The sequence below is a fragment of the Streptomyces sp. NPDC037290 genome (genome assembly GCF_055603245.1).
This window is the reverse complement of record NZ_JBVJVZ010000003.1, coordinates 430659-488329: the sequence shown is the minus strand read 5'-3', so window position 1 is coordinate 488329 and position 57671 is coordinate 430659. Positions and strand designations below refer to the sequence as shown.

Genomic DNA, 57671 nt, shown 5'->3' with positions numbered 1-57671 from the left:
CCCGACCGCTTTGCCAGGGGAACGCCCCGTGAGCGCGTCACGGACGCCATGGCGCGGGTCGCGTTGTAGTTCCCGGTCGCGTTCTCGGCCTGGTCGTACAGGGAGTTGATCCGCTGTCGGACCTCGTCCCGCTGCGGACCCTCGTCGCGGCTCTCCGGCGCCATGGAAGACATGCTCCTTCCTTGCCCCACCGGGCAGTTGGGCCGTTGCGTCCGACTCCGTCGAGCGCCGGGCGGCCTCGCGCCAACCTAACCAACATGTGTACCTGGTGTGAAGGTTGAGGCCTGGAATGTCCGATACGTATTTGTGATGTTCGTGGGGGCGTTCGACGGGGAAGGGGCGCGGTCCGCGTTTTTCCTGTGAGGTACCGGTGAATTCGCGATGCCGTTGAACACCTCGGCACCGCGCTGCGTATGAACCCGGGGAGCTCCATGCCCGACCGGCGCACACACCACACAGGGGACCACCTTGGCACGCAACAACCGCAGACGCCCGACCGGCGCACGACGCGCGACCCTCGCAGCGATCGCCCTGATGCTGGGCGGAGGTGGTCTCGTCGCGGCGAACGTCTACGCCTCGGCGAGCGAGGGCTGGGGTGACGGGTCCGGTCCGAACGGAACCGGCCACGTCCTGTCCGCGGGCATGCCAACGGTCTACTGCCCAGATGTCGGCAGCCGGCTGACCGCCGTGCCGGACGCGGCCCGCTCGGACGTGGACCGTGAACTCGCCCTGCTGGACCGGCAGACGGCGGCGGCGTACCAGCAGCTCAAGCAGTCGGGGCAGGCGACCGGCCAGGACTCCGGCTCCCTGGACGACACGATCATGAACCCGCTGAAGGAGCAACGGGCCGCGGCGATCGGGCGGATCGCCGACGCCATCGACCGGGTGGGGGAGCGACCACAGGGCCTGGACGACCTGGCCGCCTGCACCCTCCGCCCCGCCGGTGACGGTGCGGGCGACGGCGCTCAGGCGGGCGCCACCCCGACCGGCGGTGCCCCGACCGGCGGTGCCCAGCAGACCGGAGCCGGTCAGGGCGGCAACGGGCCGGTCGTCTCCGACTACGCGGACATCACCTCCGTACCCCGCGACGCGCCGAACCCGCCCCAGCAAGGCGACGCCTCGCGCGGCAGCTTCACCTCCGACTGCGGGGTCAACGCGAACGGCCTGCGCAACTCCGACAACGTCATCGTCGCGCCCGGAGTCTCCAACGGCGCCCACCACTTCCACGACTACGTCGGCAACCAGGGCAACAACGCCTTCGCGAGCGACGACGACCTGGCGAAGGCCGGCACGAGTTGCGTGGACCAGGGCGACAGGTCCACGTACTACTGGCCGGTGCTGCGCCTGCAGAACGGCACGCAGGAGCGGGACGCCGGGTCCCCGGGCGGCGGCACGGAGGGCAACGCCGGCCAGATCGTCACGCCCAAGCAGGTCACGCTGACCTTCGTGGGCAACCCGCGCGACAAGGTCACCGCGATGCCGCGGTTCCTGCGCATCATCACCGGGGACGCCAAGGCGTTCGTCAACGGTCCCGGCAACGCCAACGCGTCCTGGAGCTGCACCGGTTACGAGAACCGGCAGCTCAAGGACAAGTACCCGCTGTGCCCGCCGGGCAGCGACGTGGTGCGCAGCTTCAAGTTCCAGAGCTGCTGGGACGGCCGCAACATCGACAGTGCCAACCACCGCACGCATGTGGCCTTCACCGCCCCCGACGGCTCCTGTCCGGCCGGCTTCCGCGCCATTCCGCAACTGGTGCAGCGCATCGTCTACGACGTCAAGGCGCCGAGCCTCCAGGACGGCGGCCGTACCGTGCCGCTCTTCGCCGTCGACTCCTTCCCCGAGCAACTGCACAAGCCCGTCACCGACCACGGCGACTTCATCAACGTCTTCGACGAGGACCTGATGCGCCGGATGGTCGACTGCATCAACTCAGGCCGCACCTGCGGCTCCGGCGGTGACGGCTCCGGTACGACTCCGGCGCCCACGGCGAGTTCCGGCTCCGGCACGACGGCCGCGCCGGGCGACGCTACGACGGAGCCGTCCGGCGGCACCACCACCTCCGCCCCGGCACCGGCATCCTCGGCACCGGCATCCTCGGCGGCCCAGCCCGGCGAGAAGCCGAGGACCGACGCGACAATCACACCGGCGCGCCCCACCCAGCAGGAACCGCCCGCCCAGCAGGACCAGCCCACCAAGCCCGCCCAGCAGGACCAGCCCACCAAGCAGCACCGCCCCGACCAGCGGCACCAGCCCGCCCGGCAGAAGAGCCCCACCACGCAGACCACGTCCGGCGAACCGGCACCGACCACGTCCCCGTCCGCGTCGGCGCCCGTACGGTCCACGCCCGCCCAGTCCGCTCCCGCGCAGGCCACGGCCGCCGGAACCGTCCCGTCCGCCACCGCGCAGCCCCAGCCGCAGGGCAAGCAGGGCGCGCTCGCGGAGACCGGCGCCCACCTGTGGCCCGCCGCTCTCGGCACCCTGCTCGCCCTGTCCGGCCTGATCATGCTGCTGCGGGCCAGGCGCCTGCGCTACTGACGTCCGCGACCCGGACGACGACCGTCGCGCCCGCGGCGGCCCACTCCCGGAGTGCGCCGCCGCGCACCGCGAACCGTGCGCCACAAGGCCGGCGCGTCCGGGTCCACCCCACCCCGACCTGCACTTCCGTCTCCCCTCCCGTTCAGGAGGCGCCACTGTGGACGGGGAGGAGTGCCTTGCAGTAGACCGTGGAGCTGTGCCGGACCGTCATGCCGAGGCCCTCGTACAGCGGGAGCGCGCCGGTGCCGGAGTGCGTCCACAGGGTGCAGACGGGCCTGCCCCGGTGGTGGAAGGCGCGGAAGGCCTCCCGCAGCAGCGCACGGGCGATGCCCCGGTCACGCTGGTCGCGCCGCACCGCGACCCGGTCGACGTACCCCTCGTCATGGTCCGGCACGTCCAGCGACAAGACCGCCCCGACCATCTGGCCGTCGAAGAAGGCCACCGGTGAGGCCGCCGGCAGGAAGGTGGCGCGTTCGACGGTGCGCCGGGCCCACTCCTCGTACGTCTTCCGCCGCGGCTGCCACTCGTCGAACGCGTCCTCGGTGAGCTGGTACGCGGCCTCGGCGTCGCCGTCCCGGAAGGGCCGTACGGTGATGCCCGCCGGCGGATCGGACACTTCCGGTTCGTCCGCCGGCGCGATCTCCAGCAGCCACTCGGTGACCAGCCGGGAGTACCCGCCGGCCCGCAGGAGCACGCTCGCGGCGCTGTCGCTGTCGGACACCGTCTGGGCGAGCCGGTCGCTGCCGAGCTCCCGGGCCCGGGTCTCGGTCCAGCCGAGCAGCGCACCGCCGAGACCCCGCCCCCGGTGCGCGGGGTGCACATGGACCCTGGCCCGCCGCCCCCGCACCCAGCCGAAGCAGGCCGTCTGGCCCGTGCCGTCGTGCACCAGCAGCGTGTCGGACTCCGGTCGTACACCCGGCAGGGTGAGCTCGGCGGCGATCCGGTCGGCGCCGGTCGTGGCGCGGCCGTCCAGCTCCCGCTCGCACGCGGCGACGAGGCCCCAGACCGCGCCCACATCGGTGGTGTCCGCTGGCCGGCACCGGTAGCCGGCCGGCAGCCACTGGGGGCGAGGACCGGACATGAGTGCATCCGCGCTGGTCACGGCAGCCCCTCCCGTCCTTTCCGTGCACACCCCCTACCCCGTGGCGCTCCCCGCCACGCCCGCCGTTTGCGACGGGCCGCGGGCGCACGGCAGGGTGCGGGGTGTGCCTACCTTGCTGATCGTCCATCACACCCCCTCACCCAACTGCCAGGCGTTGTTCGAGGCCGTCGTCTCCGGCGCCACGGCCCCGGAGATCGAGGGCGTCCGGGTCGTACGGCGGGCGGCCCTGTCCGCGACCGCCGCGGACGTCCTGGAAGCCGACGGCTATCTGCTCGGCACCCCGGCGAACCTGGGCTACATGTCCGGCGCGCTGAAGCATTTCTTCGACCAGGTCTACTACCCCTGCCTGGACGAGAGCCGGGGGCGCCCGTTCGGTTACTACGTCCACGGCGGCAACGACGTCACCGGTGCCGTCCGCGCCATCGAGGCCGTCACCACCGGCCTCGGCTGGCGTCGCGCGGCCGACGCGGTGACCCTCACCGGCGAGCCCCGCAAGGCCGACACGGAGGCGTGCTGGGAGCTGGGGGCCACCGTCGCGGCGGGGCTGATGCCGCAGGCGTGAGGGCCGGGCGTGAGGCCGCGCGGCAGGGGCGGGCCCGCAGGCGGCCACCCGGGTGACCCTCACGCCTCCGGCCGGACGGATCAAGGTGCGGGCCCCGGGTCCCTGGCCGACGATGGGACCGGGGCCGCGTCCCACCGATGCGGCCGAAACACGTCACACGTCGTCGTACGGCGTCGAGCCAGGGAGCGTCGGATGCGAGCGGACGGCCACGCACCCGGACGGTCCGCGCCGGACGGCCGGGACGTCGGCGCGCTGCTGCGCCGGTGCGCGCGGGACGTGGCCGACGTCGCCGAAGCCGTCCGCGAGGTGTCGGCCCGTACCGGTACCGCGCTGTGGGCGCCGCCCCTGACCGCCGCCGCGCGCCGTCGTCCCCGGACCGGCCTCGCCGCCCAGTGGGCGCTGCTGCGGGCCCTGACGCACAAGCAGGGCCTCGGCGCGTCGGCGGTCACCGCACCGGAGTGCCGGAGCCGGCTGCTCGGCCGCGAGGGCCTCGCCGCCGTGGTCGCCGTCGCCGCGCTGCGTCTCAGGATCGCCGCCGTGCTGGTCGACCACCCCGAGTTCGCCCGCGACCCGGGCATGCGCCGGCTGACGGCGGCCGTCACCGCCGACCGCGACCCGGAGGCCGTACGGGCCCTGCGCGCCCTGTTCCGGGACCGCGGTGCCCAGCGCGCCCTGTCCGGCCTCGCCCCGCTGAGGGCCGAACTGCTCACCGTACGCGCCCTGCTGAGGGAGGAGCCGGAGGACGACGGCACCAGTGCCCCTCACCTCGCGGCGATGGACGGGAGCGAGGGCGCCGCCGAGCCCGCCGACCTCACCGACCAGGAGAAGCAGTTCATCGCCACCGAGGGCTCCTTCCTCGGTTTCCTGCGCAACATCGAGGTGCTGTCCACCGACGGGCGCCTCCTCGTCCAGAACGTCCGCGGTCCCGACGGTGTCGTCCGCTACGTCGTCCAGGCGCCGGGCACCGCACCGGGCCGCCCGCGCAACGACTCCCCGCAGGACCACGTCGGCGCCTGGCGCCACCTGTTCACGACCCGCTCGTCCGGCACCCGTTCGGTCCTGGCAGCCCTGAAGGACTACGGCATCCCGCGCGGCGCCGACCTCGCGCTCATCGGGCACGGCGAGGGCGGGACCGCGCTGCTGAACCTCGCCCAGGACGACGGGTTCTGCCGCACCTACCGGGTGACGCACGTGGTCACCGTCGGCTCGCCGGCCGGCCCCGGAAGGCCCGCCGACCCGCGCACCTGGATCGCGAGCATCACCAACCAGCACGACCCCGTGCCCGCCCCGGACGGCCGGGGCACACACCCCGCCCCCGCCGCGGACCCGAACCGGTACGAGGTCGCCTACCCCGGGCCCACCCGCGCCTTTCCGCTGTGCCACATGCTCCGCGAGTACATCGAGCACCTGCGCACGGTCGTCCCGGAGGCCCGCGAGAGAGTCGACAAAGCGCTCGCACCGTACGCGGGCCCCATCGTGCGCACCCAGGCCTACCAGCCCAGGGACCGCGCCCACCCGCCCGAGGGCCACCCCTTCCTCACCCTGCCCACCAGCTCGGTGCCCACGACCGTCGGCCCGGTCGACGTACCGGTGCGCTCCTACGACTCCGCCGCCGCCCACCTCTGCTTCCCCGTCCCCGCCGACGCGGCGCTCGGCCTGCTGCCCGACGTCGCGTGGCTGACCCCGAGCCGGCTGGGCCGGCGGGCCCTGGCCGTGCTGTCGCTCTACGAGCACCGCTGCACCACGATCGGCCCGTACACCGAGATCGCCCTGTCCGTCCTGGTCGACGACCTGTGGCGGCCTCGCCCCCACGACGCCGCCACGGACCTGCTGCGCCGCGCCGACCTGCGGCGCACCGGACGTTACGTCCTCTCCCTCGCCGTCACCAGCGAGGAGGCCCGCGTGGTCGCCCGGGAGATCTGGGCCCAGCCCGCCATGCGGACCACCGCCGAGGCCGACCTGACGGGACGTGAGATCGACGTGCGGTCCCGGGACCTCGGGCTCGCCGTCAGGGGCCGGCTCGGGCCCGGCGTCCGCTGCCCGGAGGCCGACTGGGTCCTCTACGGCCGCCGGGGCGAGAGCACCGTACGCACCCTGGTCCGGACCCGGGGCAGGCCGCGGCTGCACCGCGGCACCGGTGTGCGGCTGCGCCTGGGCACCGCGGCGGCCGAACCCCTTGCCGGCCAGCTGCGCCGGCTCGGCATCGGCGCGGCCGGGCCCCTGTTCGTCCTCAGCTGCCCCCAGTTCACAGCCCATCGCAGCGCCGGTGCCGTCCTGCCGCGCTGACGTCCCGTACCCTGCCCCGTCGAGTGGGAGCCGCCATGGTGACCGAGTCCCCCCGAGCGACCACGGCCTCGGCCGACCAACTCCTCGGCCACGCCGCCACCTTGCGAGCCGACGCCGATCTCATGGACGGCTGTGCCCGTCAGCTGCTGGTCACCGCGGCCACGCTGTGGGGCTGCCCCGCGGCACCCGAGTGGAGCCGCCCCGCCCTGGAGCGGCAGGCCGCCGCGTGCAGCAGGGCGGCGGAGCAACTGCGCACGGCGGCCCGGGCGTTGGACACCCATGTGCGCGCCGGGCAGTGAGCCCTCGTACACGTCGGGGGCGCGCCGTTCGCCTCAGTGGATCCGTTCGGCCGCCGCGGGGTGAGGTGGCACGGCCGACAGCGACCAGCCGGTGTGGGGCAAGGCATCGGTGTCGCACACCCGGTGACCGAGCAGCACATGTCCGCTCCGGGGGTCCGGCACGGCCGACTGCGCCCGGGCCTGCCGGTCAGGGCTTGCGGGCCACCCCGACGTACACCGGCTGCTCCGCGAGGACCCGCATCCCCGGCTCGGGCTGCCAGCGCGTGGCCGGCACCACACCCGGCTCGCACAGGTCCAGGCCGTCGAAGAACCGGGTCACCTCGGCGAGCGAGCGTGCCTGGACCGGGGTGCCGCCGGCGCGGTAGACCGCCTGGACCCGTTCCCGGACCTCCGGGTCGAACTCGCCGCTGCCGTGGGACAGCAGCAGGTGGCTGCCGGAGGGCAGGGGGTCCAGCAGCGCGCGGACGATACGGTGCGGGTCCTGCTCGTCGGTGACGAACGGCAGCAGGGCGATCAGCGACAGGCCGACGGGCCGGGTGAGGTCCAGGTGCTCGCGGGCGTACGCCACGATCCGTTCCGGGTCCCGGACGTCGGCGTGCACATAGGCGGTACGGCCCTCGGGCGTGCCGTGGAGCAGGGCCTCGGCGTGCCGCAGAACGATCGGGTCGTTGTCCGCGTAGACCACGCGGGCGCTCGGGGTGACGGCCTGGACGATCTGGTGCAGATTCGGCTCGGTGGGGATCCCGGTGCCCACGTCCAGGAACTGGTCGACACCCTGGCGGGCGACGAACCGGGCGGCCCGGTGCATGAACTCGCGGTTGGCCCAGGCCGTGTCCTTGACACCCGGGAAGAGCTCCATCACCTTGCCCGCGGCCTCGGCGTCGACGGCGTAGTGGTCCTTGCCGTCCAGGTACCAGTCGTACATCCGGGCGGAGTGCGGCTTGCCGGTGTCGATGCGCTCCGGGCTGAATCCGGTGTCTGTCACGTCGGATCTCCGTGAGGTGGGGGGTGGGCGGCCCGCGGCGCCGGACGGGCGCGCGAGCGGATGGTCAGCGGCAGCGGGAGGCCGCCGTGGTGTCGTGGCGGTGCCAGACGGCGTCGACCACTCTGCCGTCGGGCAGGGTGTGCCGGGGCGGCCCCTCGTCGGCGACGAAGCCGGCGCGGGCCAGGGCCCGCCGGCTCGCGGTGTTCCCGGGCTCCGCGCCCGCCCGGACCGTTGCCAGCCCGGCATGGGTGTGGGCGAGCGCCGCGCCCGCGCGGAACAGCTCCGCGCCCAGACCCTGGCCGCGGCAGGCCGGCGCCAGCCAGCCGCCCATCTCGCCCGTGCGGTGCTCCAGTTCGAGGGCGCCGGCATAGGCGAGGTCGGACCTGCGCACGCACACCAGGAGCAGCGGATCGTCCGGGCCCGGTACGTACGGCTGCGCAAGCCTCCGGGGCACCCGGCGGCCGTCGTCGCCCGCGGGACGCCAGGAGAGCAGGGCCCTGCGGGTGCCGGGATCGGGCAGGATCTGGTCCGCCTGGGTGCCGAGCCAGCGCTGCGCCTCGGCGTCGGCGCAGGCGGCGAGTGCCGCCGCCACGTCGAGCCGGGTCCGGGGCGTGAACAGCAACAGCCGTTCGGTGGCCAGAGCGTGCCGGCCGGACACGGGTTCGCACCGCCCGGGCGCGGGCAACCCCGCCGGGGCCCGCCGCCGGCGGACCACAGACCAGACCATGCACACCCCCGACGGAACGTCCGCGTGGCGAACACGGAACCCGTACGACCCCGAGCCCCGACGGGTACGGACGCCCCGCACCCGCGGTGAATCTACCGGGCTTCGGGGGTGGGGGGGGTGTGGCGGGGGATGGTTTCGGGACGGGTTGGGTGCCGGGGCGGTGGGGAGGTGTTTCGGGAGGTGCCGGGTGAGGTGCGCGCCCGGTGAGGCCCGCGCGGGGGAGCCGAACGTGGATCGGCCGGGGGAACGTGGATCGGCCGGAGTGAGGGCGCGGGGCCGGTTCGGGAAGCTGCCCCGACCCCATGCCGCCTCATCGAGCGGTCGGGCTCAGACGGCCTGTTCCTGGGAGCCGGGCCTGGGGCGGGTACGGGTCCAGGAGGGGTCGGCGGACGGGGCGGGGACGGGTGCGGTGTGGTGCATGGGAATCCTTCGGACGAGGGGGACGGTCCGGGGCGGGCGGTGGGACGGGACGGGCCTGCCTGGGCTTCAGTCGTCGCCGGCCGGCAGCTCCGCCCAGACGACTCGGGCGGGCCGTTCGGCCAGCGGCGTCACGCCCCAGTCGAGGCTCAGCACGTCGACCAGGAACAGCCCGCGCCCGTGCTGGTCGTCGGGTCCGGGGCGGCGTGCCATCGGCCGTGCCGGGCCGCCCTCCTGGTCCTCGACCTCGATCCGTATCCGGTCCGCCGTGCCGCGCAGCCGGCAGGCGATCCGCTGCCCGGCCGTGTGGAGGAGGGCGTTCGTGACCAGCTCCGAGATCACCAGGACCGCGTCGTCCAGGGTGTCCGCCGGAACGTCCCAGGCGGCCAGCAGGTCCTGCACGACACAGCGGGCCGCGCCGACGGCCGCCGGCCGGGCCGGCAGGTCGAAGGCGGCGGCGGAGCGGCAGGGCGGGACCCCGGAGGCGAGCCGGTCGGGGCCGAGGGGCCCAGGGAGTCGACCGAGGTGCTCGCCTCCGGGTGGTCTGAGGACACCGGCCGGGACCGGCGGCCGATGCGGGTGGTCCCCGGTGCCCGCGCCCCAGCCCGGGTTGGCATCCGCCGGGTGCGTTCCGTCGGCGCAACCCGGTGCCGGGGGTGGCGGGTTGGGGCTGTCCGGGGTCCGGTGTGCGGAGTCGGCGCCGTCGAGGGCGTGCCGTGCCCGGTCGCCGATGTCCGGAACGGGGTGTGTTCCGTCGGTGGAACCTGGCGCCGAGTGTGCCCGGTCGGCGGTGTCCCGGGCCCGGTGCGCTCTGTCCCGGTCGGCGGGATCCCGGTGCGGGTGGTCGCCGGAGTCCGCGGGCTCCCGGTGCGGGGGTTTCCCGGCGGCCGGGAGTGGGGCCCGGGCCGGGCCGTTCGCGGATCGGTGCGGGTGGGGTACCGCCGGGAGGCGCAATGTGCCCGACGCCAGGGGCGGGCGGTGGAGCGGTTGGGGGAGGAAGGGCGGAGCCATCGCCGTACGCCTTTCGTCCGGCCTCGTGTGGGGGGCGGGTCGGGTCTCTGGCCGGCCGCTCGCGCAGCAGACGACAACCGCCTCCCACGAGGCCGTACTGCGGCCTCGTCTCCCCGAACCCGGCCGCGCCGCCCGCTCCTTGGTCGGCCGGAGCAGTGAGTCCACTGTGGCACCCGCCGACAACGCTCCGCAACCAGCAAGTTGAAATTTGCAAGTAGCCAAGTGCATGCTGCTTCGGCCGGAACGTGATCGAATGATTCAGGGAAGCGACCGTGTGCGACGGTGTCGCTGTGGCCTGGTGAGGGGGTGTGGGGCGTGACCGCGGAGACCGACTGGGGCGGTGCCCCCTCCGTCCTGCGCATGATCCTGGGCCGGCAACTGGAGGAACTGCGCACCCGGGCCGGCCTGAGCTACACCGAGGCGGGCGCCGCCATCGGGGTCAGCCACTCCACGATCCGCCGTATGGAGGCCGCCAAGGTGGCCCGGCTGCGGCTCGCGGACGTCGAGAAGCTGCTCCAGGTCTACGGCGGCACCGACCAGGAGGAGATCGACACCTTCCTGCAGTCCGTGCGCGAGGCCAACAAGCGCGGCTGGTGGCACACCTACCGCGATGTGATGCCCGACTGGTTCGCGGCCTATCTCAGCCTGGAACAGGCCGCGTTGCAGATCCGCGCGTACGAGAACCAGTTCGTGCACGGCCTGCTGCAGACCGAGGACTACGCCCGCGCCCTGCTCGCCGCGGACAATCCGCACGCCTCCGCCGACGCCACCGAACGCCGGGTCGCCCTGCGCATGCGCCGCCAGGAACTGCTGGGCCGCGAGGCGCCGCCGCGGGTGTGGGTGCTGATGGACGAGACGGTGCTGCGCTGGCCCGTCGGCGGACCGGAGGTGATGCGTGCGCAGATCGACCACCTCGTCGAGGTCAACCGGCTGCCCCATGTCACCCTGCAGCTCATGCCGTTCGCCAACGGCCCGCACCCGGCGCTGCGGGCGGGCGCCTATCACCTGTTCCGGTTCCGGGCCCGCGAACTGCCCGACATCGTCTACCTCAACGGCCTGGTCGGGGCCGTCTATCTCGACAAGGCCGACGACGTCGTGGTGTACCGGGAGGCACTGGACCGGCTCGGCGCCCAGGCCGCGCCCGCCAGGAAGACCGAGGCCCTGCTCGGCGCGATCCGCAAGGAGCTGTGACACACCCACCTGTTCGTACGCAAGCCCCCACCCCTCGACCAGAACGGGAGACACGGCGTTGCCCGACAACGGATGGCCGGCCGACCGGATCGACACCGAGAACGCCCACTCCGCCCGCATCTACGACTACATCCTGGGCGGCAAGGACTACTACCCCGCCGACAAGGAGGCGGGTGACGCCATGGCCCGGGAGTGGCCCGCGCTCCCGGTCCACATGCGCGCCAACCGCGACTGGATGAACCGCGCCGTGCGCTGGCTCGCCGAGGAGGCGGGCATGCGCCAGTTCCTGGACATCGGCACCGGCATCCCGACCTCGCCCAACCTGCACGAGATCGCCCAGGCCGTGGCACCCGAGTCCCGGGTCGTCTACGTCGACAACGACCCCATCGTGCTCACCCTCTCCCAGGGTCTGCTCGCCAGCGCGCCCGAGGGCCGGACGTCGTACATCGAGGCCGACTTCCGTGACCCGGCGGCCATCCTGGACGCCCCCGAGCTGCGCGAGACGCTGGACCTGGGCCGGCCGGTCGCCCTGACGGTCATCGCCATCGTCCACTTCATGCTCGACGCGGACGACGCGGTCGGAGTCGTACGCCGGCTGCTTGAGCCGCTGCCGTCCGGCAGCCACCTCGCGATGTCCATCGGCACCGCCGAGTTCGCGCCGGACGAGGTGGGCCGGGTCGCCCGCGAGTACGCGGCCCGCAACATGCCGATGCGGCTGCGCACCATCGACGAGGCCCACGAGTTCTTCGAGGGCCTGGACCTGGTGGAGCCGGGCATCGTCCAGGTGCACAAGTGGCGTCCCGACGGCACCGGTGAGAAGGACATCCGCGACGAGGACATCGCGATGTACGGCGCGGTCGCCCGCAAGCCCTGACAGGTCATCGCCGGGCCCCGACAGACCAGGGGCCGGGGTCCGCACCCACCTCCCGGACCCCGGCCCCGCCTTCGTACCTGATGCGAGGCGGAATGACCGAAAGCGCGCGGAAATCCGACCGGAATTCGGCACAACTTTCCGGCTGCCTCATGTTCCGTGAAAGGAGTGGGAAAAAGGCGAGAGAAGCGGAACCGGCGCGAGGGAATTGAGGTCTTAAGGTCCGTCGACGGCCGGGATCAGCCCGGACGTACCGAAACCGGGGGAATAAGTCACATGTCCGTTCGTAGCCGCAAGACACTCCTCACCGCCGTGGCCCTCACCGGCGGCCTCACCCTGGCCGCCGTGGCGCCTGCCCTCGCGGGCACCGGCGCGAGCCACACCACCCGCGCTGCCGCCGTGTCCTCCGCCCAGGGCGACCCGCGCAACGTCACCCAGCACGTGGCCGACTTCTACGGCGCCTACATCGACGCCGTCTGGTCCACCGACGACAGGTCCGCGGGCGACGCCGCCAAGGCGCTTCGGGCCTTCTACCTCTCCGCCGCCGCACAGAAGAAGGTGGCGGCCTTCGAGAAGAGGGAGCACGCCGACGGCATCCTCTTCGCGCAGAACGTGCCGGTGAAGTGGAAGGTGACCTACACCGGCTCCGGCGCCGGCCACGCCACCAGCCGGGTCACGCTCACCTGGAGCGACGGCGCGAACGCCGAGGTCAGCAGGATCGACGTCCAGTCCGACCTGAAGACCCTGAAGATCACCGACCTCAAGTCGGTCCGCTGACCGGGGGCGTGCGGCCCCGCCCCGCCCCACTCGGGGCGGGGCTCACGCCTGCCGTGGTCAGCCGTGCCGCAGGGCGTCCGTGCCGGGGACCCGGCCGTGGTGGCGGCGCCGGTCCACGGCCGTGCGGTGCAGCGCGATCAGCGCGGCGTCGTCACCCAGCCGGCCGCCCGCATGGGCGAGCAGATCGCGCCGCACATGGTGCATCAGCGCCTCGGGACTGTCGTCGGTCCAGTGCATCGCCCGCTCGGTGAGCGGATAGAACCGGCCGCGGGCGTCCCTGGCCTCCACCACGCCGTCGGTGTAGAGGAGCAGGGTGTCACCGGGCTCGAAGGAGAACACGTCCAGCGTGTGTTCGCTGTCGCTGTGCACCCCGAGCGGCGGTGACGGGTGCAGGCTCGGCACGGTGACGGCGTGGCCGGGGCTCAGCAGCAGCGGCGGCGGATGGCCGCAGCTGGTCATCACGGTGACCGGATCCCGGTCCGGGATCTCCACCAGCAGCGCGGTGGCGAACCGCTCGCCCTCCTCCTCCGGCGGTTCCATGTCCGCGGCGTACCGGGCGACGCTCTGCTCCAGGACGGCCGCCAGCTCCGCGAGCGGGATGTGCCGGTGCGCACTCTCCCGGAACGCCCCGAGCAGCAGGGCGGCCTCGCCGATCGCGGCCAGGCCCTTGCCGCGGACGTCGCCGATCAGGACGCGGACCGCGCCGTCGCACCGGGTGGCCGCGTACAGGTCGCCACCGATCTGCGCCTCCTCCTCGGCGGCCAGATACAGCGAGGCGATCCGCAGCGGGCCGATCTGCTCGGGCAGTGGCCACATCAGCACGTGCTGGGCGGCCTCCGCGACCGTGCGCACCTGGGCCAGCTGGGCCTGCCGCCGCTCCCGCAGGGCGCTGTAGACGACCAACAGCGCCGAGAGCACCGCGAGCGTGATGATCTGCACGACGTGGTTCGTGGTGCCGAGCCCGCCGTGGGTCACCCCGATGAGGATCTGAGCGGCCAGAGCGAGTCCCCCGATGGCCGCCGTGGTGCGCGGGCCGGCGATGGAGGGCGTCAGCGCGGGCGCGATCACCAGGGCCGGGCCGAGGTGGACGCTGTAGGGCGTCTGCATGTCCACCACCGTGATGACCAGGATGAGCGCGACCGGGAGCAACAGCAGCGGGTGTGCCGACTGCCACGGCTGCCGCGCGAGCGCCATGAGCCGGGGGTTCATGCCTACAGCGTGCTCCCGGGCCCGACGCGACGCACGTCACAGGGCAGGGAGCCGTACCAGGACCTCCTCCGCGCCCTCCCTCGCCCACGTCTCGACGCCGCCTCCACACACCGGTTCCCGCTGCCGGGCGACCGCCTGCCGAGCAGGGCCCGGCGGCTCGGGCGCTGCGATCCGCCGGGCGGCACGGCCGCTGCCCGCGTGCTGTTCCCGTGCGGCGGTGGTCCTCTGCCGAGCGCGGTCTTGGTGGCTTGGGTTGCCGGGAGCCGTCGGGTGGTGCGGGCGCTGTGGCGCCGGGAGCCGTCGGGCGCGTGTGCCGTTCCCGTTCCGTGGCGGTCCTCGTCGAGCGCGGTCCCGGCTGCCGGGGCGCCGCCAACCGCCGGGCGGTGCGCCGTGTCGGGGTGGTCGCGCCGGGTACCCGTAGCACCTCCGGGGCCGAACCGGCCGCCCTGGGGGCGCCGGGTGCCGTGAAGGAGAGGTCATGACACACAACGGGGAGGACACCGCACCCCTCCGGCGACCGGAGGTCACCGAACTCCGCCTCGCCCAGGACGGGCCGGAGCGGCCTGCCGCCTCCGCACCAGGACAGCCGGACCTGCCGCACGACCGCAGCCAGGCGATCCTCGAGGCCGCCAAGGAGATCGGCGCCCTCCTCAAACGCGCCGGCCACCCCTTCGCGCTCGCCGGGAGCGTCGCCGTCTACGCCCACGGAGGCAGCCGCTACCTCCAGCACGACGCCGACTTCTGCGTCCTGCCCGACGACGCCGAGACGGTCGCCGCCACACTGCGCGAGGCCGGCCTCGCCGTCCGCACGCCGCCCGAGGACTGGCTGCTGAAGACCACCTGCCGCGGGCAGAACGTCGACATCATCTTCGCCCTCGCGCACCAGCCCGTCACCAAGGACCTGCTGGAGCGCGCCCACGTGCTGCCGGTCGACTCGGTGCTGATGCCCGTCCTGTGTCCGACCGACCTGATCCGCAGCCTGCTCAGCGCCTTCTCCGAGCACTACTGCGACTTCGGTGCCGTACTGCCGGTCGCCCGGGCCGTCCGCGAGAAGGTCGACTGGGACGAGGTACGGGCGACCTGCGGCGACCAGCCCATGCCGGCCGCCTTCCTCTTCCTCCTCGAACGGCTGAACGTGATCGACCCCCAGGAGGGGCAGCCATGACCGACACGAGCCCGCCGCTCCCGCCGACGGCAGGCAACCTGGACTACCGCGTCGCCCACCTCGCCGAGCACCTGGCCGCCGGACCCCTCGGAGAACTGGGCGTACGACTGGAGATGCGCGGCGACGCCGTCCTGCTCACCGGCACCGTGCCGTCCGCCCAGTGCCGGGACGACATCTGCCACATGGCCCGCGAGGAACTGGCGGGGCACCCCGTCCACTGCGACCTGCTCGTCGCCGGGACCTCCTCGCCCGACCACGGAGAGGACCTGACATGATCCGCGTCGCGGCCGTCGGGGACATCCACATGGGCCCCGAGAGCCAGGGCACGCTGCGCCCCTCCTTCGAGACGCTGCCCGAGTCGGCCGACGTCCTCCTGCTCGCCGGCGACCTCACCCGGCACGGCACCCCCGAGGAGGCCGCGGTCGTCGCCCGGGAGATCAAGGACCTCGGTGTGCCCGTCGTCGCCGTCCTGGGCAACCACGACCACCACGACGAGCGGCCCGAGGAGGTCACCGCGATCCTCCGCGACGCCGGTGCCCACGTCCTGGAGGGGCAGGCCGTCGTCGTCGGCAGGGGTGGGACCCGGATCGGGGTCGCCGGGACCAAGGGCTTCGGCGGCGGATTCGTCGGACGCTGTGCCGGGGAGTTCGGTGAACCGCTCATGAAGGAGTTCGTCCGCTACAGCCGCCGGTGCGCCGACGGTCTGCACACCGCCCTGAAGGACCTGGCCGACCGGAACTGCGACGTGCGGATCGCCCTGACCCACTTCTCGCCCGTACCGGACACCCTGGCCGGGGAGCCGCCGGAGATCTACCCGTTCCTCGGCAGCTACCTGCTCGCGGAGGCGATCGACACCGGCGGCGCGGACCTCGCCGTGCACGGCCATGCGCACGCCGGCAGCGAGCACGGCATGACCAGCGGCGGCGTCCGCGTGCGGAACGTGGCCCAGCCGGTCATCGGCCAGGCCTTCCACGTGTACCACCTGCCGGGGGCCGAGCAGCACGCCCAGCCGTGACACCGCCGCCGACCGGGTACGGGTACCGGGTCCCCCGCATCCGTCAGGCGGCCGTGCCCAGCGCCTCGCGGCCGGTCACGTCGCCTTCCTTCGCGGCCACGGCCACCGGCACCAGGGCCCCGCGGCGCCGGACCAGCAGCCCCGCGCCGATCGAACCGGCGATCAGCAGACCACCGGCGACCAGGGCGCCGCGCGCACCGGCCCACTCCATGAGCAGGCCCAGCAGCGGCGGCCCACCGAGGCTCCACACCGTGCCGACGCTGCTCCACACCCCGAGCACCCGGCCGCGCATATGGGCGGGAGGGTCGGTCTGCAGGACCGCCGTGCCGGCGGTGTCGGAGACGGACTCCACCACGGCCATCGGCAGCACCAGCACCATCAGCACGGCGAGCGACGGCGACAGCCCGGCGACGGCCTGGAGGAGGGCCCCGGCCGCCGCGAGCAGACCCACGGTCCGCACGGAGGGCTTGCGCAGCCGGGCGCCGAGCACCGCACCGATGATGCCGCCGACCGCCAGCACCGTCGAGACGGTGCCGAAGGACCCGGCGCCGCCCGCGAGCGGTCCGGTGACGAGGACGGCGAGGGTGAGGCCGTAGTTGCGGCCGAAGACGGAGCTGATGCCGGTGATCCCGGCGAGGGCCATCAGACGGGGCCGGCGCACGAAGAACTTCAGCCCCTCCCGCACGCTCATCTCCGCGTGCTCCGGAGCGTGCGCCGGAGCGGCCGGTGCCGCCGCGGCCGCCGGCTCGCTCACGGACCCGTGTACGGGGCGCAGGAAAGGCACCACCGACGCCACGAACAGGAACGACAGCCCGTTGGCGGCGTACGCGGCGCCCGTACCGAGGAACCCGACGGTCACACCGGCGAGCGCGGTGCCGGCCAGCCGTCCCGCGCTGTGCACGAGGGCGCCCACACCGATCGCCGAGGGCACGTCCTCCCTCGGCACGAGATCGTTGCCGAGCAGCGCGCAGGCCGGGCCGTCGACGGTGGCAATGACGCCGGTCACGGCGGCCAGCACCAGCAGCGTCGGCATGTCGATCCGGTCCAGCGCCACCAGCAGCGCCGTGGTGAACGCGACCGCGCCGAGCAGCGCCTGGCTCACGGCGACCGTCAGCTTCCGGGGCCAGCGGTCCACGGCCGCGCCGCCCAGCAGGCTTACGAACAGCGCCGGCGCCGCCTGTACGGAGATCGACAGGCCGGTGGCCGCGGCGGAACCGGTGATGTGCAGCACGAGCAGGTTCTGCACGGTGAGCTGCATCCAGGTGCCGGCGTTGGAGACGAAGTTGGCGGCCGACCACCAGCGCATCCCGCGGTGCCGCAGGGAACGCCAGGGCGACCGCGAGGCGGGAGCGGAGTCGGACACGGACGAGGACAGGGCAGGAGCAGAGGACAAGGCGGGGTACTCGACAACCAGGGGGTGGGAGACGGACCGGCGGAACCCGTCGGGCCGGCTGCACTGCGCGGCCGGGCCATCCCCGGTCAGGGTCGCCGACCATGCTGGCAGACGGGAGGGGACAGGGGTCGCCCCACCGGCCGCCGAGCCGACGACGACAGCGTCAAAGGCCAGCGCTTCCAAGCCAGTTGGGCCGATCGTGGGCTTCCTCACAGGTGCCGGTCCGGCCGGGCTCGGGGCCTTGGTCACGCAGGCGTCAGCAGCCCGTGAAGTCCCGCGGAATAAGGCGCCTCATGTGTGACGAGCACCACGAACACCGCGCGACGCCGGACGACCCCGCTGCACCCGCGTCAGCAGCTCCCGTCCCTCCGCCTCGCCCGGCGGCCGTGGCGCGTTCTTCGTCACCGCGTCGGGGGCGGCCGTCGGCACCTTCCTGCTGCCGACGGGCCCGGACCGCTACGGCGCCCGGTTCGTGCTCCTCGTCGGCGCCGGCGTCCAGGCCGTCGGCGGACCGGTCTCCCAGTTCCTGGCCCCGGAGACCACGGACCGGGACCTGGCCGACGCGGCCCGTGAGCCGGGAGCTCGGCCCAGTGGGGCGGCAGTGTCGCCGTTGCCCCGGTCGGGCGGGCGCCCCTGAGGGGCGCGCGGCTGGGTCTGGGTGCGGCCGCGACGAGCGGCCGCACCCGGACCCGCGGACGCCGCACCGCGGATCCCGGCCCCCACGGCGGTCAGCGGTTGACGGCCCGCATCCCGGACTCGTCGTACCGCTCACCCGCCGCCTCCGGCAGCTCCGCGTCGATGCGGGAGAGGTCCTCCTTGGACAGCTCGACGTCGACCGCGACGGCGTTCTGCTCCAGGTAGGTGCGCCGCTTGGTGCCCGGGATCGGCACCAGGTTCTCGCCCTGGGCCAGCACCCAGGCGATGGCCAGCTGGGCCGGCGTCACGTCCTTCTCGGCGGCGATCTCCTTCACCTTCGCCGCCAGCCGCAGGTTCGCCTCCAGGTTGGCGTCCGTGAAACGCGGGTTGGCGCGGCGGAAGTCGTTCTCGTCGAGCTCGTCCGGCGAGGTGAAGCGGCCCGCGAGGAAGCCGCGGCCGAGCGGGGAGTACGGCACGAAACCGATGCCCAGCTCCCGGCACGCGGGCAGCACCTCGGCCTCCACGTCCCGCGTCCACAGCGAGTACTCGCTCTGCACCGCGGTGACCGGGTGCACGGCGTGCGCCCGCCGGATGGTCTCCGCGCTCGCCTCGCTCAGCCCGATGTACCGCACCTTGCCCTCGGCGACCAGCTCGCCCAGCGCGCCGACCGTCTCCTCGATGGGCACGTTCGGGTCGACCCGGTGCTGGTAGTACAGGTCGATGTGGTCGGTGCCCAGCCGCTCCAGCGAGCCGTGCACCGAGCTGCGCACATGCTCGGCCGAGCCGTCCTGCCGGCCGATCGTGCTCATGTCGCCGGGTACCGCGTCGTCCATGCGGTAGTTGAACTTGGTTGCGATCACGTACTCGTCGCGATGTCCCCGTATCGCCTCGCCCACCAGCGACTCGTTGGTCAGCGGGCCGTACACCTGGGCCGTGTCGAGGAAGTTGATGCCCAGTTCCAGGGCCCGCCGGATGGTCGCGACGCCCTCCTCCTGGTCGGCGGAGCCGTAGAAGGCGGACATGCCCATGCACCCGAGGCCGATGGCCGATACCTGGAGGTCCCGCAGACTGCGCTTCTGCATGTGTGTCCCAGCCTTTCCTGCACACGCGATCGTCGTCCGTACGGCACGAGGCCCTTCATCCATCTAGCGACGGATCGCGGCACCCGGCATCCCGTGGGGGAGGCCGGGCGCGGTACCCGCGTGCCGGACGTGTGTGACGCTACGAGTTGGAGCGCTCTCGAAGTCAAGGCACGCCTGGTCGGATCGTCACCGGGATCGCCGTGTCCGGTGCTGGAGCAGCCTTGTCCCGGAGGACGGATCCGAGGGGGTGGAGGTTCCCTCCCGGCCCTCGATTCCCTCCCCGCCCGCCTGTGGGTCTTCCCACACCCGCGCGTACCCGTAAGGGATCTTGACGCCCGTCTTCCGGCTCGCTGAACTGTCACCGATCGGGACGCCTGAAACGGGCGAACGCCGGAAAACGCCCCGCACGGTCTGACCACCGGAAGCGGGGTGAAAGGGGCGATGGACATGACGGGGGAGCCGAAGGCGTGCCGTGCCTCATGACGACTGACGGGCACGTCGACCGGTGGCGCTCGCGCCGCTGGTTACTCGCACGGCTCGTCCGGTTCACCGGGCGAACCCTGCGGGACGAGTGGCACGCCATCGTCGTCGACCCGGTCCGCTGCCTCACCCGGCGCGGACTGTCGGCGCTCCTGCTGGGTTTCGTCGCGGCGGTCGGCGTGGTCGTGTTCCACGACATCGCCCAGCACCCGTTCGGCGCGCTGTGGGTCCGGCGGCTCGGCGGCGTCACCGGGGACCTCCCGCTGTGGCTGTCGCTGCTGCGCACGCCCGTGTCGCTGTACGTCCCCGCGCTCGACCTGCCCGTGTGGGCGGGCCTCACCTCGCTGTTCCTCTCCTTCGCCCTCGCCGAACTGCTTCTGGGCCGGGCCCGGACCCTGGCGATCGCCTACGCCACCACCGTGGCCGGCACGCTCGCCGCCCGCGTGATGATCGCGCTGGGCCCCGGCTGGTGGGGCCTGGGACTGCCGCCCGCGTACGGCCATGTGCTCGACACCGGCCCCTCGGCGGCCGTCGTCGGCCTGTTCACGTACGTCGCGGTGGTCAGACGCGCACCCGTGGTGTTCACCATGACCGGCGGCTCGATGGTCTGGGAGTCCGTCGCCGTGCCGAACCTGGCCGGACGCGAGCACCTGATCGCGGTGGGCACGGCGCTCGTCCTCGGCCTCCTCCACGGCCGCCGCGCACGCCTACGGGCGTACGCACGGTCCCTCCTGCCGACCCGACACCGCGGCCGCGTCCTCACGGAGACTCGGCCCGGAGTCCGCGCGCCCGCCGAGTCCGGACACCACGGCCCGGTATTCGCAGACCCCCGCCCACGCGGCCGCGTGCCTGCGGAGGCCCGGCACGGTGGCCCGGCATCCGCGGAGTCCGAGCACGGCAGCCGCGTACCAGCGGAGGCCCGGCACGGTGGCCCCGCGTCCGCGGAGTCCGAGCACAGCGGCCGCGTATCCGCAGAGTCCGAGCACGGCGGCCGCGTGCCCGTCGAGGCCCGACACAGCGCCCCCGTGCCCGCGGAGCCCCGCCATGGCGCCCCCGTGCCCGCGGAGCCCCGCCATGGCGCCACCGCATCCGCAGAGTCCCAGCACAGCGGCCGCGTACCCGCGGAGTCCGAGCGCAGCGGCCCCGTGCCCGTCGAGGCCCGACACGGGCGGCCCCCGCCCTCCGGGCCGGCCGTGATCCCCGCGCCCGTGTCCGGGCCGGCCCGGGCCGTGGCCGCTCCGGTGCGGGCCGACCGCGCGCACGACGCGGCGATGACGTCCTCGGAACGTTGATCCCCCCGCCCGTGACTGTGGCGCCGGCCACCCCGCCGATGTGATGGTTTTCGCACGTCGACACGCGCGGGCACCCCCTAGGGTGTGCCGCGAGGTACGGCAGGGCGTGGCTGACACCATGGTGTTCGTCGCCGGCAGGGCAGCTGAAGGGAATCCAGGATGTTCCGCAAGGTGCTGGTAGCCAACCGTGGAGAGATCGCGATCCGCGCGTTCCGGGCGGGCTACGAACTCGGCGCGCGCACGGTCGCCGTGTTCCCGCACGAGGACCGCAACTCGCTGCACCGGCTGAAGGCCGACGAGGCGTACGAGATCGGAGAACCAGGGCACCCGGTGCGGGCGTATCTCTCCGTCGAGGAGATCGTGGCCGCTGCCCGCCGGGCCGGCGCCGACGCCGTCTACCCGGGCTACGGCTTCCTCTCCGAGAACCCCGAACTCGCCCGTGCCTGCGAGGAAGCCGGCATCACCTTCGTCGGCCCGAGCACGGCCACCCTGGAGCTGACCGGCAACAAGGCCCGCGCGGTCGCCGCCGCCCGTGCCGCCGGCGTGCCCGTGCTCGGCTCCTCCCAGCCCTCCACCGACGTGGACGAACTGGTGGGCGCCGCCGAGGAGATCGGCTTCCCGGTCTTCGTCAAGGCCGTGGCGGGCGGCGGCGGGCGCGGGATGCGCCGCGTCGAGGAACCCGCCCAGCTGCGCGAGTCCATCGAGGCCGCCTCGCGCGAGGCCGACGCCGCGTTCGGCGACCCGACCGTCTTCCTGGAGAAGGCCGTCGTCGACCCGCGCCACATCGAGGTGCAGATCCTCGCCGACGGCGAGGGCAACGTCATCCACCTCTACGAGCGCGACTGCTCGCTCCAGCGCCGCCACCAGAAGGTCATCGAGCTGGCCCCCGCGCCCAACCTCGACCCCGAGGTGCGCGCGCGGATCTGCGACGACGCCGTGCGCTTCGCCCGCGAGATCGGCTACCGCAACGCCGGCACCGTCGAGTTCCTCCTCGACCCCGACGGCAACCACGTCTTCATCGAGATGAACCCGCGCATCCAGGTCGAGCACACCGTGACGGAGGAAGTCACGGACGTGGACCTGGTCCAGGCCCAGCTGAGGATCGCCTCCGGCGAGACCCTCGCCGACCTCGGCCTCGCCCAGGACACCATTACCCTGCGCGGCGCCGCCCTCCAGTGCCGTATCACCACCGAGGACCCCGCCAACGGCTTCCGTCCGGACACCGGCCGGATCAGCGCCTACCGCTCCCCGGGCGGCTCCGGCATCCGCCTGGACGGCGGAACCACCCACGCCGGTACGGAGATCAGCGCGCACTTCGATTCGATGCTGGTCAAACTCACCTGCCGGGGCCGGGACTTCAAGGCGGCCGTCGGCCGTGCGCGCCGTGCCGTGGCCGAGTTCCGCATCCGCGGCGTGGCCACCAACATCCCGTTCCTGCAGGCCGTCCTGGACGACCCCGACTTCCAGGCGGGCCGGGTCACCACCTCCTTCATCGAGCAGCGCCCGCACCTGCTCACCGCCCGCTCCTCCGCGGACCGCGGCACCAAGCTGCTCACCTACCTCGCGGACGTGACGGTCAACAAGCCGCACGGCGAGCGTCCCGACCTGCTCGACCCGGTCACCAAGCTGCCCCCGCTGCCGGCCGGCGAGCCGCCCGCCGGCTCCCGCCAGCGGCTGGTCGACCTCGGCCCGGAGGGCTTCGCCCGTCACCTGCGCGAGTCGCCGACCATCGGCGTCACCGACACCACCTTCCGCGACGCCCACCAGTCCCTGCTCGCCACCCGCGTGCGCACCAAGGACCTCCTGGCCGTTGCCCCGGTTGTCGCCCGTACCCTGCCCGAGCTGCTCTCCCTGGAGTGCTGGGGCGGCGCCACCTACGACGTGGCGCTGCGCTTCCTCGCCGAGGACCCCTGGGAGCGGCTGGCCGCCCTGCGCGAGGCGGTGCCCAACATCTGTCTGCAGATGCTGCTGCGCGGCCGCAACACCGTCGGCTACACCCCGTACCCGACCGAGGTCACCGACGCCTTCGTGCAGGAGGCCGCCGCCACCGGAATCGACATCTTCCGCATCTTCGACGCCCTCAACGACGTCGGCCAGATGCGTCCCGCCATCGAGGCCGTACGCGAGACCGGGACCGCGATCGCCGAGGTCGCCCTCTGCTACACCGCCGACCTGAACGACCCCGCCGAGCGGCTCTACACCCTCGACTACTACCTGCGCCTCGCCGAGCAGATCGTCGAGGCCGGCGCGCACGTCCTCGCGATCAAGGACATGGCCGGTCTGCTGCGCGCCCCGGCCGCCGCCAAGCTCGTCTCGGCACTGCGCCGGGAGTTCGACCTGCCCGTGCACCTGCACACGCACGACACGGCTGGCGGGCAGCTCGCCACCTACCTCGCCGCCATCCAGGCGGGCGCCGACGCGGTGGACGGCGCGGTGGCATCGATGGCCGGTACGACGTCCCAGCCGTCGCTGTCGGCGCTGGTCGCCGCCACGGACCACTCCGACCGTCCCACCGGCCTCGACCTCGGGGCCGTGGGTGACCTGGAGCCGTACTGGGAGGGCGTGCGGAAGATCTACGCGCCGTTCGAGGCGGGGCTCGCCTCCCCGACCGGCCGGGTCTACCACCACGAGATCCCCGGCGGCCAGCTCTCCAACCTGCGCACCCAGGCCGTCGCCCTCGGCCTCGGCGACCGCTTCGAGGACATCGAGGCCATGTACGCCGCCGCCGACCGCATCCTCGGCCGCCTGGTCAAGGTCACCCCGTCCTCCAAGGTGGTCGGCGATCTCGCCCTGCACCTGGTCGGCGCGGGGGTCTCCCCGAAGGACTTCGAGGAGACGCCCGACAGGTTCGACATCCCGGACTCGGTCATCGGCTTCCTGCGCGGCGAGCTGGGCACCCCGCCCGGCGGCTGGCCCGAGCCGTTCCGCACCAAGGCGCTGCAGGGCCGGGCCGCGGCCAAGCCCGTGCCCGAGCTGTCCGCCGAGGACCGCGAGGGCCTGGCCAAGGACCGCCGTGCCACGCTCAACCGGCTGCTGTTCCCCGGTCCCACGCGGGAGTTCGAGACGCACCGGCAGGCCTTCGGCGACACCAGCGTCCTGGACAGCAAGGCGTTCTTCTACGGCCTGCGCCCGGCCAAGGAGTACGCCGTCGACCTGGAGCCCGGCGTCCGGTTGCTGATCGAGCTGCAGGCCGTCGGTGAGGCCGACGAGCGCGGTATGCGCACCGTGATGTCCACGCTCAACGGCCAGCTGCGCCCGATCCAGGTCCGCGACCGCGCCGCGGCCTCGGACGTGCCGGTGACGGAGAAGGCGGACCGGGCCAACCCCGGCCATGTGGCGGCGCCGTTCGCCGGTGTGGTGACCCTGGCGGTGGCCGAGGGCGACGAGGTCGCGGCCGGTGCCACCGTCGCCACGATCGAGGCGATGAAGATGGAGGCCACCATCACCGCGCCGAAGGCGGGCCGGGTGTCCCGGCTGGCCATCAACAGGATTCAGCAGGTGGAGGGGGGCGACCTGCTGGTCGAGCTCGCCTGAGCCGGGGCCGCACGGCACCAACGACGAGGCCCCGTGGTACCGGAAGGTGCCACGGGGCCGACGTCGAGGGCGAGGAGAGCGAAGGGACTGGCGTCGAATCTCATTGCAAGAGAAGGAGAAGGAAGCCCCTTCATGGCCTCGCCGCCGCCTACGCTAGCAGTCACTCCGGGATCAGGTCGCGCAGATTTTCCGGGGTGACGATCAGGGAGTCCGGGTGCAGTCCCTCCGGCCGTTGCAGGCCGAGGTAGGTGACCGGGCCGTCCGGCACCGCCGCCGTACCGTCCCACTCGGTCACGGTCGCGCCGCGCTCGGCCAGCAGCCCGGCGAGGTAGCCCACCGTGAGGTACTCCCGCTCGACGACGCCGCGCAGCAGTGTCGCCACCGACACCTGGTTGCCCTCGACCCGGTTGGCCGCCGGGTGTCCCTTGAGGTACAGGTGCAGCCACTTCGCGCGCCACCGGCCGTCGGCGCCGCGCAGGAACGCCAGCGGCAGCGCGACCCTGCCGGGCCCGCGCAGCTCCGACCTCATCCGCACCGTGCGCGGCTCGAAGGGGCGGCCGGCCTGCTCGGACTCGCGCAGCATGAACCCGAAGAAGGACTCCTCGACCTCCTCGAAGCCCTCCCCGGCATAGATGTTGACCTGCGGGACGATGAACGTGCCGCGCACGGCGCCCAGCCGCAGGTTGATGAACTCCGAGGCGCCGTCGGGTGCTTCGGTGATGTCGCCGGAGTGTTCGCCCTCGACGTCGGACAGGGCCGTCCAGGACAGCCAGGTGACCGTCTCGTAGCCGGCGTCGAGCAGCAGCGCCGACAGGTCGTAGTCGGTGCGCAGGCTGGTCTGCTTCCAGTACACGAAGAAGCGCAGCAGTTCGCCGTCGACGGGGGAGAGGGAGCCGCGCGGCAGCACGCCCAGGCCGGAGGCGGTCGCCTTGCCGCTGAGCGGGAGGGCCACATCGCGCATGTCCGGGTCCACCAGCAGCCGGTCCACCACCGGGAGCCGGCTGCCGATCTCGTCGTCGAGCACCGCGGTCAGCCGCTCGCGCTCCGGCGCCGGCAGGGGCGGTCGGGTGTCGTCGGTGACGCTGGCGCGGCCCCGCCGGCCCACGAACACCCGGCGGCCCTCACCTGACCCGGCACGGTTGTGCAGGTGCTCGCGCACCGACAGCAGCACCCGGCCGGACACCTCCGGGGCGGCCTTCTCGGCCGCGGCGACGACGGTGTCGCGTTCCTCCTGGGTGCGGGCCGTGCGCAGCAGCCGGTCCAGGGAACGGAACAGTTTGCCCGGCGCGGACCGCAGCAGCCGTACCGCCCCGGTGACGTCCCCGGCACCGAGCAGCTCCTCGACGCGGCCCTCGAAGGACGGCGCCCGCTGCTCACCGCGCGCGACGGCGAACACCTCGGCGGCGTGCGGCCACCGCGGGTGCTCGTGCGGGTGCAGCCGTTCCCCCAGACGCTTGAACGCCTCCCGGTGGGCCGAGACGTCCGCCAGTTTCGCGGGGGAGGCGGCGACGACGGAGTCCAGCCCCGCGAGCAGCGCACGCCGTACCGGCCTCGACAGCGCCCGGAACCGGGTGGGCTCCTGAAGGGTCACGTCACCGCCGGACAGCGCGCAGGCCAGGCGGAGCACGTCGGTGACGGTGTCCAGCAGCAGGCCGGCGCCCGCCCGCAGCCGTGCCCGGTTGACGACGGCCCGGTTCTCGCGCACGGGGACCGCCTCCGGCTGCGGCCCGGCCACGCATGCCCCGGCGAGCACCTCCAGGTCGCCGAGGCCCTCCTCGCCCAGCGGGGTGCTGCTCCCGGCCAGGGCCAGGTACAGCGCGGTGACCTCGTCGGCCGGCGGACCGCCGAGCTCCAGCACGGTCAGGCGGTCGCCCGCCGCCGGGATCAGCTCGTCGTGCCGGGCGAGCATCTCGGCGTAGGTGTGCTGGTAGCGGCCGTAGGACGGCAGGGTCAGCAGGTTCACCACCCCGCTGATCAGCTGCTTCAGCGTGCCCTCGCGGGTGGAGCCGTCGGCGAGCGCCCTGTCGATGCACCGCGCCCAGAACTCGACGGTGCCGGGGACGTTCGCCGGGAAGTCGGCGAAGTAGACATTGTGCTCGACATGGTCGCCGACCAGCTCACGCACCGTTGCCAGGGTGCGGACGGCGGTGTCGACGACGACACCCTCGGCCAGCGACGACAGGTGCACGAGGGCGGCCGCGGAGAGCTTGAAGCCCACCGACATCAGGGCGGCGTCGAACTGCCGCGCCGCCACTTCGCCGTGACCGGCGGGTCCGGTGGGGGCGGGGATGCGATGGGTGTGCCGAACGACCAGCTGTTCGAGGGTGTCGCGCATTGCGGCATGATCGCAGAGGCGTACGGGCCACCGCACCGAAATTCGGCCCGCCCGGGGGACGTACGCTTCCCCGGCGGGATCAGTCCCAGAGCGGGTAGGTCATGACCTGCTTGAAGGCGTCCGGCCGGGTATCGGCGTAGGTGAGGCTCATCCGTGTGTAGTGCTGCACGGACGGGTGCTTCTTCCATGCCTTGGGGTCGTCGAGACGGACGGTCACCCGGTAGCCGTGGAAGTGACCGGCCGCGCAGTACGGCTTGCAGTCGTTGACCCAGTTCACACCCGTGGCCGTCGCCCCGTCCGGGCTCCACTGTGTCCAGTGGAGCCCCATGAGGCGGCTGTTGCCGTCGCCGCAGGCCAGGATGAAGTCGGCCGGCCGGACGTTCTGGCGCCAGGTGCAGTCGACGAGAACCGGGCGCGGGGGGTCGGCCTTGTGGGGCGGGGTCGGCGGACTCGCCGAAGCCGTCGTCATGGCCGCCGTCAGCAGGGCGCCCGCCGCAAGGACGGCCGCCGTTCCCCTCACTGATCCGCGCATGGCCGCTCCCACCCGTCGTGCTGTGTCCGACCGCGTGCACCCGACGCTACGACCGTACGGCCGATTGCACCAGTCGCGCAGGTCGGGCCGCGTGTCAGCCGTCTTCGGCGGTGTTCAGCCGTGGGTGACGGTCAGGCCGTAGAACGCCACGCGGGCGCCGTTCGTGGTGCTGTCCGAGGAGGACTGGTTGTAGGAGCCGGCCTTGAAGTACTGCCTGTACGGCTGGAACGACGACGGGATGCCGTAGTGGGTGGTGGTGCCGTTGACGGTCAGGTCGATGGTGTCGCCGCCGGACACGGCGATGGTGTAGCTCCAGGTCCTGCCGACGGGCACGTGTCCCACGCCGTGCGGGGTCTGCCCGCCGGACGGTGAGTTCTCCGTGCCGAGGACGATGTCGCCGTTCGCGCGGTAGTACAGCTCCAGCAGCGGCTTGGTGGAGGAGCCGCCGCTGCCGAGGTGGATCTGCCCGACGCACACGTTCTCCGTCACGGACACCACCCGCAGGGTCGCGCTCATCCGGTGCGAGCCGGACAGGGCCCAGTCGGCGGCGCTGCCGTCGCGGTTCATCTCGCGCAGCTCGGAGCGGGCGTAGTTCGAGTTCGGCGTCGTCACGCCCTTCTCGGGCGCCCAGAAGGTCATCGCCCCGTCGCGGGTGTCGGTGTAGAAGTACGCGTCCTGGTAACCGCTCGCGCCCTGGAGCCGGGACGACGGGATGGTGGTCGGGTGGCCGGGGGAGCCGACCGGCTCCTGCAGCTCCCAGACCGACAGGTCGAAGTTGCCTCCGGGCGCGACATGCGGGTCGGCGGCGCTCGCGCCGGGGCCGGCGAGCAGGGTCAGGGCGAGGGCGAGGCCCGCGGTGATCGGCACCGCGCTGAGCCGGGAGCGGGTCATGTGGGGGGTCCCTTCTTCGGACCGGGTGTCGGACCGTGGCGGACCGCCGGATGCGTTCAGTATGATGAACGCTGAACGCATCCTTGGCCATCGGTGACCCGAGAAGCTAGAGGTCTGAACCAGACCCGTCAAGGGGTCAGCAGGCGCCCTCGTCCTGCCACGGCCCCCACTCCGAGGCGCCGGGCACCTCGTTCTGGGTCCACCACTTGGCCTTCCAGTTGTGGTGGTTGTACGAGACCTCGTTCCCCTGCGTGTACACCGCCGCCGAACTCCACGCCGGCTTGCAGGAGGTCGGGGTCGGGGTGGGGGTCGGTGTCGGTGTGGTGGTGGGCGGGGTGGCGCCGGCGAACCTCACCGAGTACGTGGCGAAGTCCCAGGGGTTCTGGGGGACGCTGGAGCAGGTGCCGGACGTACGGCCCCCGTTGTCGGGCGGGCTGCACTGCCGGTCGCGGTTCAGCGACCAGAACGTGAACCGGTCCATGTTGTGGCTCGTGGCGTAGTCCAGCACGGTCTGGAAGTCCGCCTGGGTGAAGTACTCGCCCGTGTCGCTGCGGCCGTTCATGCCGGAGAAGCCCTCGTGGGCGTACGCGGTCGCCTGGTCCCAGCCGAAGGTCGACTGCAGGATCGAGTTGAAGTTGGTCAGCGCGCTGGTCTGGCTCGCCGCCCCGTTGAAGCCGCCGTCGAACGGCATGATGGAGAAGTTGTTCGGGGTGAACCCCTGCGACTTGGCCTCCAGCAGCATCTGCTTGCCGAACCAGCCGGTGCCGTCCGCGGTGCCGGCCGTGGTCACGGATACGTACAGGCCCGGGTTGTTCTGCTGGAGGATCCTGGCCGCGCCGATCTCGTTCTTGATGGCCGCCGTGTTCTCGTACTCCGGCTCCTCCAGGTCGAAGTCGATGGCGTGCAGCCCGTACTTGCTGATGACCTGCTGGTAGGCCGCCGCCGTGGACGCCGCGTCGGAGCAGGCCTGGCCGAGCTTCGTGCCGCCGTAGCCGCCGATGGAGACCGACACGTCGCCGCCCTTGGCGCGGATCGTGCTGATCATCGACTGCACGGCCGTGTCCGAGGACACGGAGGCGGTGCCGCCCCAGGTCGGCGAGCAGCCACCGCCGTTGGGGGCGAGGACGAAGGCCAGCTGGAAGGCCTTGAGGCCGCTCGCGTCCATGATGGCGGCCGGGTCCGGCGGGTCGTTGTCCAGCGGCATCAGATACGGGGCGGCGGCGTACCAGCGGTTGCTCAGCGCGGTGGTGGCACCCGAGGCGGTGTTCGCGACGAGTGCGGTGGTGCCCGCGGCGGCGAGCGTGACGGCCGCCGCCGCGCTCAGACATGCCCGAAGAGGTCTCACTGCGTGCCTCCAGAGGGTGGGGGTGGGGAGGTCCCCGAACCGGGGAGCCCCACCCTCCGGGAGCTGTTGCGGTCACGTCAATGAGTTGGACTAGACCAACGCACGCTTTGGACTAGACCATACGATTCCTTTACCTCCCTTCGACCAGTCGCACACGGAAGGCCCGGTCCAGCGGCAGACTCGGTGTGGTGATCGTCGTGACACGTGTGGCCGGATCGAACGACCAGGCCGAGGCGGGCAGTTGGCGGCCGTCCAGGAGGACCCGGGCGGGTGCCGGGCCACCGTGCACGGTGAACCGGTAGCCACGGGCGTCCACCTTGCCGGCGTACTCACCCCTGCTCGCGCCCACCGAGACGGTCGTCCCCCGGCCGTCGGCGCGCACGGACACCTGCCGGGTGGCGGCCGCACCCCTGGTGAAGGCGCGGGTCACCCCGTCGTCCTCGTACAGGGTGTAGCGGCTCGTGCCGTGGGCCGCCGGATACAGGTCCCAGTCCAGCTCGTGCCGGTCCCGGGTCTGCCAACTCGTCGTTCCCTTCGGCCACATCGGCACGACCGCGCCCTCGCGCACGAACAACGGGAGCGTGTCGAGCGGGGCGTGGTAGCCGTTGACCGTCGTCGGGCCCTGGTAGGTGCGGCCGGTCCAGTAGTCGGTCCAGGTGCCCTTCGGCAGATGGATGCCGTCGCGGGTGTCGGAGTCCTGGTACACCGGGGCGACGAGGAAGTCCGGGCCGGACAGGAACTCGTACTTCGCCCGGTCCCCGAGGGTGTCCGGGTCGTCCGGGTACTCCAGCCACAGCGGACGCACGGCACCCACACCCGTCTTCGCCGCCTCGGCGGCCAGGGTGTACATGTACGGCAGCAGCCGCTCCTTGAGCTGCAGGTACTTGCGGTTGACGGAGGTGTACGGCTCGCCGTCCCGCCAGGGCTGCTGGTCGGCGGGCTTGCCGGTGGTGAGGTCACTCGCCCAGCCGTCCATGGTCATGATGGCCGGCAGGAACGCCTTCCACTGCAGGTCACGGGCGTACATCTTGGCGTCGTGGCGGTAGATGCTGCCCACGTCACCGGTGTTGTAGGAGATGCCCGACATGGTCGCGCCGGCGTACGTCGGGATCTGCCAGCGGATGTAGTCCCAGGACAGCTTCTGGTCGCCGCTCCACAGCACCCCGCAGCGCTGGGCGCCCGCCCAGGACACCGGAAGCCAGACGAAACCGCGTGCGTCGCTGTTGTCCTCGATGCCCTTCTTCGCGGCGTCGCACGCGTCCAGGGCGAACTTGTAGCCGTTGCCGACCCAGGCCACGTCCAGCTTGGCCACCCGCTGGCCCGCCTTGACCTGATCGGCCAGCTTGCCGATCCCGTCCTGGGTCCACAGGCCGAGCTCGGCGTGGTGGTCCTGCAGGCCCTTGGCGGTCTGCTCCAGGTTCTCGTACCCGCAGCCGTAGCCGTCGTTGACCAGCATCCAGCCGAGCGGCATCTGGTTCTGGGTGTACCCGTCGGCGATCTTCAACGCGTCCAGGGTGTGCCGCTCGCCCCGGTTGGCGTTGTGCAGATAGCAGTCCGAGTCGCCGGGTTCGAGCCCGTACACCGGGGGCATGAACGGCTTGCCGACCAACGCCGTGTAGGCGCCGATCACCTGCTTGGCGTCGCCGAGGAAGTAGTAGGCGTCCAGGCGCCGTTCCTGCTGGCCGGTGGTCACGGGCTGCCCGAAGGTGTAGACGCCCGGTGCGAAGGTGTTGCGGAAGACGCCGTAGCCCGCGCTGGAGAGGTAGAACGGCTGGGAGTTGTTGTAGCCGCCCTCGTCCCAGTCGAAGCTGTTGGACACGTACATCGTCCGCCCGCGGTGCGAGAGGCTGCCGTTCTGCTCGCCGCCGCCGAAGAACTGCTCGTCCGCGCCGCGGACGAGGCTCTGCCGCATGCCGCCGGTCGACCAGCGCAGCGGCTTGTCCTCCTGCCAGATCCGGGTGCGGTTGTCCGGCCTGTACAACCCGAAGCGCAGGGGGCTCTTGTACACGCGCAGGACGGCCCGCGGGGAGCGGATGCCGTAGTAGTCGCCCGCGTCGAAGGACGAGGTGTGCCGCTCCGGGGCGGGCTGCCCGCGCACGATGGCGGTGCCCGCCGGATCGCTCAGCGAGCCGGACGGGTCCGCCTGCAGCCGTAGCTGCCCCTGCGCCAGGAAGTCGGCCCGCGCGGTGAGCTGACCGGCCCTGACGGTGTAGCTGCCCCGGCCGCCGGAGAAGGAGGTGAGGTCACCGGCGTCCGTGGTGGCGGGCAGGTAGGCGGTGCCCGTGAAGGAGTTGTCGTGCACGTCGTACGGCACGACCAGTACGTGGTAAGTCCCCGAGGCCCGTGGGATCACCGTGGCCTCCGGGTCGGCGGTGCCCGCGCTGGACGCCACCTGCTTGCCGTGGTCGTCGTACACGTACAGGTCGAAGTCGTCGGAGGGCTTCTCCCACCTGACCGACAGCGGGACGCCGCCCTCCGGATTGTCGTCCCAGTAGCCGTCGGGCACCGAGACCGTCACGTCGAAGCGGTCGCAGACCTTGTTGTCCGGGTCGGTCGCGGCGTCCGGGCAGCTCTCGGTGCCCCCGCCGGTGCCCTTGGCGTAGACCGGGCTCTGCCAGCTGACGCTGCTGTGAGCGGGGTCGAGTACGGCCCCGGTGGCGGCGGCCCGGGCGGGTGCCGGGGCGACGAGCCCGGTTCCCGCCAGGGCGACCGCCAGGCCCAGCGGTACCCAGGCCGGCCACGGCACACGGTGACGCAGTCTTCGCGGTCTTTGCACGGCGGAACAGCTCCCCTCGCAGCACTGCGGACTGAGTGTCTTGCTGTGCGTGCACTTGCTCGGAAGCGCTCGAAATGAGCGTCAATCGAGCAACTTCAAGCAGGAAGCCTCGGGCTTGACGCAGGTTCATGTCAAGAGCGCGGACCCGTGACCCGGCCGGACGCGGGCCCCGGCGGAGCTTCGTGTACCGGGGGTTCACCACAGCCCCGCCGAGGAATGTTTTATGGCTGAGGAATCCCTTTACAAAGGGTTGTCCCCGATGTCCGCAGACCCGTGGCGGATCATCCGTCGCCTGGGGCACCCTTGACAGTGTGCGTACTGTTTCGCGACGTTTGAGCAGTCGCGCACGGAGGGGATTCGGCGCACACCGGTACCAATGGCAGGACGCGCCCGGCGCGTCATGGGGGGAGCGGTCGCCCATGCGATCCATGAGCCATGATCCACACGCCTCACCGGCCTGTGCCGCCTCGGGCACACCGCTCGCGAAAGCTGCGGAAGGGCGGTCGAACTGAGGTGGAGATCACCATCCACAGACCCGGCGAGCTGACGCCCGAGCTGCGCGGGGCCTGGCACCGCGCGATGGACGAGTCACCCGAGTACGCCAACCCCTTCCTCGCACCGGAGTTCGCGATCGGCGTCGGCCGGTACCGCAGCGGTGCGCGGGTGGCGGTCCTGCACGAGCACGGGGAGCCGGCCGGGTTCTTCCCGTACGAGCGGGGCCCGCTCGGCACCGGACGGGCCATCGGGCTCGGACTGTCCGACTGCCAGGCGCTCGTGCACCGGCCCGGGGTCACCTGGGACGCCGGGCAGCTGCTGCGGGCCTGCCGGCTCAGCATCTTCGAATTCGACCATCTCGTCCAGGAACAGCGGCCGTTCGCGCCGCACGTCACCGGGACCTTCGCCTCCCCGGTGATCGACGTGAAGCCCGGCGACGGCGACTACCCGGAATGGCTGCGCGCCACCTATCCGGGCCTGGCCAAGACGACCCTCAAGAAGGAGCGGCGGCTCGGCCGGGACATCGGCGAGGTGCGGTTCGTCTTCGACGAGCGCGACCCGCGGGCGCTGCGCACCCTCATGCGGTGGAAGTCCGCGCAGTACCGCAGGACCGGCCGCATGGACCGGTTCTCCCGGCCGTGGATCGTGGGCCTGGTCGACCACCTCTTCCAGGTGCGCGAGGAGCACTGCACCGGAGTGCTGTCCGTGCTGTACGCGGGCGACCGGCCGGTCGCGGCCCACTTCGGCCCCCGGTCGAGCACGGTGCTGGCCGCCTGGTTCACCGCCTACGACCCCGAACTGCATTACTACTCACCGGGGTTGATGATGCACCTGAGGACCGCCGAGGCGGCCGCCCGGCACGGCGTGACGCTTGTGGACCTCGGGCGCGGCGACAAGGAGTACAAGGACTGGCTGAAGACCCGTGAACTGCGGGTCGCCGAGGGCTTCGCGGCCCGCGCGCACCCGGTGGCGCTGGCCCAGCGGCTGTGGCGCAGGCCGGTGCGCGGTCTGCGCAACACGGTGCTGGCCCATCCCGGGCTGCGTGATCCGGCCGACCGGCTGCTGAAGACGGCCGGCCGGCTGCGCACCCAGAGCACGGCGGCTTCCGCGGCCGCCGCGAAGAGCGGGCCTCCGGAGCGGTAATTACTGGCAGGTTCTCGTCAAGATTGTCTCAAGTGCGGGACGCTCTCGTGCCCGCGTGGTCGGGTCTCCTGCGTCAGCAGTACCGCTGCACCCGGGAGGTCCTTGGTGTCCCTGCCAACCCACAGAAGACGGTGGCTGGCCGTCTGCGCGCTCACCGCGTCCGCCGCGCTCCTCGCGATACCCCCGTCCGCCGCCTCCGGACGGGGCGTCAGCCCCTTCGGAGGCGGCACGCTCGGCCAACTCGCCAAGGCGCGCGAGCAGTCGGTGGGCACCGCCTCGCCGCGGGTGGCGGCGGATGACGACGACGGCAACGAGGCGGACGAGATAGCCGAGGGCGCGGACCAGTACGCCGAGGCCCGCACCTCACCGGGTGTCGTGTCACCGGGTGCGTACGGCGCCGCCTGGCACGATCTCACCAACCTCAGGAGGACCGGCGGCCGTTGGCACCACATCACCGGTCTGCCGTACGACTCCGACGACCCCCGCTACCGCGACATCGACTCCAACTCCAGCGGCGGCAGCGGAAACGTCACCGGCCGGACGGCGGCGCTCGCCGCCGACGACGACGGTTACGTCTACGCGGGCAGCGCCGGCGGCGGGGTGTGGCGCTCGCGCACCGGCGGTGGCCACTGGCAGCCCATCAGCGACCGGCTGCCCGCCCAGTCCACCGGCGCCCTCGCCCTCGACGGCTCGGGCCGGCTGTGGCTGGGCACGGGCGAGGCCACCACCAACGCCGACGCCTATCTCGGCAGCGGCGTCTACGTCCTCGCCCACCCGCACCGCGGCACCTTCTCCACCCGTAGCAGGGTCGGCGGTGACGAGCTGGAGAGCACCACCATCCACGAGCTGCGCTTCGGCGGCGACAAGGTCTGGGCGGCCACCAGCGAAGGCGTGTGGAGCCACTCCACGAAGAAGCTGAGCGGGCCCTGGAAGCTGGAGTTCGCACCCAACCCCGACTTCCTGCCCGGCGGTTCCGAGGCCCACGACCCGGGCGCCCCGTACAAGAACATCGCCAACGACATCGCCATCGACCCCAAGGACCCGTCCAAGGTGGTCCTCGCCGTCGGCTGGCGCAGCGGCGACGACTACAACGGTTTCTACACCAGGACGGGTGGCACCTGGACCCGGATCACCGGCGGCCTCGGCGACCTCCCGGCCGATGCCGACAACGTCGGCAACGTCACCTTCGCCCGCTCCGCCGACGGCTCCCGCTACTACGCCATCGACCAGTCCCCGGAGCAGCTGAACACCAACCCGGACAGCGGCCTGGAGGGCATCTACGTCTCCACGTCCGGCTCGCCGAACGGCCCCTGGACGAAGATCGCCGACTACAAGGGCCTGGCCGCCGACAACTCGGCGCTGACCACGGCCGGTTACATGCCGGGCGTGCAGGCCTGGTACAACCAGTTCCTCGCCGTGGACCCGGCGGACCCGCAGCACGTGTACGCGGGCCTGGAGGAGGTCTACGAGACCAAGGACGGCGGCGGCAACTGGTCCACCGTCGGCCCGTACTGGAACTTCACCTTCCCCTGCTGGAGCATCGACCCGGCCAAGCAGACCGGCGACTGCAACCCGACCACCCACTCCGACCAGCACGGCGTCGCGATCGGCCGCTACCACGGCAAGAGCTTCGTCTACGTCGGCAACGACGGCGGCGTCTACAAGCGCCCGGTGAACGGCGCGCAGGACGCCTCGGGGCACGCCACCGACTGGACCTCACTGAACGACGGCACCATCGACACCCTGCAGTACTACTCCGTCGGCATCGGCAAGGACCTCGACCACGGCGGCCTGTCCGTCACCGGCGGTCTGCAGGACAACGGCCAGTCCATCCTGCGCGCCAACGACAAGGTCATGGGCTCCGACTTCGGCGGCGACGGCGGCGACACCCTCACCGACCCCGCCAACGGGTGCGACATCGCCCAGGAGTACGTCTACCTCGCCGTCCAGGTCACGCAGAACTGCGCGGTGAACGACGGAAGCTGGACCAAGGACCCGAGCAAGGCCACCTCGTACGCGGTCGCCCCGCCCGACAGCGCCACCAGTGAGGCCCGCTTCATCGCCCCGCTCGCCGCGGACATGAAGGACGGCAACACGTGGGTCGCCGGCGGCCGGCACATCTGGGTGCAGACCCACGGGTACGCCATCCGCAGCGGCACGCAGTGGACCAGCGTCCACGACTTCGGCGCCGGCCGGGTCGCGACCGCCGTCGCCGCCTCCGGCGGGAAGATCTACGCCGCCTGGTGCGGCCCCTGCAACAACCAGGGCTTCGCCCGCGGCATCGCCGTCGGCAACGCGGACGGCACCGGCTGGCACGACATCAGCCTGCCCGCCGACGGCACGGTGCCCAACCGCTACCTCAGCGGCTTCGCCGTCGACCCGAAGAACGCCGACCACGTCTTCCTCGCCGTCAACGGCTTCTCCCGGCACTGGACCGAGGGCCCCGGCGCCGGCGTCGGCCACGTCTTCGAGTCCACCGACGGCGGCACCACCTGGAAGGACATCTCGGCCGACCTGCCCGACGTGCCCACCGACTCCGCGCTGGTGACGGCGGACGGCGGCCTCGCCGTCGCCACCGACCTCGGAGTCGTCTACCGGGCCCCGGGCCGCCCCACCTGGCAGCGGATCGGCAGCCTCCCGGCCGTCGCCGTGCTCCAGCTCAAGGCGAGCCCGGACGGCGGCACGCTCTACGCCGCCACGCACGGCCGCGGGATCTACACCGTCAAGGTGTGCGACCTGCGCTGACCGCCCCGCTGCACACGAGGGGTGACCCCCGGAGCTCCGGGGCTCACCCCTCCTGCGCGTACGGCACCACGCTCACGTCCAGCGTGAGGACCGGGCGTGCCGCGCCCGCCACGTCCGGCGCCCTGGCCGCCGCGGTGATCTCCGCCGTGCCGCCCCGGGTGCCCGCGCAGCGCAGGGTGGCGTGCCCGGTGCCGTCGGCGTCCACCCGCCAGCCGGACGCCACCACGAGCGCGGGCGCCGAACTCAGCACGCCCGTCCACCGTTTGTCGTCCAGGCGCGGCCGCAGCACGAGGGTCACCACCGTCCCGGGGCGCACGCACAGCCGGCGCCGGACCGGGTCGCCGGGGGCGACGGAGACGTCCGCACGCCCGGCGACGCAGCGCCCCGAGGACCCGGAGGGCGTGCCCGTCCCGCCGGGGGACTCCGGGCCGTGCGGGGCCTTGGAGGCGGCGGACGGCCCGGACGCGCCGGTACCGGAACCCGCTCCCCGCCCCGTCGGCGCCCCGCACCCCGCCAGTACGACGAGCGCGGCGATCGCACATCCACCGGCCCACCACCGCATGCCAGTACCTCCCGGCCTCCCGAGTACGCCTTCCAGGATGCCTCAGCCGCCGCGCACCGCCCGTCCGACCTCCGTGCGCAGCGTCACGAAGGCGGGCAGGCTCCTCGTGGTGAGCTGGTCCCGTTCGCCGGGCAGGCCGACCGGCAGGTCCCGGACGACGCGGGAGCCGGGGCCGGGGGAGAGGACGACGACGCGGTCGCCGACGTACACGCTCTCGTCGATGTCGTGGGTGACGAAGACGATGGTGGTGTCGTTCGTGCGATGGACCTCCAGCAGCAGGTCCTCCAGGTCCTCGCGGGTGCCCGCGTCCAGCGACCCGAACGGCTCGTCCATCAGCAGCAGCGAGGGCCGGCAGACCAGGGCGCGGGCGAGGGCGACGCGCTGCTGCATGCCGCCGGACAGCTCGCGCGGATGGCGCCGGGCGGCCCCGTGCAGGCCGACGCGTTCGAGGATCGTCTCGGCCTCGGCCCGGCGGGCGGCGCGTCCGAGGCCTTGGCGGCGCAGGGGCAGGGCCACGTTGTCGCGGACCGTGAGCCAGGGCAGTAGCGAGCGGCCGTACTCCTGGAAGACGACCGCGAGCCGTTCCGGTACGCCGGCCACCGGTGTGCCGTCGATCGTGATCGTGCCCTCCTGCGCGGGCAGCAGTCCTGCGATGCTGCGCAGCAGCGTGGACTTGCCGCAGCCGGAGGGCCCCACCACGCTGAGGAGCTGCCCGTCGGGCACGGTGAGACTGATGCCGTCCAGGACGTGCTGGTCGCCGAAGTGCCGGCTGACGGAGTCGAGGCGCAGCATCCCTCACCCGGCCCAGGGCTCGTACAGGGTGCCCGCGCTGCCGGTGACCCGCAGGTGCAGCAGGAAGGGGCCCGCGTCGGCGCCGAGGCGCAGAGCGTGGTCCAGGGCGGCCGGCAGTTCCTCGGGCTGTCCGGCACGGGCCGCCGGGCAGCCGAAGGACCGCGCGAGGCCCACGAAGTCGATGCCCGTGATGTCCGTCCCGGGGACGGGCGCGATGCCGATCCGGCGGCCCAGCGCGCGGACGGCCGCGTAGCCGCCGTTGTCCAGGAGGACGTAGGTGACCGGTGCCGCGTGCCGGACCGCGGTCCACAGCGCCTGCACCGCGTACAGCGCCGAGCCGTCGCCGACCACGCACACCACCCGGTGCCGGTCGGCGAGCGCCCGGCCGACCGCGAGCGGCAGGCCCCAGCCCAGCGCGCCGCTGCCCGTGGTGAGGAAGCCGCCGCCGGACTCGACGGGCACGCGCGTGTGGAGGGTGTCGCGGTGGCTCGGGGCCTCCTCGACGAGGACCCGGTCGCGCGGCAGCCGGGTGTGCAGCAGGTCGAAGAACAGCTCCGGGGTGATGGGCCCCTCGGCGCGGGCCGGTTCGGGGGCCGGCCGGGGCGGGGGCGGGTCGCGGTCGGCCTGCTTCTCCAGCAGACCGGTGAGCCGTCTCACGGCGGGCCGCAGCGTGGTGACGAGGCTGGTGCCGACGGGCAGCCAGGCGGCCTGGCCGGGGTCGCAGTCCAGGTGGAACAGCTCGGTGCCGGGCGCGAGCGGTGGGCCGCCGTCGGCCACGTGATAGGTGAACACCGGTGCGCCGAGAGCGACCACCACGTCGTACGGCGCGAGCCGGGCGGCCAGTTGACGGGCTGTCGGCGGCAGGAACCCCTGGAACAGGGGATGCGACTCGGGGAAGCCGGACCGTCCGGACAGCGGGCTGATCCACACCCCGGCCCTGGTCCGCTCGGCCAGCGCCCGGACCTCGTCCAGCGCGTCCTCGTCGTCCACGCCCGGGCCCACCACGAGCGCCGGGCGCGCGCAGGCCAGCCGGGCGGCGAGCGCGTCGAGGGCGTCCGGGTCGGCGGTGAACGCCGAGTGCACCGTGCGGGGTGTGACGGGCTCGGCGGGACGGTCCCAGTCGTCCTCGGGCACGGAGACGAGGACCGGGCCGCGTGGATGCGTCATCGCGATCCGGTACGCCTCGGCGAGCACGGCCGGCACGTCCTCGGCCCGTTCCGGCTGGCGGGCGGACTTCACGTACGGGCGCGGGAACAGGGCCGGTTCGTCGGCGCCGAGGAACGGCCGCAACTGGATGAGGGAGCGCGCCTGCTGCCCGGCCACGAGCACCAGCGGCACCCGGTCGCGGAAGGCGTTGAACACCGCCCCGAGGGCGTGCCCGACCCCGCCGGCCGAGTGCAGGCTGACGAAGGCGGCCCGCCGGGTGCCGAGCGCGTGCCCGGCCGCCATGCCGACGGCGACGGATTCCTGCAGGCCCAGCACATAGGTGAAGTCGTCCGGCCAGTCGCGGAACATCCGCAGTTCCGTGGAGCCGGGATTGCCGAAGACCGTGGTCATACCGGTGTCGCGCAGAAACCGCACGACCGCCTCGCGCACCGTGACCGTCGTCATGCCGTCCTCCCTGCGGACGAACCGGGGCCGACGAGCCGTTTCTCGACCGCCAGCAAAGCAGTGTTGAGCAGATACCCGAGCGCGCCGAGCAGTACCAGCGCCGCCCACACCGTGAGCAGGTCGGAGCGGGTCTGGGCGTCGGTGAGCGTGAAGCCGATGCCGTTGTCGCTGCCCGGCAGCAGCTCCGAGAACACCATCAGGATCAGGCACAGCGACAGGCTGAGCCGCAGCCCCGCGAAGATCCGGGGCAGCGCCGAGGGCAGGACCAGGAACCACAGCCGTTCGGGCGCCGTCAGCCGCAGCACGGCCGCCACCTGGAGCCGCAGCGGGTCGGTGGCCCGGGCGCCCTCGGCCGAGTTGACCAGCACCGGCCATACGGCGCTGAACACGATCGACGCCACCTGCATCGGCGTACCGAAGTCGAAGACCACGACGAACACCGGCACCAGCGCGGGCGGCGGTACGGCCCGGGCGAACTGGAGCACCGGGTTGCACAGCGCGTACGCCCGCCGTGAGCGGCCCACCGCGATCCCCAGGACGATCCCGGCGACGGCGGCGAGCGCGAACCCGGCCGCCATCCGGCGAAGGCTCGGCAGGACGGTGTCGACGGCGGCCGGGGTGAGGAAGAGATGACCGGCGGGCCCGGAGAACCACAGGTCGCGGGCGTGCCCGGCGATGCGCAGGGGCGGCGGGAAGTACACGCTGCCCTGCGCACGGGCGGCCGCCTCCCAGCAGGCGACGGCGACGAGCAGCACGGCCCAGCGCAGCACCAGGGAGAGTGCGGTGCGCCGCCTCACCGCCGCGTCCCCTGCCGCAACCGCCCTGCCGCTTCCCGGGGTTCCTGCGCCCAGGCGAACAACCGCCGTTCCGCCCCGACCAGTACGCCGTTGATCACCAGCCCCAGGGCCCCCGCCCACACCACCCCGGCCAGCACGTCCCGGGTACCGTCCGTGGCCGTCTCCGCCTGGGCGATGAAGATGCCGAGGCCCTGGCCGAAGCCGGAGAGGAGCTCCGTCGCGACGGCGAGGATCAGGGCGACCGCGGCCGAGATCCGCACCCCGGCGGCGATGAACGGGGCCGTGGCCGGCAACTCCACCCGCAACAGCACCGCGAGCCGCCCGAACCCGAAGGCGCGCAGGGTGTCCCTGGCCAGCGGGTCGGTCTCGCCGAGTCCGTAGACGGTGTTGAACAGCACCGGCCACAGTGAGGCGTACGCGATCAGCGTCACCTCCGTCTCCGTGCCCGACCCGAGGAGCAGCGACACCAGCGGGATCAGCGAGACCGACGGCAGGGGCCGCAGGAACTCGATCACCGCGCGTGCGGCGGCCTCCACGACCGGTACCGCGCCCAGCAGCAGGCCCAGCGGTACGGCGACCGCGCAGGCGAGCCCGAGGCCCAGCGCCCACGCCCGCAGGGTCACGCCGATCCCGTCGAGAAAGGCCGGGTCGCCCGCCAGCCGGAGGGCGCGGGCGAGGACGTCGGAGGCCGGCGGCAGGTAGCTGCGTCGTACGATCCCGGACCTGGCGACCGCCTCGCAGATCCCGAAGGCCGCCGCCGCGCCGAGCAGGCCCAGCAGCATCTCCTGACGCCGTGTCATGTCACCAGGAGCGGTGCCGGGTCGATGTCCTTCTTCAGCAGCCCCTGGGCGCGCATCAGCCGGATCAGCCGGCGCAGGGCGGCGGGGTCGGCGGTCGCCGGATAGGCGGGCAGATGGATCCGCTCGGCCTGGTCCGCACTCACCTTGGCGTACCTGGGGAGCTCCGTGCGTACCGCCCCCGGATCCTCGGCCGCGAGCCTGGAGGCCGCTTCGACGGCACGCCGGAAGCCCGCGGCGGCCTTCGGGTGCTTGGCGGCGAAGTCGTGCGTGGTGATGTATCCGCTGGCGGGCAGGCCCCGTGCCGGGCCCGATCCGGCGTCCAGCAGCACCCGTGCGCCCAACTCGCCCTGGATGGCGGTGTCGAAGGGCTCGACCGCGTGCGCGGCGTCCACCTGGCCCCTCTCCAGGGCGGGGCCCATCTGCGGGAACAGGAGCTGCCGGTAGACGGGCCGCCCGGCGCCCTGCGCGTCGAGGATCGCGTTCAGGGTCAGGGACTGGATGTTGTTGAGGACGGCGACGGCGACCTTCCTGCCCGCAAGGTCCTTGGGTGTCCTCAGCGCCGAGTTTCTGGGGACGAGGACGTCCATCATGTGCGGGGCGATCCGGACGCCCTCGGCGAGGATGCGCAGGTCCAGGGTGCCCTTCTCGTACGCCTGGAGATAGGTGACGTAATTGGCGCTCGCGATCACGTCCACCTGGCCCTTGAGGAGCGCGGGCAGCGCCTGGATGCTCTGCTGGACGGGCTGGATGCGCACGTCCAGGCCCTCCTTGGCGAACAGCCCGCGGTCCCGGGCGAGATAGAGGGCGGCCGAGTCGGTGAGCGGCAGCGCCGCCACGGTCAGCTGCTGCCGCCCGTCCGCGGAGGGCGACTTCCCGCCGCTGTCGCAGCCGACGAGGACCAGCGCCGCGGCGGCGACGAGCGCGGCGAGCCGTTTCTTTCCCGAGCATGACCGGCGTAAAGGCATACCGGCATGCCTACCCCTCCATTGTCATGATCGCTACAGATCTGAGGGGGATTTCGGGGTCTTTGGGGAAATGCGAACGGACCGGGGCGCGTCGCTGTCCGGCGATCAGCCGGCCGGCCGGAACCGCAACGCCGACCAGGTGTCGTCGACGGCGATCTGCCGCACGGGCCGCACACCGTGCTCGGACAGCGCGGCGGCCAGGGTGTCGCGGTTCAGGTCCGTCCCGAGCTTCCCGCCCTTCGGGTAGGCCACCCAGGCGAGGGCATCGCGCCGCGCGGCGGCGAGCGCGGCCTGCGCAGCCGCCCCGCGAAGGTCTCCGGAGGTGGTCACGAAGGCGATCACCGCATCGGCCGAGGCCGCGTCCCCCGCGGTCTCCGCCTCGACCTGGACGTCGGCGGGCTTGCCCAGTACCGCGACACTCTGACCGGACTTGATCTGCAGCTTGCTGATGACGGACACCCCCCGATCCTGCCACCGCAGCCGCGGCTGCGCACGCAGGGCGGGTTGGCTTCCGGCGTGCGGGCGGGAGGCCGGCGGTTGTCCCGGTCAGGCCGACGGGGTGGCGATGCGCAGGGTCGTGGGGGAGGGCGGGGGCGCGGTGTCGGCGGTGCCGGTGATGTCCGTCCACCAGTCCGCGCCGTCCTCGATGTAGCGCAGCAGCACGCCCTCGCGGATCGCCCACGGGCAGACGACGGCCCCGTGCAGCCCCATGAGTTTCAGCGCCGTGTGTCCGACGACCGCTCCGGCCAGGCTCTGCGCGGCGCGCGGCGCGGAGATCCCGGGCAGCTGGGCCCGCTCGGCGGCGGGCAGCGCGGCCAGGGTGCGGACCGCCTCGCGCAGGTCCCGGCAGCGCATGTCCCGCGGCACGAACGGGCCGTACCGCCCGGGCGCCGCCCCGCACAGCCGGGCCAGCTGCTGGAACGTACGCGAGCTGACCGCTGCGGTGCGCGGCCGCTCCCAGCGGATCCGCGAGGCCACGTCCCGCAGCTCATGGCGGATCCGGCGGCGCAGTTCCTTCAGCTCGGCCTGGCCCGGCGGGTCCTGGTCGCCGAGGTACTCCTGGGTCAGCCGGTTCGCGCCGAGCGGGAGGGAGGCGGCGAAGTCGGGCAACCGGCCCCGGCCGAAGGCCACTTCCAGGGAGCCGCCGCCGATGTCGAGCACCGCGAGCGGTCCGGCGTGCCAGCCCAGCCAGCGGCGGGCCGCGAGGAAGGTCAGGTCGGCCTCGGTCTCACCCGGCAGCGTGCACATGCGGATCCCGGTCCCGGCCGCGACCCGCCGCAGCACCTCCTGCCGGTTCGGGGCGCTGCGCACCACCGCGGTCGCGAAGGCCAGCGGCCCCGCCGCGTGCCACCGGCGAGCCGTGGCAGCCGCCGCGTCCACCGCCTTCACCAGCCGCTCCACCGCCTCGTCGGCGATGGTGCCGTCCGGACCGACGTGTTCGGACAGGCGCAGCTTCCACTTGACGGTGTGCACCGGCAGCGGAACGCCGCCGTCCACATCCGCGATCACCAGTCGAACCGTGTTCGACCCCGCATCCACCACGCTCACCCGCATGGCCGGGGAGTACCCAGTTCTCCGCTGACGACCCTTCGCACAGGGGGCGCGCCCGTGCACGGCGGCACGCCCGCGTGCTCCTCAGGGGCGGCCGCGGGTGCGTGGAGGCTCCTCGCGCGGGTTGCCCGCGCCCCTCGCCGTACGGCCCCTGTCCCCTCGCCGTACGGCCCCCGTCCCCTCGTCATACGCCCCTTGTCCGGATCTCGGCCCCCACCCCCCTGACAGGGCCGCCCCTGTCCTTAGATGGTCACCACCACTGGCGGCGCGAGGAGCGGCACTTGAGCAGGACGGACGCGACGAGGGTACTGGTGATCGGCGGCGGCATCGCGGGAACCGCGGCCGCGCTCGGCCTGGACCGGGCCGGACACGACGTCACCGTGTACGAGGCACACCCCGGCACGGCCGAGGACACCGGGGCGTTCCTGACCCTGGCGAGCAACGGCATGCGCGCCCTGGCCCAGCTCGACGCCACGGACGCCGTCACCGCCGTCGGTTTTCCGCTGACTTCACTGCGGCTGCTGGACAGCCAGGGCACCGAGCTGACGCACGCACCGCTCGGTGAGATGGCCGACCCGGACCTGCGCTACCGCTGTCTACGGCGCGACGAGCTGCACGCGGCCCTGCAGGGCGAGGCGGCCCGGCGCGGCATCCAACTGCACCACGGCGCCCGGCTGGTGGACGTGACGGAGGGCCCGGACGGCGTCACCGCCCGGTTCGCCGACGGCAACACCGACCACGCGGACCTCGTCATCGGCGCCGACGGGCTGAACTCCACCGTGCGCCGGATCCTCACGCCCCTGGTGCGGCCCACGTACGCGGGCCAGCGGGTCTTCTACGGCTACAGCGGTGCCGCGCCCGGTACGGACGGCACCGGCGTGATCACCATGGTCCGGGGCAGCGAGGCCGCCTTCGGACACGCGGCGTCCCCGACCGGACAGACGTACTGGTTCGCCCGCGTGAACACGGAACCCCTGCCCGCCGGCGGAGCCGCGTACCGTGCCCCGTGGCGCGAGGAACTGCTGCCGCTGCTGCGCAAGGACGCCACACCCGCCGCGGACATCGTCGCCGCGTCCCAGGGGCCCGTCATGGTCACCAACGCCACCGAGATGCCGCTCGGCGCCGTGTGGCGGAAGGGACGGGCCCTGCTCATCGGCGACGCGGCCCACGCGGCCTCCCCGGCGACCGGCCAGGGCGCCTCGATGGCCCTGGAGGACGCCGTCGTCCTCGCCAAGGCGCTGCGCGACCTGTCCGGCCACGAGGCCGCGTTCACCGCCTACGAACGGCACCGCCGCCCACGCGTGGAGCACAACATCACCGTCAGCGGCGGCATATCGCGCGGCACCCGCACCCCGTCCCGCCCGGCTCCCGTCGTCGCCCGCCCCACGGAGCCGGACGAGGCCCTGATCCGCCAACTGGCCTGGGACAGCCCGCTGTCCGCCGCCCCGCCCGAGCAGCCCTGACCGGTGCCCGCGCGCCGACGGCCGCGCGAAAGTGCAAGAGGCGGAGCACTGGAGTCCATTGCCGGGGAAACCGCCGGGCCGGATCGTTCCGTGCAACCGGCCCTTCGGCAACAAGGAGCACAGTTGCGACTCTTGAGCAGAGCAGGCGGCGCCGTGGCGGTGTTCTCGACGACCGCCGCCCTGGTCCTGGGCGGCGGCACCCCGTCCCCGGCGTCGGCCGTGACCCCCGCCGACACCACCTACACCGTGACCGTGGGGACCCCGGTGCCCTTCACCCACCCCACGGACACCCCCGCCAGCCCCTACCTCGACCGGGACGGCACCTTCCACTACCAGCAGTCCGCCGCCCTCTACGGCGCCAAGGACCCGCGCACCTGGGACTTCTACACCGGCAAGGACTTCGACACCGCCACGTTCGACAGGACCCTCAGCAAGGCGGTGAACCCCGCCAACCCGGCCGACCGCAACGACGACACCACCTGGCGCTGCAACAACAGCCCCACCGGCCGCGGGGCGACGTACGCACCGGCCGGCTCCGGCTACGCCCAGAAGAACTACTGCGACCTGTCCGGGACGTGGGTCGACCCCGACACCGGCGACTGGTACGGGCTAGTGCACAACGAGTTCACACCGCAGCCCTTCGGCGACGGACTGCACTACGACGCCGTCGACTACGCCGTCTCCACCGACCGGGGCCGCACCTGGACCGTCAAGGACCACGTGATCACGTCCCCGTACAGCACCGAGCGCGGGGACACGGCGGCCTTCCCGAACCAGACGTACTCCTACGGCGACGGCGACCAGCGCCTCTTCACCGACACCGCCTCCGGCTACTTCTACGTCTATTACGGCTCCCGGATCATCGACAAGAGCGGCGGCTGGAAGGCCTTCTACGAGCACGTCGCCCGCGCCCCGATCTCCGCCAAGATGGCCCCCGGCTCCTGGCGCAAGTGGTACGACGGCGCCTGGTCCCAGCCCGGCACCGGCGGCAAGGAGAGCAACATCGTCCCCGTCGACGCCGGCCACCCCACCGGCTACACCCCCGCCTCCGCCGAGTACGACCCGGCCAACACCGGCACCGCCGCCCAGCAGATCGCGGCCGGGAAGATGCCCCCGACCTCGCCGCTGTTCGTCATGAACATCGCCTACGACGCCCATCTCGGGCTGTACATCGGCGAACCGCAGGCCGTCGACCAGAGCGGCAACTCCCCGCAGTACCTCTACGCCACCGACGACCTGACCACCCAGAAGTGGCGGCTCATCGGGGACACCGGCAGCTACACCAACGCCTCCTGGTACCGCTGGTTCCTGGACGGCGCCAGCCGCACCGGCTCCACGATCGTCGGCAGGTCCTTCCGCTCCTACTGCGCCTTCGGCTGCTCGCACGACGCCTCCGGCGAGTACGTCGACATCACCGTCGACGCCGCGAAGCCCGCTGCCGCGCCCATGGACACCAGCAGGGCCTACCGCATCGCCGGCGGCGGCCGGATCCTCGCGCAGAGCTCCGGCGGCTCCGCCACCATCTCCCGGGCCGCTCCCACCGGCTCGGCCCGGGAGTCCTGGGTCTTCACCCCGACCGGCGACGGCGCCTTCACCGTCACCAACGCCGCGAGCGGCCGGCTGCTCGGCGTCGACTCCACGAAGAAGGCCGGCCGGGCCTGGGGCGCCAGGCCGACGGTCACGGCGGCACCGGGCGGCCGCCCGACCGTCGGACAGCAGTGGTTCCTGATCCCGAACGCGTCCGCCACCGGCACCTACCGCCTCGTCAACCGCTACAGCGGCCTCGTGCTCGGCCTGTCCGGCCGGCTCGCCGAGACCACCCCGCCGCGCAACTGGACGGACACCAGCGGAAGTCCGGTCGGCGGTGGACGCACCGCCGCCCAGCAGGTCCTGTCCCTCTCGCCGGCCGGGACGTACTGAACACCGCCGGCGCTGCGCGTATTCTGCGCGCATGTCGATCATCAACGGGGAATCCGACGCCCGCCTGGCCGTGACCGCGGCCCAGGCGGGCGCCGCCGTGGTCCGTGACCTCTACGGCAGCCGGCTCGAACGCCACGCCAAGTCCGCCGGTGACTTCGCGACCGAGGCGGACCTCGCCGCCGAGCGGGCCATCCTGGACGTGCTGCGCGCCGCCCGGCCCGACGACGCCGTGACCGGTGAGGAGAGCGGACGCTCCGGCGCCGCCGACGCCCACCGTCGCTGGCTCGTCGACCCCCTGTGCGGCACCCTCAACTACGCGGTGCGCACGATGCTCGCCTGCGTGAACGTCGCCCTGCGGGAGGGGGACCGCGTCACGGCCGCGGCGAGTGCCGACCCGTTCAGCGGTGAGGTGTTCTGGACCGACGGCGAGGCGGCCCGGCTCCACCGGGACGGCGCCGACGAGCGTCTGACGCCCCGGGCCGGATCGGCGCTGGTGGACGTCAATCTCGACCCGTCGTTCCCCAACGCCCCGGGTTTCCAGGGCGCCCGCCTCCTCGCCGACCCCGGCTTCGCCGAACGGTTCCGGCCCCGGGTGATCTCCAGCACCCTCGCGGTGGCCTGGGTCGCCGCCGGACGCAGGGCCGCCTACGTCACCGACGGAGACCTGCGCGACAGCGTGCACTTCGCGGCTGGCATCGCCCTGTGCCGGGCGGCCGGCTGCACCGTGACCGGGCTCCACGGCGAACCCGTGCTCACCGGCGCCGGCGGCCTGGTCGCCGCGGCCGACGCGGAGACCCACGCCGCACTGATCGATCTGATCAAGAACCAGACGCGGCAGGGCAGTTGACGGTGCTCTCGACGGGCGCCGCGCTGTCTGATGGGATGCCGGCATGACGCAGGCCCACGACCTCCCCGCCCGCCTCGGCCGGGTCCTGGACACCCGCCCGGTAACGCTCCGCGCGTGTGCGCAGGACTTCGGGCACATCGTGCGGGCCGAGCCGCTCGGCGTCCTGCGCCCGCGGTCCGCCACCGAGATCAAGGACCTGCTGGAGTCCGCCGGACCCCGGGGCGTCCCGGTGAGCGTGCGCGGCGGTGGCCACTCCCTGTACGGCCAGGGCCAGGCGGACGGCGGGATCGTGCTGGACCTGCGGGCGATGAACCGGATCGGTCCCGTGACGGACAGTCAAGTGACGGTAGAGGCAGGGGCGTTGTGGCGGGAGGTGCTGGCGGCCACGCTGCCGCACGGCCGCACCCCGGCGGTGCTCACCGACTACCTCGGCGCGGGCGTCGGCGGCGTCCTGTCGGCGGGCGGGCTCGGCGGTGCCAGCCACCGGCACGGCCTGGTCGCGGACCAGGTGCTGGAGCTGGAGGTGGTGACCGGAGCGGGGCGGCACCGGGTCTGCTCACCCGACCGGGACCCCGAGTTGTTCCACGCCGTGCTCGCCGGCCTCGGCCAGTGCGCCGTCATCGTGGCCGCCACCCTGCGCCTGGTTCCCGCACCCGACCGGGTGCGCCGCTACTGCCTGTACTACGACGATCTCAGCCGCTGCCTCGCCGACCAGCGGCGACTCGCCGAGGAGCCGCGCTTCGCCCATCTGGAGGGCCAGGCACGGCCGGCCGGCGAGCACGACTGGCAGTACATGATCGAGGCCGTGGCCCCGCACGACGGCCCGTACCCGCCCGACGACGGCACCCTGCTCGCCGGGCTCGCGCACGATCCCGCGGCCCTGGAGGCCGAAGACCTCGGGTACGGGGAGTTCGCCCATCGCGTGGACACGGACGAGGAGGTGCTGCGGGCGACGGGGGAGTGGCTGTATCCGCACCCGTGGCTCAATCTGCTGCTGCCGCTCGACAGCGCCGAGTCCGTCGTCCGCGCCGTACTCGCCGACCCGGCCTTCCGTGACCTGAGGAACACCGGCCTCGTCCTGCTGTACCCGGTGCTCTCCAGCCGGCTGCGCGCCCCCCTCTTCCGTCGCCCGTCCGGTCAGGTCCTGTATCTCCTCGCCCTGTTGCGCACCGCCCCGCCGGACAGCCCCGAGACGGCCGCGGCGATGGTGGCAGCCAACCGTGCGGCGTACGAACTCGCCCGGTCCCAGGGCGCGGTGGCCTACCCGGTCAACGCCATGCCCATGTCGGACGCCGATTGGCGGGAGCACTACGGCAGTTGCTGGCCGGTCCTCGCCGACGCCAAACGGCGCCACGACCCCCACCTCCTCCTGGCACCGGGTCACGGGCTGCGGTTCTGAAGGTTTTGGCTTCCGAAGGCTTGCCGCCCGCTTGTCTCACCACTTAAATCAAAACATGAACTAAGCCGTGGGGTCAGTAACTTGACCCATTCCACCGGGAGCCGCCCGATGACCCTCCGCATGACGAGCCGCACCAGACCGAGATTCCCGGGTGTCGCACTGGCCGCCGTGGCCGCCCTGCTCACCCTGCCCTTCGCCCACGCGCCGGCCGCCTCGGCCGCGGACCAGACCTGCGACACGGCCAACGCCGCCCAGGGCCGGCCCGCCACCGCGTCCTCCAGCGAGAACGCCGGCACCCCCGCATCCGCCGCCTTCGACGGCAGCACCTCGACCCGCTGGTCCAGCCAGTTCTCGGACCCCCAGTGGCTCCAGGTCGACCTCGGCACGGTCAAGGACCTGTGCGGGATCGACCTGACCTGGGAGGCCGCCTACGGCAAGGAATTCGAGCTCCAGGCCTCCGCCGACGGGCGGAGCTGGACCACCCTCAGGACCGTCACCGGCGCGAGCGGTGGCACGGCGTCGTACGGCGTCAGCGGCTCCGGCCGGTACGTCCGCGTCCACGGCACCGCACGCGGCACCGGTTACGGCTACTCCCTGTGGGAGGTCGCCGTGCACACCGCGAGCACCGGGACGGGACCGGTCCAGGGCGGCGGCGACCTCGGCCCGAACGTCATCGTCGTCGATCCCTCCACCCCGAACCTCCAGCAGAAGTTCGACGACGTCTTCCAGCAGCAGGAGTCCGCCCAGTTCGGCACCGGCCGCTACCAGTTCCTGCTCAAGCCGGGCACGTACAACGGCGTCAACGCCCGGATCGGCTTCTACACCTCGATCTCCGGGCTCGGCCTGAACCCCGACGACACGCAGATCAACGGGGACGTCACGGTCGACGCCGGCTGGTTCAACGGCAACGCCACACAGAACTTCTGGCGTTCGGCGGAGAACCTCGCCGTCAAGCCGTCGAACGGCACCGACCGCTGGGCCGTCGCCCAGGCCGCACCCTTCCGCCGCATCCACGTCCAGGGCGGCCTCAACCTCGCCCCCGACGGCTACGGCTGGGCCTCCGGCGGCTACATCGCGGACTCGAGGATCGACGGTACGGTGGGCCCGTACTCCCAGCAGCAGTGGTACACCCGCGACAGCTCCGTGGGCGGCTGGACCAACGGCGTCTGGAACATGACGTTCTCCGGCGTCCAGGGCGCCCCCGCGACGAACTTCGACAGCGGCCCGTACACCACGCTGGACACCACCCCGGTCTCCCGCGAGAAGCCGTTCCTCTACCTGGACGGCTCCTCCTACAAGGTGTTCGTCCCGAGCAGGCGGACGAACGCCCGCGGCGTCTCCTGGCCCCACACCCCGGGCACCTCCCTCCCGCTCGACCAGTTCTACGTCGTCAAGCCGGGCGCCACGGCGGCCACGATCGACGCCGCCCTCGCCCAGGGCCTCAACCTCCTGTTCACGCCCGGCATCTACCACCTCGACCGGACCATCGACATCACCCGCCCGGACACCGTCGTCCTCGGCCTCGGCCTCGCCACGCTCGTCCCGGACGGCGGCATCGACGCCCTGCACGTGGCGGACGTCGACGGCGTGCGCCTCGCCGGCCTCCTCATCGACGCCGGACCGGTCAGGTCCGACACCCTGCTGCGGATCGGTGCCCCCGGCTCCACCGCCGACCACTCCGCCGACCCCACCACCCTGCAGGACGTGTTCATCCGCGTCGGCGGGGCCGGACCCGGTCTCGTCACCGACTCGGTCGTGGTGAACAGCAACGACGTCGTCATCGACCACACCTGGATCTGGCGTGCCGACCACGGCAGCGGCGTCGGCTGGGAGACCAACCGCGCCGACCAAGGCCTGCGGGTCAACGGCGACGACGTGCTCGCCACCGGCCTGTTCGTCGAACACTTCAACCAGTACGACGTCTACTGGAACGGGGAACGCGGCCGGACGATCTTCTACCAGAACGAGAAGGCGTACGACGCCCCGAACGCCGACGCCGTCACCCATGACGGCACCGTCGGCTACGCGGCCTACAAGGTCGCCGACTCCGTCACCACCCACGAGGCCTGGGGCCTGGGCAGTTACTGCAACTACACCGCAGACCCCTCGATCGTCCAGGCCCACGGCTTCCAGGTGCCGGTGACGAGCGGCGTCAGGCTGCACGACCTGCTGGTGATCTCCCTCGGTGGCAACGGCCAGTACGCCCATGTCGTCAACAGCACCGGCGCGCCCACGTCGGGAACCAGCACCGTCCCCTCCAAGGTGACGTCGTTCCCGTGACCCGGGACGCGCCCCACTCTCAGCCGTCGTACAGCGTCGTGCGCGGAGCGCGCCGGTAGGCGTCGCGGTACAGGGCGGCGAAGCGGCCCGGGTGGTGGAAGCCCCAGCGGGCGGCGATCGCCGTGACGGTCTGACCGCCGCCGGGGTCCGCGGCCGCCAGGTCCTGGTGGGCGTGTGCGAGCCGGACCCGGCGCAGATGGGCCAGCGGGGTGGTGTCCAGGTGCTGCCGGAAGGCGTACTGCAGGGCCCGTACGGTCACATGCGCCGCCGCGGCGATCTCGGCGACGGTCACCGGCTGATCGGCGTGGTCGTCGATGTAGGCGAGCGCACGCCGCAGCACGGCCGGATGCGCGTCCCTGCGGTCGGCCGGGGTGGGGCCGGGCAGGGCGGTGTTCGGGAACGTGTTGAGGACGCTCGCCGCCAGGTACTGTGCGGCCGTCGCGGCGACCAGCGGCTGATCGGCGGTCTCCGGGTCGGACAGCACGTGATCGCGCAGATGGCCGATGGTGTGACTCAGCCGTCGGGCGGCGTCCGCCGAGTGCGGCCGGTGGCCCGTCAGCCGTACCGGACCCGAGGCGTCCGGACCGGCGGCCACCTGGGTGAGCAGCGCCGGGTCCAGCATCGTGATGGTGTAGCGGGCGTGGCAGATCCGCCCCGCGTACGGCAGGTCCGGCGGCGCGAGCAGCACCACGTCCCCCGGCCCGAAGGCGTCGTCCTCGATGCCCTGGAAGCCGTGGTCCCGCACGGTGCCCTCATGGATCACGCACAGGCACACCCGGCCCAGCGGGGTCACCGAGTAGCTCATCTCGAAGTCGAGCGCGAGTTCGTCCACGCTCACCGGGGCGATGGCGCTGCGCCGGACCTGGGCCCGGCCGGCCTCGGGCGTGCTGCTGCCGATGCGCATCCGGGCGTAGGCACGGCTGAGGAACTCTTCCGTCGCCGCCAGATCGGCGCTGTCGAAGGTGAGCGTGTCCATGCGCCCCTCCTGCCCCGGAATCCTCCGACCATGTAACGCCTGACCTGGTGTTCTTCGTTTTCTGTACGGGTGGGGGCGATGTCCTTCGCCTGGTGGCTGGCGCGGGCCGGGCGAGCTGCGCAGGGTGAGCGGCATGATCGGACGCGACGAGCAGGCGGACCAGTTGGCGGCACTCCAGGAGGAGGTGACCCAGTTGCGCCGGGCCGTGGTCTCGCACGCCCTGGTGGACCAGGCGATCGGCGTGGTCATCACCGCCGGCGGACTGCGGCCGGACCAGGGCTGGGAGGTGCTCCGGCAGGTCTCGCAGCACACCAACGTCAAACTCCGCGAGGTGGCCCGCTGTGTGGTGCAGTGGCCCGCCGGCGGCAGGCTGCCCGACGCCGTCCGCCGCGCTCTGTCCGAGGCGGTGGCCCGCGCACGGGACGCGGAACGCTCAGCACCCGAGGGAGAGCCCGGGGGCAGGGGTGACGGCCCGGCCGTGATCTGCGGCTCGGCCCACTGAGGGCCCGGGGTTTCGAGTGTGTGCCGGGTGCAACACGGAGGGTGCGGAACCGACCGGCTCAGGAGGACAGTGATGGATCACTCGCGCGCCCCCGTACTCGAGGCCCTGGAGGAGTTCCGGCGCCGCGGCGACGTGGTGTTCGGGCCGCCGGGACACAAACAGGGCCGCGGTACCGATCCCCGGGTCGCCGCCGTCCTCGGCCTCGACGTCTTCCGCTCGGACGTGCTGACCCTCAACGGCCTCGACGACCGCCGGGAGTCCCAGGGGGTACTGGAACAGGCACAGGAGCTGATGGCCGACGCGGTCGGCGCCGAGCACGCCTTCTTCTCGACCTGTGGCAGCTCCCTGTCCGTGAAGACCGCCATGTGCTCGGTCGCCGGGCCGGGGGAGAAGCTGCTGCTGTCCCGCAACGCGCACAAGTCGGTCATCGCGGCGGTGATCATCAACGGTGTGGAGCCGATCTGGGTCCACCCGAAGTTTGACGCCGAACGGCACATGGCCCATCCGCCGGAGCCCGACGACGTCCGCGACCGGCTGCGCGAGCACCCCGACGCCAAGGGCATGCTGCTGATCACGCCCACCGACTGGGGTACCTGTGGCGACATCCGGGGCGTCGCCGACGCCTGCCACGCCTACGACGTACCGCTCATCGTGGACGAGGCCTGGGGCGCCCACCTGCCCTTCCACCCGGACCTGCCGGCCTGGGGCATGGACGCCGACGCCGACCTGGTCGTCACCAGCGTCCACAAGATGGGCGGTGCCATCGAGCAGAGTTCGGTGTTCCACCTCCAGCACGACCGGGTGGCGCCCGAGGTGCTCAAGCAGCGCGAGGACCTGCTCGGCACCACCAGCGCCTCCTGCCTGGTGTACGGCGCCCTGGACGGCTGGCGGCGGCAGATGGCCGAGCAGGGCCACGAGCTGCTGGAGGCGGCCGTCCACCGGGCCGAGCGCATCCGGGCGGTGCTGCGGGAACTGCCGGGGCTGCGGGTGATGGGCGGCGAGGTCGTCGAGGAGGGCCTGGCGGCCGAGTTCGACCCCATGAAGATCGTCATCGAGGTCCGGGACCTCGGCATCAGCGGCATGCAGGCGGCCGAATGGCTGCGGGCCCACCGGCATGTCGACGTGGGCGGCTCGGACACCTGCCGGATCAGCGCCTCCATCACCCACTCCGACGACGACGAGACCGAGAAGATCCTCCTCGACTCCATCAGTGCCCTGGTGGAGAACGCCGGCTCCATCGAGCGGCGGCCCGCCGTGCGGCTGCCCGAGCCCCGCGCGCTCGAACTCGAACAGGCCGTCCTGCCGCGCGAGGCGTTCTTCGGGCCCGCCGAACAGGTGCCCGCCGAAAAGGCCGTGGGCCGCATCGCCGCCGAGATGATCAGCCCCTATCCGCCGGGCGTCCCCGTCGTCGCACCCGGCGAGGTGATCACGAAGGAGGTGCTGGATTACCTGCGCAGCGGAGTGGAGCACGGCTTCCTCATCGCCGACGCGGCGGACCCCTCACTGAAGACGTTGCGGGTCACGGCCCGCCCGTGACCGGTCCCGCCCCGGCCCGCTCGAACTGCGGGGAACGGGGGCACCGCCTAAGGTGGCGGTGCGGGCGGCCGGGTGCTTGCCTGCTCGGGTCAAGAAGCCGGCCCTCCTGGCGAAGACACCCTCGGCAGGGGGCACTTGGTCCTGCTCGACGGTCCCCGGGTCCGGACGAACGCGTCCGGCGGGCCTGCCGTCCCGGCTACTCGATGGGAGACGGCCCGACTTCACCCCGACCGGAGATCCTCCGTGATTCCCGGTTTCGGACGCACCGGCCCGGGGACCTCGCTACGAGGGCCGCGTCGACCCCTTTTCCCTGATCTGTTCGTGTCTGTCGGCCGTGTGCCCGGGTGTGGCCACCGCGGGTCGGGCACCCCGCCTCGCCGGTGCCGGTCCCGCCCCGTGACCAGCGAAGGAATGGTGGAGATGAGCGAGACGAACCCCTTGAAGCGAGCGGCGGACAAGGTGACGGACGCCCTGCACGGTGGTGGCGCGGGCCCGGAGGAGGGGATCCCCGGCAAGCCCGGTCCCCGGACGCCGCCGGTCGCCGAGCCGACCGAACCCCATGAGCCGTTCCCGCCCAAACCCGACCAGACCGGCCCCGACACCGTCTCGCCCACCGGCCAGCCCACCGGCGCCGACCAGGCCCGGATGGCGCAGAGCGGCAGCTATCTGACCAACGCCCAGGGCACCCGGCTGTACGACACCGACCACTCGCTCAAGGCGGGACCCCGCGGCCCGGTGCTCCTGCAGGACCACCACCTGCGGGAAAAGATCATGCACTTCGACCACGAACGCATCCCCGAGCGCGTGGTCCACGCCCGCGGCGCCGCGGCGCACGGGATCTTCCGCAGCTACGGCACGGCCGCGAACGTCACGAAGGCGGCCTTTCTCGCCGAGGACGTCGAGACCCCGGTGTTCGTCCGCTTCTCCACCGTGCTCGGCTCCCGGGGCTCCGCCGACACCGTCCGGGACACCCGCGGCTTCGCCACGAAGTTCTACACCAGCGAGGGCGTCTTCGACCTGGTCGGCAACAACATCCCGGTCTTCTTCATCCAGGACGCGATCAAGTTCCCGGACGTCGTGCACGCCGCCAAACCGCACCCGGACCGGGAGATCCCGCAGGCACAGAGCGCCCACGACACCTTCTGGGACTTCGTCACCCTGCACACCGAGGCCACCCACCACACCCTGTGGAACATGTCCGACCGGGGCATCCCGCGGTCGTACCGCACGATGGGGGGCTTCGGCATCCACACCTTCCGCCTGGTCGACGCCGCCGGCGGGACGACACTGGTGAAGTTCCACTGGAAGCCGAAGCTGGGCGTGCACTCGCTGGTCTGGGAGGAGGCGCAGATCATCAACGGCGTCGACCCGGACTTCCACCGCCGGGACCTCGCCGACGCCATCGAGGCAGGCGCGTACCCCGAGTGGGAGTTCGGCATCCAGACCTTCCCCGACACCCCGGACCAGACCTTCGAGGGCATCGACCTGCTGGACCCCACCAACATCGTCCCCGAGGAACTCGCCCCCGTGCAGCCCATCGGACTGCTCACCCTCGACCGCAACCCCTCCAACTTCTTCGCCGAGACCGAGCAGGTCGCCTTCCACCCCGGCCACCTCGTTCCCGGCATCGACATCACCGACGACCCCCTGCTGTCCGGGCGGCTGTTCTCCTACCTGGACACCCAGATCACCCGCCTCGGCGGCCCCAACTTCGCGCAGATCCCGATCAACCGTCCGCACGCCCCCGTCAACGACATGCTGCGCGACGGCATGCACCAGACGGCCGTGCACCGGGGCGCGGCCCCCTACCGGCCCAACTCACTCGACGGCGGCTGCCCGTTCACGGCAGGCGCCGACGCGGGCGCGTTCGTCGAGGCTCCGGTACGGGTCCCGGAGGCGGCCAAGGTCCGCGAGGCGCCGGCGTCGTTCGACGACCACTTCAGCCAGCCGCGCCGGTTCTGGCTCAGCATGAGCCCGGTGGAACGCGAGCACATCATCGGCGCCTACACCTTCGAACTCGCCAAATGCTACGAACAGGCCATCAGGGAACGGGCCTTGCAGGTGCTGGCGAACATCGACCCGGAGCTGTGCGCGGGCGTCGCCACCGGCCTCGGCCTGCCCGCCCCGCGGCCCACCGTCCCCCTGGCCGACGTCGCGCCGAGCCCCGCCCTGTCCCAGGTCGGGCACACCTGGCCCACCGACGGCCGGATCATCGGCATCGTCACCGGCCCCGATGGCGACCTGGACGGCGTACGGGCCGTACGCCAGGAGGTGCTGGACGGCGGCATGGTCCCGCTGATCGTCGCACCGACGGGCGGCACCCTCGGTTCCGACGGGGACGCGCTGAGCGTGCAGCGTACCTATGCCACGGCACGGTCGGTGGAGTTCGACGCCCTGCTGGTGGCCGGCACCCCCGGCGTCGGCGCCGACGCCTACGGCGCCCGTGACGCCAAGGCGGGCCTGCCCACCGCCCAGGAGGGCACCCCGGATCCGCGGGTGGGGCTGCTGCTGGCGGAGGCGTACCGGCACGGCAAGGCCATCGGCGCCACCAAGGGGGCGCAGAGCGCGCTGGAGGCAGCCGGCATCCCCGTCGACGCGCCCGGTGTGATCGCCGGCGACGGCGCGACGACGGTCCTCCAGGAACTCGTCCAACTGCTCGGCTCGCACCGGGTGTGGGACCGCTTCCCCTCCACCGCCTGACGTGAGCGTCAGCCGGTGACACCCTTCGCGGGGGGGGGGGGGGGGGGGGGGGGGGGGGGGAAGGGGGGGGGGGGGGGGGGGGGGGGGGGGGGGGGAGGGGGGGGGGGGGGGGGGTGTTTGGGGGTGTGGCATTAGACTG

Annotated in this window: 43 protein-coding genes and 1 pseudogene (1 of these 44 only partly in view); 22 read left to right on the top strand and 22 right to left on the bottom strand. The window is 72.8% G+C overall.

Annotated elements, in window-relative coordinates; all coding sequences use genetic code 11:
* On the bottom strand, positions 1-173 hold the beginning of the coding sequence (locus ACZ7HQ_RS12920) for a C40 family peptidase (RefSeq protein ID WP_470987930.1). The gene continues 1483 nt to the left of window position 1, outside the view; the window shows 173 of its 1656 coding nt (coding positions 1-173); the start codon lies at positions 171-173; its stop codon lies off the left edge, out of view.
* 361 nt (positions 174-534) lie between these two features.
* On the opposite strand from ACZ7HQ_RS12920, the gene ACZ7HQ_RS12915 reads away from it, so the two are divergent.
* Positions 535-2535 (top strand): DUF1996 domain-containing protein, encoded by a 2001-nt coding sequence (locus ACZ7HQ_RS12915; protein ID WP_470988925.1) that lies wholly within the window; start codon positions 535-537, stop codon positions 2533-2535.
* 142 nt (positions 2536-2677) lie between these two features.
* Here ACZ7HQ_RS12915 and ACZ7HQ_RS12910 read toward each other — a convergent pair whose 3' ends face one another.
* On the bottom strand, positions 2678-3637 hold the full coding sequence (locus tag ACZ7HQ_RS12910) for a GNAT family N-acetyltransferase (RefSeq protein ID WP_470987928.1): 960 nt from the start codon (positions 3635-3637) through the stop codon (positions 2678-2680).
* Positions 3638-3740: 103 nt separating this feature from the next.
* Between ACZ7HQ_RS12910 and ACZ7HQ_RS12905 the strand changes: the two genes are divergently transcribed.
* The 3 genes from ACZ7HQ_RS12905 to ACZ7HQ_RS12895 all read left to right on the top strand — a co-directional run bounded on the left by ACZ7HQ_RS12905 (position 3741) and on the right by ACZ7HQ_RS12895 (position 6784).
* The gene (locus tag ACZ7HQ_RS12905; protein ID WP_470987926.1) at positions 3741-4199 is read left to right on the top strand and encodes a flavodoxin family protein; all 459 of its coding nucleotides are present in this window, start codon (positions 3741-3743) and stop codon (positions 4197-4199) included.
* A 192-nt stretch (positions 4200-4391) separates the two neighbouring features.
* On the top strand, positions 4392-6485 hold the full coding sequence (locus ACZ7HQ_RS12900; RefSeq protein ID WP_470987923.1) for a hypothetical protein: 2094 nt from the start codon (positions 4392-4394) through the stop codon (positions 6483-6485).
* 35 nt (positions 6486-6520) lie between these two features.
* Positions 6521-6784: a hypothetical protein gene (locus ACZ7HQ_RS12895; protein ID WP_470987920.1), complete on the top strand. Its 264-nt coding sequence runs from the start codon at positions 6521-6523 to the stop codon at positions 6782-6784.
* 187 nt (positions 6785-6971) lie between these two features.
* Here ACZ7HQ_RS12895 and ACZ7HQ_RS12890 read toward each other — a convergent pair whose 3' ends face one another.
* From ACZ7HQ_RS12890 to ACZ7HQ_RS12880, 3 genes are all read right to left on the bottom strand, one after another.
* Positions 6972-7769 (bottom strand): SAM-dependent methyltransferase, encoded by a 798-nt coding sequence (locus tag ACZ7HQ_RS12890; RefSeq protein ID WP_470987918.1) that lies wholly within the window; start codon positions 7767-7769, stop codon positions 6972-6974.
* Positions 7770-7833: 64 nt separating this feature from the next.
* Positions 7834-8427: a GNAT family N-acetyltransferase gene (locus tag ACZ7HQ_RS12885; RefSeq protein WP_470987915.1), complete on the bottom strand. Its 594-nt coding sequence runs from the start codon at positions 8425-8427 to the stop codon at positions 7834-7836.
* Between the two features lie 555 nt (positions 8428-8982).
* Entirely contained in the window at positions 8983-9924 is a 942-nt protein-coding gene (locus tag ACZ7HQ_RS12880; RefSeq protein ID WP_470987913.1) for an ATP-binding protein, read from the bottom strand.
* Between the two features lie 315 nt (positions 9925-10239).
* On the opposite strand from ACZ7HQ_RS12880, the gene ACZ7HQ_RS12875 reads away from it, so the two are divergent.
* The 3 genes from ACZ7HQ_RS12875 (at position 10240) to ACZ7HQ_RS12865 (ending at position 12763) form a co-directional block, all read left to right on the top strand.
* Positions 10240-11115: a helix-turn-helix domain-containing protein gene (locus ACZ7HQ_RS12875; RefSeq protein ID WP_470987911.1), complete on the top strand. Its 876-nt coding sequence runs from the start codon at positions 10240-10242 to the stop codon at positions 11113-11115.
* Positions 11116-11173: 58 nt separating this feature from the next.
* On the top strand, positions 11174-11989 hold the full coding sequence (locus ACZ7HQ_RS12870; protein ID WP_470987908.1) for an SAM-dependent methyltransferase: 816 nt from the start codon (positions 11174-11176) through the stop codon (positions 11987-11989).
* 273 nt (positions 11990-12262) lie between these two features.
* Positions 12263-12763, top strand: a complete 501-nt coding sequence (locus ACZ7HQ_RS12865) for a hypothetical protein (protein ID WP_470987906.1) — start codon at positions 12263-12265, stop codon at positions 12761-12763.
* A gap of 57 nt (positions 12764-12820) precedes the next feature.
* On the opposite strand, the gene ACZ7HQ_RS12860 is transcribed toward ACZ7HQ_RS12865, so the two are convergent.
* A complete protein-coding gene (locus tag ACZ7HQ_RS12860; protein ID WP_470987903.1) occupies positions 12821-13972 on the bottom strand; it encodes a PP2C family protein-serine/threonine phosphatase in 1152 nt (383 codons plus the stop codon).
* A gap of 478 nt (positions 13973-14450) precedes the next feature.
* Between ACZ7HQ_RS12860 and ACZ7HQ_RS12855 the strand changes: the two genes are divergently transcribed.
* The 3 genes from ACZ7HQ_RS12855 to ACZ7HQ_RS12845 are packed head-to-tail and all read left to right on the top strand — an operon-like array spanning position 14451 to position 16152.
* The gene (locus tag ACZ7HQ_RS12855; RefSeq protein ID WP_470987901.1) at positions 14451-15137 is read left to right on the top strand and encodes a nucleotidyltransferase family protein; all 687 of its coding nucleotides are present in this window, start codon (positions 14451-14453) and stop codon (positions 15135-15137) included.
* Positions 15134-15412, top strand: a complete 279-nt coding sequence (locus ACZ7HQ_RS12850) for a BON domain-containing protein (protein WP_470987899.1) — start codon at positions 15134-15136, stop codon at positions 15410-15412. The genes ACZ7HQ_RS12855 and ACZ7HQ_RS12850 overlap by 4 nt, the downstream gene beginning before the upstream one ends.
* Entirely contained in the window at positions 15409-16152 is a 744-nt protein-coding gene (locus ACZ7HQ_RS12845; protein WP_470987896.1) for a metallophosphoesterase family protein, read from the top strand. The genes ACZ7HQ_RS12850 and ACZ7HQ_RS12845 overlap by 4 nt, the downstream gene beginning before the upstream one ends.
* Positions 16153-16195: 43 nt before the next feature.
* Here the strand turns inward: ACZ7HQ_RS12845 and ACZ7HQ_RS12840 are convergent, their stop codons facing one another.
* Positions 16196-17458, bottom strand: coding sequence for an MFS transporter (locus ACZ7HQ_RS12840; RefSeq protein ID WP_470988922.1), 1263 nt, complete (start codon positions 17456-17458; stop codon positions 16196-16198).
* Positions 17459-18273: 815 nt separating this feature from the next.
* Positions 18274-19263 carry an aldo/keto reductase gene (locus ACZ7HQ_RS12835; RefSeq protein WP_470987893.1) on the bottom strand — a complete coding sequence of 330 codons (990 nt, stop codon included), beginning with the start codon at positions 19261-19263 and terminating at the stop codon, positions 18274-18276.
* Positions 19264-19742: 479 nt separating this feature from the next.
* On the opposite strand from ACZ7HQ_RS12835, the gene ACZ7HQ_RS12830 reads away from it, so the two are divergent.
* Both ACZ7HQ_RS12830 and ACZ7HQ_RS12825 read left to right on the top strand, forming a co-directional pair.
* Positions 19743-21035 (top strand): hypothetical protein, encoded by a 1293-nt coding sequence (locus ACZ7HQ_RS12830; protein ID WP_470987891.1) that lies wholly within the window; start codon positions 19743-19745, stop codon positions 21033-21035.
* Between the two features lie 159 nt (positions 21036-21194).
* Complete coding sequence (locus ACZ7HQ_RS12825) at positions 21195-24569, top strand: pyruvate carboxylase (protein ID WP_470987889.1); 3375 nt, start codon at positions 21195-21197, stop codon at positions 24567-24569.
* Positions 24570-24729: 160 nt separating this feature from the next.
* Here the strand turns inward: ACZ7HQ_RS12825 and ACZ7HQ_RS12820 are convergent, their stop codons facing one another.
* From ACZ7HQ_RS12820 to ACZ7HQ_RS12800, 5 genes and pseudogenes are all read right to left on the bottom strand, one after another.
* On the bottom strand, positions 24730-26904 hold the full coding sequence (locus tag ACZ7HQ_RS12820) for a hypothetical protein (protein WP_470987887.1): 2175 nt from the start codon (positions 26902-26904) through the stop codon (positions 24730-24732).
* A 79-nt stretch (positions 26905-26983) separates the two neighbouring features.
* Positions 26984-27436, bottom strand: coding sequence for a hypothetical protein (locus ACZ7HQ_RS12815; protein WP_470987885.1), 453 nt, complete (start codon positions 27434-27436; stop codon positions 26984-26986).
* A 114-nt stretch (positions 27437-27550) separates the two neighbouring features.
* Positions 27551-28327: a polysaccharide lyase family 7 protein gene (locus ACZ7HQ_RS12810; protein ID WP_470987882.1), complete on the bottom strand. Its 777-nt coding sequence runs from the start codon at positions 28325-28327 to the stop codon at positions 27551-27553.
* 136 nt (positions 28328-28463) lie between these two features.
* The gene (locus ACZ7HQ_RS12805) at positions 28464-29672 is read right to left on the bottom strand and encodes a chitinase (RefSeq protein WP_470987881.1); all 1209 of its coding nucleotides are present in this window, start codon (positions 29670-29672) and stop codon (positions 28464-28466) included.
* A 145-nt stretch (positions 29673-29817) separates the two neighbouring features.
* Positions 29818-31974 (bottom strand): annotated as a pseudogene (locus ACZ7HQ_RS12800) (glycoside hydrolase family 31 protein); the annotation flags it as partial.
* Between the two features lie 987 nt (positions 31975-32961).
* On the opposite strand from ACZ7HQ_RS12800, the gene ACZ7HQ_RS12795 reads away from it, so the two are divergent.
* Complete coding sequence (locus ACZ7HQ_RS12795; RefSeq protein WP_470987878.1) at positions 32962-34086, top strand: GNAT family N-acetyltransferase; 1125 nt, start codon at positions 32962-32964, stop codon at positions 34084-34086.
* A 105-nt stretch (positions 34087-34191) separates the two neighbouring features.
* On the top strand, positions 34192-36831 hold the full coding sequence (locus ACZ7HQ_RS12790) for a WD40/YVTN/BNR-like repeat-containing protein (protein ID WP_470987875.1): 2640 nt from the start codon (positions 34192-34194) through the stop codon (positions 36829-36831).
* 43 nt (positions 36832-36874) lie between these two features.
* On the opposite strand, the gene ACZ7HQ_RS12785 is transcribed toward ACZ7HQ_RS12790, so the two are convergent.
* The 8 genes from ACZ7HQ_RS12785 to ACZ7HQ_RS12750 all read right to left on the bottom strand — a co-directional run bounded on the left by ACZ7HQ_RS12785 (position 36875) and on the right by ACZ7HQ_RS12750 (position 43912).
* Positions 36875-37393 (bottom strand): hypothetical protein, encoded by a 519-nt coding sequence (locus ACZ7HQ_RS12785; RefSeq protein WP_470987872.1) that lies wholly within the window; start codon positions 37391-37393, stop codon positions 36875-36877.
* Positions 37394-37435: 42 nt separating this feature from the next.
* Positions 37436-38185 carry an ABC transporter ATP-binding protein gene (locus tag ACZ7HQ_RS12780; protein WP_470987869.1) on the bottom strand — a complete coding sequence of 250 codons (750 nt, stop codon included), beginning with the start codon at positions 38183-38185 and terminating at the stop codon, positions 37436-37438.
* Positions 38186-38188: 3 nt separating this feature from the next.
* Positions 38189-39796, bottom strand: a complete 1608-nt coding sequence (mdlC, locus tag ACZ7HQ_RS12775; RefSeq protein WP_470987867.1) for a benzoylformate decarboxylase — start codon at positions 39794-39796, stop codon at positions 38189-38191.
* A complete protein-coding gene (locus ACZ7HQ_RS12770; protein WP_470987864.1) occupies positions 39793-40593 on the bottom strand; it encodes an ABC transporter permease in 801 nt (266 codons plus the stop codon). The genes mdlC and ACZ7HQ_RS12770 overlap by 4 nt, the downstream gene beginning before the upstream one ends.
* Entirely contained in the window at positions 40590-41393 is an 804-nt protein-coding gene (locus ACZ7HQ_RS12765; RefSeq protein ID WP_470987862.1) for an ABC transporter permease, read from the bottom strand. The genes ACZ7HQ_RS12770 and ACZ7HQ_RS12765 overlap by 4 nt, the downstream gene beginning before the upstream one ends.
* A complete protein-coding gene (locus ACZ7HQ_RS12760) occupies positions 41390-42358 on the bottom strand; it encodes an ABC transporter substrate-binding protein (protein ID WP_470987859.1) in 969 nt (322 codons plus the stop codon). Before ACZ7HQ_RS12760 ends, ACZ7HQ_RS12765 begins: the two co-directional genes overlap by 4 nt.
* A gap of 105 nt (positions 42359-42463) precedes the next feature.
* The gene (locus ACZ7HQ_RS12755) at positions 42464-42817 is read right to left on the bottom strand and encodes a hypothetical protein (protein ID WP_470987858.1); all 354 of its coding nucleotides are present in this window, start codon (positions 42815-42817) and stop codon (positions 42464-42466) included.
* Between the two features lie 87 nt (positions 42818-42904).
* A complete protein-coding gene (locus ACZ7HQ_RS12750) occupies positions 42905-43912 on the bottom strand; it encodes a Ppx/GppA family phosphatase (RefSeq protein WP_470987855.1) in 1008 nt (335 codons plus the stop codon).
* A gap of 278 nt (positions 43913-44190) precedes the next feature.
* Between ACZ7HQ_RS12750 and ACZ7HQ_RS12745 the strand changes: the two genes are divergently transcribed.
* The 5 genes from ACZ7HQ_RS12745 to ACZ7HQ_RS12725 all read left to right on the top strand — a co-directional run bounded on the left by ACZ7HQ_RS12745 (position 44191) and on the right by ACZ7HQ_RS12725 (position 51818).
* Positions 44191-45372: an FAD-dependent oxidoreductase gene (locus ACZ7HQ_RS12745; RefSeq protein ID WP_470987853.1), complete on the top strand. Its 1182-nt coding sequence runs from the start codon at positions 44191-44193 to the stop codon at positions 45370-45372.
* Positions 45373-45504: 132 nt separating this feature from the next.
* A complete protein-coding gene (locus ACZ7HQ_RS12740) occupies positions 45505-47292 on the top strand; it encodes an RICIN domain-containing protein (RefSeq protein WP_470987851.1) in 1788 nt (595 codons plus the stop codon).
* 31 nt (positions 47293-47323) lie between these two features.
* A complete protein-coding gene (locus ACZ7HQ_RS12735; protein ID WP_470987848.1) occupies positions 47324-48139 on the top strand; it encodes an inositol monophosphatase family protein in 816 nt (271 codons plus the stop codon).
* A gap of 43 nt (positions 48140-48182) precedes the next feature.
* On the top strand, positions 48183-49538 hold the full coding sequence (locus ACZ7HQ_RS12730) for an FAD-binding protein (RefSeq protein ID WP_470987846.1): 1356 nt from the start codon (positions 48183-48185) through the stop codon (positions 49536-49538).
* A 108-nt stretch (positions 49539-49646) separates the two neighbouring features.
* Complete coding sequence (locus tag ACZ7HQ_RS12725; RefSeq protein WP_470987844.1) at positions 49647-51818, top strand: discoidin domain-containing protein; 2172 nt, start codon at positions 49647-49649, stop codon at positions 51816-51818.
* A gap of 19 nt (positions 51819-51837) precedes the next feature.
* Here ACZ7HQ_RS12725 and ACZ7HQ_RS12720 read toward each other — a convergent pair whose 3' ends face one another.
* Entirely contained in the window at positions 51838-52794 is a 957-nt protein-coding gene (locus ACZ7HQ_RS12720; protein WP_470987841.1) for a helix-turn-helix transcriptional regulator, read from the bottom strand.
* A 133-nt stretch (positions 52795-52927) separates the two neighbouring features.
* Here ACZ7HQ_RS12720 and ACZ7HQ_RS12715 point away from each other — a divergent pair, with 133 nt between their 5' ends.
* The 3 genes from ACZ7HQ_RS12715 to ACZ7HQ_RS12705 all read left to right on the top strand — a co-directional run bounded on the left by ACZ7HQ_RS12715 (position 52928) and on the right by ACZ7HQ_RS12705 (position 57532).
* Entirely contained in the window at positions 52928-53296 is a 369-nt protein-coding gene (locus ACZ7HQ_RS12715) for an ANTAR domain-containing protein (RefSeq protein ID WP_470987839.1), read from the top strand.
* 72 nt (positions 53297-53368) lie between these two features.
* Positions 53369-54832, top strand: coding sequence for an aminotransferase class I/II-fold pyridoxal phosphate-dependent enzyme (locus ACZ7HQ_RS12710; protein WP_470987836.1), 1464 nt, complete (start codon positions 53369-53371; stop codon positions 54830-54832).
* Positions 54833-55252: 420 nt separating this feature from the next.
* A complete protein-coding gene (locus ACZ7HQ_RS12705; protein WP_470987834.1) occupies positions 55253-57532 on the top strand; it encodes a catalase in 2280 nt (759 codons plus the stop codon).
* Positions 57533-57671 lie beyond the last annotated feature (139 nt).

Bases quoted from the DNA above. Each gene is read 5' to 3' on its own strand.
- ACZ7HQ_RS12785 (WP_470987872.1), bottom strand. From the start codon at position 37,393: ATGCGGTGGTGGGCCGGTGGATGTGCGATCGCCGCGCTCGTCGTACTG.
- ACZ7HQ_RS12850 (WP_470987899.1), top strand. From the start codon at position 15,134: ATGACCGACACGAGCCCGCCGCTCCCGCCGACGGCAGGCAACCTGGAC.
- ACZ7HQ_RS12760 (WP_470987859.1), bottom strand. From the start codon at position 42,358: ATGCCTTTACGCCGGTCATGCTCGGGAAAGAAACGGCTCGCCGCGCTC.
- ACZ7HQ_RS12825 (WP_470987889.1), top strand. From the start codon at position 21,195: ATGTTCCGCAAGGTGCTGGTAGCCAACCGTGGAGAGATCGCGATCCGC.
- ACZ7HQ_RS12900 (WP_470987923.1), top strand. From the start codon at position 4,392: ATGCGAGCGGACGGCCACGCACCCGGACGGTCCGCGCCGGACGGCCGG.
- ACZ7HQ_RS12915 (WP_470988925.1), top strand. From the start codon at position 535: ATGCTGGGCGGAGGTGGTCTCGTCGCGGCGAACGTCTACGCCTCGGCG.
- mdlC (WP_470987867.1), bottom strand. From the start codon at position 39,796: ATGACGACGGTCACGGTGCGCGAGGCGGTCGTGCGGTTTCTGCGCGAC.
- ACZ7HQ_RS12855 (WP_470987901.1), top strand. From the start codon at position 14,451: ATGACACACAACGGGGAGGACACCGCACCCCTCCGGCGACCGGAGGTC.
- ACZ7HQ_RS12750 (WP_470987855.1), bottom strand. From the start codon at position 43,912: ATGCGGGTGAGCGTGGTGGATGCGGGGTCGAACACGGTTCGACTGGTG.
- ACZ7HQ_RS12830 (WP_470987891.1), top strand. From the start codon at position 19,743: ATGACGACTGACGGGCACGTCGACCGGTGGCGCTCGCGCCGCTGGTTA.
- ACZ7HQ_RS12895 (WP_470987920.1), top strand. From the start codon at position 6,521: ATGGTGACCGAGTCCCCCCGAGCGACCACGGCCTCGGCCGACCAACTC.
- ACZ7HQ_RS12705 (WP_470987834.1), top strand. From the start codon at position 55,253: ATGAGCGAGACGAACCCCTTGAAGCGAGCGGCGGACAAGGTGACGGAC.
- ACZ7HQ_RS12720 (WP_470987841.1), bottom strand. From the start codon at position 52,794: ATGGACACGCTCACCTTCGACAGCGCCGATCTGGCGGCGACGGAAGAG.
- ACZ7HQ_RS12810 (WP_470987882.1), bottom strand. From the start codon at position 28,327: ATGACCCGCTCCCGGCTCAGCGCGGTGCCGATCACCGCGGGCCTCGCC.
- ACZ7HQ_RS12780 (WP_470987869.1), bottom strand. From the start codon at position 38,185: ATGCTGCGCCTCGACTCCGTCAGCCGGCACTTCGGCGACCAGCACGTC.
- ACZ7HQ_RS12840 (WP_470988922.1), bottom strand. From the start codon at position 17,458: ATGCGCTGGTGGTCGGCCGCCAACTTCGTCTCCAACGCCGGCACCTGG.
- ACZ7HQ_RS12880 (WP_470987913.1), bottom strand. From the start codon at position 9,924: ATGGCTCCGCCCTTCCTCCCCCAACCGCTCCACCGCCCGCCCCTGGCG.
- ACZ7HQ_RS12845 (WP_470987896.1), top strand. From the start codon at position 15,409: ATGATCCGCGTCGCGGCCGTCGGGGACATCCACATGGGCCCCGAGAGC.
- ACZ7HQ_RS12730 (WP_470987846.1), top strand. From the start codon at position 48,183: ATGACGCAGGCCCACGACCTCCCCGCCCGCCTCGGCCGGGTCCTGGAC.
- ACZ7HQ_RS12725 (WP_470987844.1), top strand. From the start codon at position 49,647: ATGACCCTCCGCATGACGAGCCGCACCAGACCGAGATTCCCGGGTGTC.
- ACZ7HQ_RS12735 (WP_470987848.1), top strand. From the start codon at position 47,324: ATGTCGATCATCAACGGGGAATCCGACGCCCGCCTGGCCGTGACCGCG.
- ACZ7HQ_RS12820 (WP_470987887.1), bottom strand. From the start codon at position 26,904: ATGCGCGACACCCTCGAACAGCTGGTCGTTCGGCACACCCATCGCATC.
- ACZ7HQ_RS12765 (WP_470987862.1), bottom strand. From the start codon at position 41,393: ATGACACGGCGTCAGGAGATGCTGCTGGGCCTGCTCGGCGCGGCGGCG.
- ACZ7HQ_RS12815 (WP_470987885.1), bottom strand. From the start codon at position 27,436: ATGCGCGGATCAGTGAGGGGAACGGCGGCCGTCCTTGCGGCGGGCGCC.
- ACZ7HQ_RS12715 (WP_470987839.1), top strand. From the start codon at position 52,928: ATGATCGGACGCGACGAGCAGGCGGACCAGTTGGCGGCACTCCAGGAG.
- ACZ7HQ_RS12710 (WP_470987836.1), top strand. From the start codon at position 53,369: ATGGATCACTCGCGCGCCCCCGTACTCGAGGCCCTGGAGGAGTTCCGG.
- ACZ7HQ_RS12865 (WP_470987906.1), top strand. From the start codon at position 12,263: ATGTCCGTTCGTAGCCGCAAGACACTCCTCACCGCCGTGGCCCTCACC.
- ACZ7HQ_RS12860 (WP_470987903.1), bottom strand. From the start codon at position 13,972: ATGAACCCCCGGCTCATGGCGCTCGCGCGGCAGCCGTGGCAGTCGGCA.
- ACZ7HQ_RS12835 (WP_470987893.1), bottom strand. From the start codon at position 19,263: ATGCAGAAGCGCAGTCTGCGGGACCTCCAGGTATCGGCCATCGGCCTC.